General features: G+C 59.8%; 60 protein-coding genes (2 of these 60 only partly in view). 25 read left to right on the forward strand and 35 right to left on the reverse strand.

The genetic code is table 11. The annotated features are described in order from the left end of the window. The 7 genes from LC298_RS03840 to LC298_RS03870 form a co-directional block, all read right to left on the reverse strand. A protein-coding gene (locus tag LC298_RS03840) for a sensor histidine kinase (protein WP_223385524.1) crosses the window boundary here: on the reverse strand, nucleotides 1–693 show its 5' end (the start). The gene continues 1,722 nt to the left of window position 1, outside the view; only the first 693 of its 2,415 coding nucleotides appear in the window; its start codon is at nucleotides 691–693; the stop codon falls past the left edge of the window. A 305-nt stretch (nucleotides 694–998) separates the two neighbouring features. Continuing rightward, on the reverse strand, nucleotides 999–2,399 hold the full coding sequence (gene ahcY / locus LC298_RS03845) for an adenosylhomocysteinase (RefSeq protein WP_131564514.1): 1,401 nt from the start codon (nucleotides 2,397–2,399) through the stop codon (nucleotides 999–1,001). 92 nt (nucleotides 2,400–2,491) lie between these two features. Then, the gene (locus tag LC298_RS03850; RefSeq protein ID WP_131564512.1) at nucleotides 2,492–2,785 is read right to left on the reverse strand and encodes an HPr family phosphocarrier protein; all 294 of its coding nucleotides are present in this window, start codon (nucleotides 2,783–2,785) and stop codon (nucleotides 2,492–2,494) included. Further along, the gene (locus tag LC298_RS03855) at nucleotides 2,786–3,187 is read right to left on the reverse strand and encodes a PTS sugar transporter subunit IIA (protein WP_131564510.1); all 402 of its coding nucleotides are present in this window, start codon (nucleotides 3,185–3,187) and stop codon (nucleotides 2,786–2,788) included. It abuts the gene before it with no gap. A gap of 139 nt (nucleotides 3,188–3,326) precedes the next feature. After that, nucleotides 3,327–3,824, reverse strand: a complete 498-nt coding sequence (locus LC298_RS03860; protein ID WP_131564508.1) for an HPr kinase/phosphorylase — start codon at nucleotides 3,822–3,824, stop codon at nucleotides 3,327–3,329. Continuing rightward, the gene (locus LC298_RS03865; protein ID WP_131564506.1) at nucleotides 3,821–5,605 is read right to left on the reverse strand and encodes a sensor histidine kinase; all 1,785 of its coding nucleotides are present in this window, start codon (nucleotides 5,603–5,605) and stop codon (nucleotides 3,821–3,823) included. The genes LC298_RS03860 and LC298_RS03865 overlap by 4 nt, the downstream gene beginning before the upstream one ends. A 43-nt stretch (nucleotides 5,606–5,648) precedes the next feature. Beyond that, nucleotides 5,649–6,353, reverse strand: coding sequence for a response regulator transcription factor (locus LC298_RS03870; protein ID WP_131564504.1), 705 nt, complete (start codon nucleotides 6,351–6,353; stop codon nucleotides 5,649–5,651). A 363-nt stretch (nucleotides 6,354–6,716) separates the two neighbouring features. Between LC298_RS03870 and LC298_RS03875 the strand changes: the two genes are divergently transcribed. The 5 genes from LC298_RS03875 to LC298_RS03895 all read left to right on the forward strand — a co-directional run bounded on the left by LC298_RS03875 (nucleotide 6,717) and on the right by LC298_RS03895 (nucleotide 10,786). Next, nucleotides 6,717–8,327, forward strand: coding sequence for a phosphoenolpyruvate carboxykinase (locus LC298_RS03875; protein WP_131564502.1), 1,611 nt, complete (start codon nucleotides 6,717–6,719; stop codon nucleotides 8,325–8,327). Nucleotides 8,328–8,432: 105 nt separating this feature from the next. Beyond that, nucleotides 8,433–9,098: a nitroreductase family protein gene (locus tag LC298_RS03880; protein ID WP_131564500.1), complete on the forward strand. Its 666-nt coding sequence runs from the start codon at nucleotides 8,433–8,435 to the stop codon at nucleotides 9,096–9,098. Then, nucleotides 9,095–9,532: an alternative ribosome rescue aminoacyl-tRNA hydrolase ArfB gene (gene arfB, locus LC298_RS03885; RefSeq protein ID WP_131564498.1), complete on the forward strand. Its 438-nt coding sequence runs from the start codon at nucleotides 9,095–9,097 to the stop codon at nucleotides 9,530–9,532. The genes LC298_RS03880 and arfB overlap by 4 nt, the downstream gene beginning before the upstream one ends. A gap of 89 nt (nucleotides 9,533–9,621) precedes the next feature. Continuing rightward, on the forward strand, nucleotides 9,622–10,131 hold the full coding sequence (lysM, locus tag LC298_RS03890) for a peptidoglycan-binding protein LysM (RefSeq protein WP_131564496.1): 510 nt from the start codon (nucleotides 9,622–9,624) through the stop codon (nucleotides 10,129–10,131). A 40-nt stretch (nucleotides 10,132–10,171) separates the two neighbouring features. Beyond that, the gene (locus LC298_RS03895) at nucleotides 10,172–10,786 is read left to right on the forward strand and encodes an alpha-ketoglutarate-dependent dioxygenase AlkB family protein (protein ID WP_131564494.1); all 615 of its coding nucleotides are present in this window, start codon (nucleotides 10,172–10,174) and stop codon (nucleotides 10,784–10,786) included. On the opposite strand, the gene LC298_RS03900 is transcribed toward LC298_RS03895, so the two are convergent. The 11 genes from LC298_RS03900 to hisB all read right to left on the reverse strand — a co-directional run bounded on the left by LC298_RS03900 (nucleotide 10,752) and on the right by hisB (nucleotide 19,220). Next, nucleotides 10,752–12,362, reverse strand: a complete 1,611-nt coding sequence (locus tag LC298_RS03900) for a hypothetical protein (protein ID WP_131564492.1) — start codon at nucleotides 12,360–12,362, stop codon at nucleotides 10,752–10,754. The genes LC298_RS03895 and LC298_RS03900 overlap by 35 nt on opposite strands. A gap of 36 nt (nucleotides 12,363–12,398) precedes the next feature. After that, nucleotides 12,399–13,157 carry a class I SAM-dependent methyltransferase gene (locus tag LC298_RS03905; RefSeq protein WP_223385525.1) on the reverse strand — a complete coding sequence of 253 codons (759 nt, stop codon included), beginning with the start codon at nucleotides 13,155–13,157 and terminating at the stop codon, nucleotides 12,399–12,401. 23 nt (nucleotides 13,158–13,180) lie between these two features. After that, nucleotides 13,181–14,113 carry a glycosyltransferase family 2 protein gene (locus LC298_RS03910; RefSeq protein WP_223385526.1) on the reverse strand — a complete coding sequence of 311 codons (933 nt, stop codon included), beginning with the start codon at nucleotides 14,111–14,113 and terminating at the stop codon, nucleotides 13,181–13,183. A gap of 140 nt (nucleotides 14,114–14,253) precedes the next feature. After that, complete coding sequence (gene coaA, locus LC298_RS03915) at nucleotides 14,254–15,258, reverse strand: type I pantothenate kinase (protein ID WP_131564486.1); 1,005 nt, start codon at nucleotides 15,256–15,258, stop codon at nucleotides 14,254–14,256. Between the two features lie 61 nt (nucleotides 15,259–15,319). Beyond that, nucleotides 15,320–15,643: a phosphoribosyl-ATP diphosphatase gene (locus LC298_RS03920; protein WP_131564484.1), complete on the reverse strand. Its 324-nt coding sequence runs from the start codon at nucleotides 15,641–15,643 to the stop codon at nucleotides 15,320–15,322. Then, nucleotides 15,640–16,446, reverse strand: a complete 807-nt coding sequence (hisF, locus tag LC298_RS03925; RefSeq protein WP_131564482.1) for an imidazole glycerol phosphate synthase subunit HisF — start codon at nucleotides 16,444–16,446, stop codon at nucleotides 15,640–15,642. Before hisF ends, LC298_RS03920 begins: the two co-directional genes overlap by 4 nt. Further along, nucleotides 16,443–16,763: a hypothetical protein gene (locus LC298_RS03930; protein WP_131564480.1), complete on the reverse strand. Its 321-nt coding sequence runs from the start codon at nucleotides 16,761–16,763 to the stop codon at nucleotides 16,443–16,445. Before LC298_RS03930 ends, hisF begins: the two co-directional genes overlap by 4 nt. Beyond that, entirely contained in the window at nucleotides 16,756–17,499 is a 744-nt protein-coding gene (gene hisA, locus LC298_RS03935) for a 1-(5-phosphoribosyl)-5-[(5-phosphoribosylamino)methylideneamino]imidazole-4-carboxamide isomerase (protein WP_131564478.1), read from the reverse strand. Before hisA ends, LC298_RS03930 begins: the two co-directional genes overlap by 8 nt. After that, entirely contained in the window at nucleotides 17,496–18,146 is a 651-nt protein-coding gene (gene hisH, locus LC298_RS03940; protein WP_131564476.1) for an imidazole glycerol phosphate synthase subunit HisH, read from the reverse strand. The genes hisA and hisH overlap by 4 nt, the downstream gene beginning before the upstream one ends. 3 nt (nucleotides 18,147–18,149) lie before the next feature. After that, nucleotides 18,150–18,617, reverse strand: coding sequence for a DUF2628 domain-containing protein (locus tag LC298_RS03945; protein WP_131564474.1), 468 nt, complete (start codon nucleotides 18,615–18,617; stop codon nucleotides 18,150–18,152). A gap of 9 nt (nucleotides 18,618–18,626) precedes the next feature. Continuing rightward, on the reverse strand, nucleotides 18,627–19,220 hold the full coding sequence (gene hisB, locus LC298_RS03950; RefSeq protein ID WP_131564472.1) for an imidazoleglycerol-phosphate dehydratase HisB: 594 nt from the start codon (nucleotides 19,218–19,220) through the stop codon (nucleotides 18,627–18,629). 181 nt (nucleotides 19,221–19,401) lie between these two features. Here hisB and hslV point away from each other — a divergent pair, with 181 nt between their 5' ends. The 5 genes from hslV (at nucleotide 19,402) to LC298_RS03975 (ending at nucleotide 24,032) form a co-directional block, all read left to right on the forward strand. After that, nucleotides 19,402–19,962, forward strand: a complete 561-nt coding sequence (hslV, locus tag LC298_RS03955; protein WP_131564470.1) for an ATP-dependent protease subunit HslV — start codon at nucleotides 19,402–19,404, stop codon at nucleotides 19,960–19,962. After that, complete coding sequence (locus LC298_RS03960) at nucleotides 19,952–20,494, forward strand: GNAT family N-acetyltransferase (protein WP_158284654.1); 543 nt, start codon at nucleotides 19,952–19,954, stop codon at nucleotides 20,492–20,494. Before hslV ends, LC298_RS03960 begins: the two co-directional genes overlap by 11 nt. After that, nucleotides 20,491–21,645 carry a hypothetical protein gene (locus tag LC298_RS03965; RefSeq protein ID WP_131564466.1) on the forward strand — a complete coding sequence of 385 codons (1,155 nt, stop codon included), beginning with the start codon at nucleotides 20,491–20,493 and terminating at the stop codon, nucleotides 21,643–21,645. The genes LC298_RS03960 and LC298_RS03965 overlap by 4 nt, the downstream gene beginning before the upstream one ends. A 7-nt stretch (nucleotides 21,646–21,652) precedes the next feature. Further along, nucleotides 21,653–22,966, forward strand: a complete 1,314-nt coding sequence (gene hslU / locus LC298_RS03970; RefSeq protein WP_131564464.1) for an ATP-dependent protease ATPase subunit HslU — start codon at nucleotides 21,653–21,655, stop codon at nucleotides 22,964–22,966. Between the two features lie 103 nt (nucleotides 22,967–23,069). Further along, nucleotides 23,070–24,032, forward strand: coding sequence for a DUF1402 family protein (locus LC298_RS03975; protein ID WP_131564462.1), 963 nt, complete (start codon nucleotides 23,070–23,072; stop codon nucleotides 24,030–24,032). On the opposite strand, the gene LC298_RS03980 is transcribed toward LC298_RS03975, so the two are convergent. From LC298_RS03980 to LC298_RS03995, 4 genes are read right to left on the reverse strand one after another with little or no spacing between them, the layout of a single operon-like run. After that, entirely contained in the window at nucleotides 24,015–24,416 is a 402-nt protein-coding gene (locus LC298_RS03980; RefSeq protein ID WP_131564460.1) for a helix-turn-helix domain-containing protein, read from the reverse strand. The genes LC298_RS03975 and LC298_RS03980 overlap by 18 nt on opposite strands. Beyond that, nucleotides 24,413–24,985, reverse strand: coding sequence for a Smr/MutS family protein (locus LC298_RS03985; RefSeq protein WP_131564458.1), 573 nt, complete (start codon nucleotides 24,983–24,985; stop codon nucleotides 24,413–24,415). The genes LC298_RS03980 and LC298_RS03985 overlap by 4 nt, the downstream gene beginning before the upstream one ends. After that, nucleotides 24,985–26,076 (reverse strand): murein transglycosylase A, encoded by a 1,092-nt coding sequence (gene mltA / locus LC298_RS03990; RefSeq protein ID WP_131564456.1) that lies wholly within the window; start codon nucleotides 26,074–26,076, stop codon nucleotides 24,985–24,987. The genes LC298_RS03985 and mltA overlap by 1 nt, the downstream gene beginning before the upstream one ends. 12 nt (nucleotides 26,077–26,088) lie before the next feature. Further along, the gene (locus LC298_RS03995) at nucleotides 26,089–26,799 is read right to left on the reverse strand and encodes a Tim44/TimA family putative adaptor protein (protein WP_131564454.1); all 711 of its coding nucleotides are present in this window, start codon (nucleotides 26,797–26,799) and stop codon (nucleotides 26,089–26,091) included. Nucleotides 26,800–26,919: 120 nt separating this feature from the next. Here LC298_RS03995 and LC298_RS04000 point away from each other — a divergent pair, with 120 nt between their 5' ends. Beyond that, nucleotides 26,920–27,402 carry an FxsA family protein gene (locus tag LC298_RS04000; protein WP_131564452.1) on the forward strand — a complete coding sequence of 161 codons (483 nt, stop codon included), beginning with the start codon at nucleotides 26,920–26,922 and terminating at the stop codon, nucleotides 27,400–27,402. A gap of 120 nt (nucleotides 27,403–27,522) precedes the next feature. Then, nucleotides 27,523–28,032 carry a protein-export chaperone SecB gene (gene secB, locus LC298_RS04005; protein ID WP_131564450.1) on the forward strand — a complete coding sequence of 170 codons (510 nt, stop codon included), beginning with the start codon at nucleotides 27,523–27,525 and terminating at the stop codon, nucleotides 28,030–28,032. Between the two features lie 33 nt (nucleotides 28,033–28,065). On the opposite strand, the gene dnaQ is transcribed toward secB, so the two are convergent. The 4 genes from dnaQ to LC298_RS04025 are packed head-to-tail and all read right to left on the reverse strand — an operon-like array spanning nucleotide 28,066 to nucleotide 30,921. Continuing rightward, complete coding sequence (dnaQ, locus tag LC298_RS04010) at nucleotides 28,066–28,785, reverse strand: DNA polymerase III subunit epsilon (protein WP_131565801.1); 720 nt, start codon at nucleotides 28,783–28,785, stop codon at nucleotides 28,066–28,068. A gap of 54 nt (nucleotides 28,786–28,839) precedes the next feature. Then, nucleotides 28,840–29,484, reverse strand: coding sequence for a dephospho-CoA kinase (coaE, locus tag LC298_RS04015; RefSeq protein ID WP_131564448.1), 645 nt, complete (start codon nucleotides 29,482–29,484; stop codon nucleotides 28,840–28,842). Further along, the gene (locus LC298_RS04020) at nucleotides 29,484–30,335 is read right to left on the reverse strand and encodes a shikimate dehydrogenase (protein ID WP_131564446.1); all 852 of its coding nucleotides are present in this window, start codon (nucleotides 30,333–30,335) and stop codon (nucleotides 29,484–29,486) included. Before LC298_RS04020 ends, coaE begins: the two co-directional genes overlap by 1 nt. Next, nucleotides 30,328–30,921, reverse strand: coding sequence for a Maf-like protein (locus LC298_RS04025; RefSeq protein WP_131564444.1), 594 nt, complete (start codon nucleotides 30,919–30,921; stop codon nucleotides 30,328–30,330). Before LC298_RS04025 ends, LC298_RS04020 begins: the two co-directional genes overlap by 8 nt. 500 nt (nucleotides 30,922–31,421) lie before the next feature. Between LC298_RS04025 and hemE the strand changes: the two genes are divergently transcribed. From hemE to rho, 3 genes are all read left to right on the forward strand, one after another. Further along, nucleotides 31,422–32,450 (forward strand): uroporphyrinogen decarboxylase, encoded by a 1,029-nt coding sequence (gene hemE / locus LC298_RS04030; RefSeq protein WP_131564442.1) that lies wholly within the window; start codon nucleotides 31,422–31,424, stop codon nucleotides 32,448–32,450. 6 nt (nucleotides 32,451–32,456) lie between these two features. Further along, the gene (gene hemJ / locus LC298_RS04035) at nucleotides 32,457–32,999 is read left to right on the forward strand and encodes a protoporphyrinogen oxidase HemJ (RefSeq protein WP_131564440.1); all 543 of its coding nucleotides are present in this window, start codon (nucleotides 32,457–32,459) and stop codon (nucleotides 32,997–32,999) included. A gap of 142 nt (nucleotides 33,000–33,141) precedes the next feature. Further along, nucleotides 33,142–34,407: a transcription termination factor Rho gene (rho, locus tag LC298_RS04040; RefSeq protein ID WP_131564438.1), complete on the forward strand. Its 1,266-nt coding sequence runs from the start codon at nucleotides 33,142–33,144 to the stop codon at nucleotides 34,405–34,407. An 11-nt stretch (nucleotides 34,408–34,418) separates the two neighbouring features. On the opposite strand, the gene LC298_RS04045 is transcribed toward rho, so the two are convergent. After that, on the reverse strand, nucleotides 34,419–36,431 hold the full coding sequence (locus LC298_RS04045) for a thioredoxin domain-containing protein (RefSeq protein ID WP_223385549.1): 2,013 nt from the start codon (nucleotides 36,429–36,431) through the stop codon (nucleotides 34,419–34,421). A gap of 38 nt (nucleotides 36,432–36,469) precedes the next feature. Between LC298_RS04045 and mnmE the strand changes: the two genes are divergently transcribed. The 5 genes from mnmE to LC298_RS04070 all read left to right on the forward strand — a co-directional run bounded on the left by mnmE (nucleotide 36,470) and on the right by LC298_RS04070 (nucleotide 42,141). Beyond that, on the forward strand, nucleotides 36,470–37,774 hold the full coding sequence (gene mnmE / locus LC298_RS04050) for a tRNA uridine-5-carboxymethylaminomethyl(34) synthesis GTPase MnmE (RefSeq protein ID WP_223385527.1): 1,305 nt from the start codon (nucleotides 36,470–36,472) through the stop codon (nucleotides 37,772–37,774). A gap of 138 nt (nucleotides 37,775–37,912) precedes the next feature. Further along, entirely contained in the window at nucleotides 37,913–39,790 is a 1,878-nt protein-coding gene (gene mnmG, locus LC298_RS04055) for a tRNA uridine-5-carboxymethylaminomethyl(34) synthesis enzyme MnmG (RefSeq protein WP_131564432.1), read from the forward strand. A gap of 1 nt (nucleotide 39,791) precedes the next feature. After that, complete coding sequence (gene rsmG, locus LC298_RS04060) at nucleotides 39,792–40,427, forward strand: 16S rRNA (guanine(527)-N(7))-methyltransferase RsmG (RefSeq protein ID WP_223385528.1); 636 nt, start codon at nucleotides 39,792–39,794, stop codon at nucleotides 40,425–40,427. Nucleotides 40,428–40,449: 22 nt separating this feature from the next. Then, entirely contained in the window at nucleotides 40,450–41,238 is a 789-nt protein-coding gene (locus LC298_RS04065) for a ParA family protein (protein WP_131564430.1), read from the forward strand. Between the two features lie 15 nt (nucleotides 41,239–41,253). After that, nucleotides 41,254–42,141 carry a ParB/RepB/Spo0J family partition protein gene (locus tag LC298_RS04070; RefSeq protein WP_131564428.1) on the forward strand — a complete coding sequence of 296 codons (888 nt, stop codon included), beginning with the start codon at nucleotides 41,254–41,256 and terminating at the stop codon, nucleotides 42,139–42,141. A 27-nt stretch (nucleotides 42,142–42,168) separates the two neighbouring features. On the opposite strand, the gene holA is transcribed toward LC298_RS04070, so the two are convergent. Genes holA through leuS form a run of 3 tightly spaced genes read right to left on the reverse strand, consistent with a single transcriptional unit; the run spans nucleotide 42,169 to nucleotide 46,399 of the window. Then, nucleotides 42,169–43,206, reverse strand: a complete 1,038-nt coding sequence (gene holA, locus LC298_RS04075; RefSeq protein ID WP_131564426.1) for a DNA polymerase III subunit delta — start codon at nucleotides 43,204–43,206, stop codon at nucleotides 42,169–42,171. Between the two features lie 14 nt (nucleotides 43,207–43,220). Next, nucleotides 43,221–43,751: an LPS assembly lipoprotein LptE gene (gene lptE, locus LC298_RS04080; RefSeq protein ID WP_131564424.1), complete on the reverse strand. Its 531-nt coding sequence runs from the start codon at nucleotides 43,749–43,751 to the stop codon at nucleotides 43,221–43,223. Between the two features lie 26 nt (nucleotides 43,752–43,777). Further along, entirely contained in the window at nucleotides 43,778–46,399 is a 2,622-nt protein-coding gene (gene leuS, locus LC298_RS04085; RefSeq protein ID WP_131564422.1) for a leucine--tRNA ligase, read from the reverse strand. Between the two features lie 144 nt (nucleotides 46,400–46,543). Between leuS and LC298_RS04090 the strand changes: the two genes are divergently transcribed. Both LC298_RS04090 and LC298_RS04095 read left to right on the forward strand, forming a co-directional pair. Next, the gene (locus LC298_RS04090; protein ID WP_131564420.1) at nucleotides 46,544–47,203 is read left to right on the forward strand and encodes a YggS family pyridoxal phosphate-dependent enzyme; all 660 of its coding nucleotides are present in this window, start codon (nucleotides 46,544–46,546) and stop codon (nucleotides 47,201–47,203) included. A gap of 103 nt (nucleotides 47,204–47,306) precedes the next feature. Beyond that, complete coding sequence (locus LC298_RS04095; RefSeq protein WP_131564418.1) at nucleotides 47,307–48,116, forward strand: lytic murein transglycosylase; 810 nt, start codon at nucleotides 47,307–47,309, stop codon at nucleotides 48,114–48,116. 69 nt (nucleotides 48,117–48,185) lie between these two features. Here the strand turns inward: LC298_RS04095 and rpmF are convergent, their stop codons facing one another. Next, the gene (gene rpmF, locus LC298_RS04100; RefSeq protein ID WP_131564416.1) at nucleotides 48,186–48,368 is read right to left on the reverse strand and encodes a 50S ribosomal protein L32; all 183 of its coding nucleotides are present in this window, start codon (nucleotides 48,366–48,368) and stop codon (nucleotides 48,186–48,188) included. Nucleotides 48,369–48,509: 141 nt separating this feature from the next. Next, a complete protein-coding gene (locus tag LC298_RS04105; protein ID WP_131564414.1) occupies nucleotides 48,510–49,163 on the reverse strand; it encodes a biosynthetic peptidoglycan transglycosylase in 654 nt (217 codons plus the stop codon). A 247-nt stretch (nucleotides 49,164–49,410) separates the two neighbouring features. On the opposite strand from LC298_RS04105, the gene LC298_RS04110 reads away from it, so the two are divergent. Continuing rightward, nucleotides 49,411–50,319, forward strand: a complete 909-nt coding sequence (locus LC298_RS04110; protein WP_131564412.1) for a polyprenyl synthetase family protein — start codon at nucleotides 49,411–49,413, stop codon at nucleotides 50,317–50,319. A gap of 16 nt (nucleotides 50,320–50,335) precedes the next feature. Here the strand turns inward: LC298_RS04110 and LC298_RS04115 are convergent, their stop codons facing one another. From LC298_RS04115 to LC298_RS04125, 3 genes are all read right to left on the reverse strand, one after another. Further along, nucleotides 50,336–51,253, reverse strand: a complete 918-nt coding sequence (locus tag LC298_RS04115; RefSeq protein WP_131564410.1) for a lytic transglycosylase domain-containing protein — start codon at nucleotides 51,251–51,253, stop codon at nucleotides 50,336–50,338. Between the two features lie 18 nt (nucleotides 51,254–51,271). Next, on the reverse strand, nucleotides 51,272–52,561 hold the full coding sequence (gene ispG, locus LC298_RS04120; protein ID WP_131564408.1) for a flavodoxin-dependent (E)-4-hydroxy-3-methylbut-2-enyl-diphosphate synthase: 1,290 nt from the start codon (nucleotides 52,559–52,561) through the stop codon (nucleotides 51,272–51,274). An 81-nt stretch (nucleotides 52,562–52,642) separates the two neighbouring features. Continuing rightward, nucleotides 52,643–52,996 carry an arsenate reductase family protein gene (locus LC298_RS04125; protein WP_131564406.1) on the reverse strand — a complete coding sequence of 118 codons (354 nt, stop codon included), beginning with the start codon at nucleotides 52,994–52,996 and terminating at the stop codon, nucleotides 52,643–52,645. A 121-nt stretch (nucleotides 52,997–53,117) separates the two neighbouring features. Here LC298_RS04125 and LC298_RS04130 point away from each other — a divergent pair, with 121 nt between their 5' ends. Continuing rightward, nucleotides 53,118–53,900 (forward strand): 3-hydroxybutyrate dehydrogenase, encoded by a 783-nt coding sequence (locus tag LC298_RS04130; protein WP_131564404.1) that lies wholly within the window; start codon nucleotides 53,118–53,120, stop codon nucleotides 53,898–53,900. Between the two features lie 19 nt (nucleotides 53,901–53,919). Next, nucleotides 53,920–54,978: the 5' portion of a patatin-like phospholipase family protein gene (locus LC298_RS04135; protein WP_131564401.1), read on the forward strand. It continues 60 nt past the right edge of the window; 1,059 of the gene's 1,119 nt are visible here — the first part of the coding sequence; it begins with the start codon at nucleotides 53,920–53,922; its stop codon lies beyond the right edge, outside the window.

Raw genomic sequence — 54,978 nt, forward strand, 5'->3', positions numbered from 1 at the left:
CCGGGTCGCCTTGGCGAACGCCTGGTTGACCCAGGTAAGCTTGCCTTGTGAATCACGCAGCCACACCGGAGCGTTCAGTGCATCCAAAAGCTCCTGAAGTGTTTCCAGCGTCTGCACGACGCGATTGTGGTCAAGCGCGAGCTGGGCTTTTTCCGCGCGCTCCCCGGATAGGTTTGAAAAGCGCACCACGGCGCTCGAGCCGTTTGTCCGGCCGATGACTTCAAGAGGCGCTCCGCCGCGCGTCTCGACCGTATCGACAAACGGTCGCGCTTCATCGCGAAGGTCCGTGATCAGCCGTTCGATGCGCGCCGCGGAACCGGGCTCAAGCCACCGCCCGAACGCCAGAAAGCCGGCGCGGTCAGAGGGGGCTCCGGTGGTGGCTTCCAGCGCGCCGATGACGGCAGGCTTCTTGTCACGGTCTTCCCAAATCACGGCGCGCTGACCCTCGGTCGTGGCGAGTGCCTCGAGTTGACTCGTATGAGCGTTCAGAACAACAAGCTTTGCTCGCAGCGTTTCGTTCTGATGCGCGATCCGCCCACGTTCGCGGATCAGCCAAAGTGCGGATGCCAGAGCCGCCGTCATTGCGCCGGCAAACAATGCAAACTGGACGACTTCCGGCGTGCCCAGCGAAAAGCCAACGATATCGCTTTCCGGATAAGCGAAATCCTGCGCCCAGGACCGCGTATCGGCCATCAGCGTCGCCAGCAATGCCGGTGCAGTCAAACGAACGATACGGACACGAAGCGTGCTCCCGGCGCATGGTCGATTTGCATCTTGCCTCAACGGCATTGTGTCCCCTCGCCGCAGGCGCTGGATATAGCCACTTCATGCAGCTTCCACGCGGACATATCGCGAACCGCTCGCCCCGCATACCGGCCCGCGAATCATTCCAAAATACCCGCGGAGGGATTCGCCGTGAAGCACCCGACGGGCAAAAAATTGGCCGGAGGCGCTTTTGCGCCTCCGGCCACCAGATGTTGCGCCGAAAAACTGGATAATCAGTATCTGTAGTGTTCAGGTTTGAACGGGCCCTTGGACGAGACGCCGATGTAGGACGCCTGCTCTTCAGACAGCTCAGACAAGCGTGCACCCAGCTTGTCGAGATGCAGCTTCGCAACCTTTTCGTCGAGATGCTTCGGCAGGACGTAGACTTCATTATTGTACTGATCACCGCGCACGAAGAGTTCGATCTGCGCGAGAACCTGATTTGTGAACGAGGCCGACATCACGAAGCTGGGATGCCCCGTGGCATTGCCGAGATTCAGCAGGCGGCCTTCGGACAGAAGAATCATCCGGTTCCCTTTCGGGAACTCGATCATGTCGACCTGCGGCTTGATGTTCGTCCACTTCAGATTGCGCAGTGCTGCGATCTGAATCTCGTTGTCGAAATGGCCGATATTGCCGACAATCGCCATGTCCTTCATCTCGCGCATGTGGTCGAGACGGATGACATCCTTGTTTCCTGTCGTGGTGATGAAGATGTCGGCCGTGGAGACCACGTCTTCCAACTGGACAACCTCGAAACCATCCATCGCAGCCTGAAGCGCGCAAATCGGATCGATCTCCGTGACCTTCACCCGGGCGCCGGCGCCGCGCAGTGACTGGGCGGAACCCTTCCCGACATCACCGTAACCGCAGACGACTGCCACCTTACCTGCCATCATCACGTCGGTCGCGCGCCGGATGCCGTCGACAAGCGATTCCTTGCAGCCATACTTGTTGTCGAATTTGGACTTGGTCACCGAATCGTTGACGTTGATCGCCGGGAACGGCAGGAGGCCCTTCTGCTGCAGCTGATAGAGACGGTTCACGCCGGTCGTTGTTTCCTCCGTAACCCCGCGAATCGCGTCGCGCTGGCGGGAAAAGAAGCCTGGCGAGGCGGCGAGGCGCTTGCGTATCTGGGCAAAGAGGATTTCCTCCTCTTCAGACCCAGGGTGCGACAGAACGTCCTCGCCGGCTTCCGCGCGGGCCCCGAGAAGAATGTACATCGTAGCGTCGCCGCCATCGTCGAGGATCATGTTGGACGGCTCACCATCCGGCCAATGGAAAATCTGGTCGGTGTAGGTCCAGTAATCCTCGAGGCTTTCGCCCTTGACCGCGTAAACTGGCGTACCCGTCGCGGCGATGGCGGCGGCGGCGTGATCCTGAGTCGAGAAGATATTGCAGGACGCCCAGCGCACGTCGGCGCCAAGTGCCTTCAGTGTCTCGATCAGTACGGCGGTCTGAATGGTCATGTGCAAGGAACCGGTGATGCGGGCACCCTTGAGAGGCTGGCTCTCACCGAACTCGTCGCGGCAAGCCATGAGGCCCGGCATTTCCGTCTCGGCGATGTCGATCTCCTTGCGGCCGTAATCCGCGAGACCGATATCGGCGATTGCATAATCATTTCCACTAGACATGCGCAAACTCCTTCGATTTGCGGGGTGCCTAGCAGAGACCGGCTGCACTGACAATCGTTATATAAGGAAATCTTTATATCCTGATCTGGATATTATTCATCCTCACCAAATTTGTCCGTCAGCAGCTCGGCGATCGCCTCAATTGCGGCCTCGGCGTCGGGGCCCGTGGCCGCAACCTCAATCGTGCTCCCGGGCCCGGCTGCCAGGAGCATCAAGCCCATGATCGAATTTCCGTGAACTGAAAGCCCATCTCGCGAAACGACGATTTCGGCCTCGAAAGTCTCGACGAGCTTGACGAACTTCGACGACGCACGCGCATGAAGTCCGCGTTTGTTCGTAACCACGAGAACACGGATCGACTTCTTGTCCTGATCCTGCAAGTGCATCTACTTCGCGGCCAGAATCTGGCTGGCCACATTGATATATTTGCGGCCGGCCTCGCAGGCCTGCGTGAGGGCGTCTGCCATGGGCGCCGTCGCGCGAGCCCTCGCCAGCTTGATCAGCATCGGCAAGTTCATGCCCGCAAGAATTTCGATTCGACCGGTCTCCATGACTGAAATCGAAAGGTTCGACGGAGTGCCCCCGAACATGTCGGTGACGATGATCACGCCCTCGCCGCTGTCGGCATCCCCGACTCGGGCCAAAATATCGCGCCGGCGCTGCTCCATGTCGTCGTCGGGACCGATACAGACAGTTTCAAACTGATCCTGAGGGCCGACGACGTGCTCCACGGCGCTTTTGAACTCAACAGCAAGGCTTCCGTGCGTCACAAGCACGACACCGATCATCCTGTTCTATCTCCCAATACGGCCCGCCCAGAAGTGTTTCCGCCCGCAAGACTAATGGCGGGCCAAAACCGGCCTGCAACATGACCAGCAAAATAGGGCCGTGACAAGACCCCCCCGGGTGTCCGGATCCTCGGCGGCTTCAGATCACGCTCGCGGCTAGCCCGAGCCAACCAAGAACCGCGAGCGCTGATGAAGCCGGCGTACCGGCCAACAGGGCCATCTCGGGGACTTCAACGCCGTGCAGTGTCAAGTGACGCCCGGGATCAGCAACCCGCTCGGCTTCGTCTGCGGGGCACAGCGCGACTGCAAGCGCAAGCCGCGTCTCCGGCCGGTGGCGCCCGGGCCCAACCGCCGCGACGCCGTACCCGCGGAGCTCTACTAATCCGGCGATGCGATCGGGCACTTTTGCGACCAAACAACCGGTGTCGACATCACCCGACACGAAGGCATAGTCATCGGCCACCAGCGCCACCGGAACCGAAGCGACGCGGCAACGGTGCATCAGTTCGAGGGCGAGCGCTGTCTTGCCGACGCCTGAGGGTCCGTGGATCATCACGCCGCGACCGTCGATTTCAATGACAGTCACGTGTTCGAGGGTAGTTTCGCCAAGGGCGGAGTTCTTCGGTCGGCGGGTCATTCGCGCGGCAGCCGGAGGACGAACCGGGCGCCGGCGATTCGCCCGTCATCCTCAACGATGTTCTCGGCAGAGAGCGTCCCGCCATGCGCTTCCGCGATTTGCCGCGAAATCGAAAGGCCCAACCCCGAATTACGGCCGAACTGGTCTGCTCCGGGGCGGTCGGTGTAGAATCGCTGGAAAATCTTCTCGGCGTTTTCCGACTGAATGCCGGGGCCGTTATCGTCGACCGTGACGACCACGTGGCGGGAAGTGGACGACAGGTGCAGATCGACGCGACCGTCATCGTCCGGCGCGAACGACATGGCATTTTGTACCAGATTAGTGATGATCTGGCCAATCCGCAGCTCGTGGCCGTTGACGAAATAGCTCTTCGAACCGTGACGCCGCTTGTCCACATGGAGCTTCAAGACCCGCGAACCGTTGCGGCTGCTCTGACCGAGAATTCCGGAAAGTTCGCGAAGAAGCCGCTCGAGGTCGACCTCCTTGGCGTCCTCCCGCACCAGTTCGGCATCAAGCCGCGAAGCGTCAGAGATATCGGTGATGAGGCGGTCAAGACGGCTCACATCGTGCTGAATCACGTCTGTCAGCCGCTTGCGTGTCTCCTCGTTGCGCGCAAGAGGCAAGGTCTCAACGGCGCTGCGCAGCGAGGTCAGTGGGTTCTTCAGTTCATGACTGACATCGGCGGCGAAACTCTCGATGGCGTCGATGCGCGCATAGAGTGAATTGGTCATCTCGCGCAGCGCCACAGAAAGGTTGCCGATCTCATCCTGGCGATCGGAAAAATCCGGAATTTCTTCTCGCAACCGGATGCTCCGGCGAACCCTAACCGCTGCCGCCGCCAGACGCCGCAAGGGAGTGGCGATGGTTCCCGCCAACAGGAAGGAAAGAATTACATTGACCACCACGGCAACGAAAAATACCCGCATCATCGCAAATCGTTCGGCCTCGACAATCTTGTCGATATCGCCTCCCTGGGTCGACAATTGCAGAACACCCAGAACGGCGCGGAAACGTTGGACAGGCACCGCCACCGACACGATCAACTCTCCGTGTTGGCTGATCCGCACGACCTGCGACCGGCCGCCGGCGAGCGCGCTCATGACTTCGGAATAGGCTGTGCCGCTGCCGCCCGGCTGCTCGACGTACACCGTCAGATCGCGGCGACGGAAGATGTACGAGACGGCTTTGCCTAGACGGTCCCAGATATCGAGATCTCCCCCATCGACCGAGGGAAGATCGTAACGGAGCACTTGTCCGCCGGAATACAGATGACGCGAATCAAGCAGCAGGTTGGCGTCCCGGTCATAGATGCGCGCACGCGTCCGAGTGGGGGAGATCAGGCGCCGAAGCACCGGCGCAACCCGCTCCGGATTGATCGGGAAATCGAGATTGTCGAACCTATCGGCATTCGGCACGATGCTTTCACCGGCCTGCAATTCGAGCAGCTTGTCGGGATCGATCAGAATGCCGTTGGTTTCGACGTTTGCCGACGCGGCGATGGCACCGGCGATGATCTCCCCCTGGGTCATCAAGCTTTCGACCCGGGCGTCTATGAGCCCGTCGCGGAACTGGTTGATGTAGAGAATACCCGACATCAGGACGCCAAGCGCGGCGAGATTCAGGAACAGAATGCGGCGCGTCAGAGACGAAAAAAGGTAATGTCCGAAGACTCGGCGAAGCGGACGCACAATTCCGGGCAGAGTCCGTCGCTTTGGTCGACGTTTGCTTTTCAGATCGGCCGTCTGTGTCCCGTAGCTGATATGATCAGTCTCGACCGCCATTGCCTTCCGTCTAGCCCGCCTGCTTTACTCCGTCGATTAACGATCAAGCCTCGCGGAAGCGGTAGCCTACGCCATAGAGCGTCTCGATCATATCGAAGTCGTCATCGACCACCTTGAACTTCTTGCGCAGCCGCTTGATGTGGCTGTCGATTGTCCGATCGTCGACATACACTTGATCATCATAGGCCGCATCCATAAGCGAATCCCGGCTTTTCACCACCCCCGGCCGCTGGGCGAGCGCGTGAAGAATGAGAAACTCCGTCACCGTCAAGGTCACGGGGCTGTCTTTCCATGTGCAGGTATGACGCTCCTGATCGAGCACCAGATTGCCGCGAACAATTGACTGCGCAGCGGTCGTCGTGTCGCCCTTCAGGGTGATCTCGCGTGCGGCTGTCCTGCGCAACACCGCGCGCACGCGCTCAACCAGAAGACGCTGGGAGAAGGGCTTGGTGATGAAATCGTCGGCGCCCATCTTCAGCCCGAACAACTCGTCGATCTCGTCATCCTTTGAGGTGAGGAAAATTACCGGCAAATCGGATCGCTGCCGAAGACGGCGCAACAGTTCCATTCCGTCCATCCGAGGCATCTTGATGTCGAGGATGGCCAAACTCGGCTGACGGGCCATCAGTCCCTCGAGCGCGGAGGCGCCGTCGGTAAACGTCTCGACCCGGTAGCCCTCCGATTCCAATGCGATCGAAACAGAAGTCAGAATGTTCCGGTCGTCATCGACCAGCGCAATCGTCTGCATGCTGAAATTCTCCCCAGGCACGGCGTTCTGTCCCTTGCTCGTTACACAAAGCGAGCGGTTGACGCCTAAACTTGGCGCAAAATGTGGCACAGAACCCGTTGCGTGTCATTGCGACCCGGAGTTCCGCCGGGTGGATCACCACACAAAAATATTAAGCGGTAAGGTTAAGGTGGCCACCCTTCTCGTGTAAATCAAACGATTGAAATTTTTTTTTAAACCTTCAATCGATTAATTATTTGAATCATCTGGGCATTTCTGTTTCACGCACTAGACTGTTTAAACGGAAATCTAAACAGATTAAAAAAATTTGCAGGTGAACAAGGCTCCCGCAATCCGATCAATCGCAATGCTGTGGTGAGGACAATGACGAGAAACGGCTTGTATAATTCGACACACGGACTGGAGAAACAAGGTTTTCATGCTCCGCGCGCCGTCTATTACAACCTCACCGAAGCGGAATTGTATGAAAAGTCGTTGAAGCGGGACGAAGCGATACTCAGCGCTCACGGAGCTCTGGTCGCCCGTACCGGGGCCCATACCGGCCGGTCCGCCAAGGACAAGTTCATTGTCCGCGACGGGCAAGTCGACGAGAAAATCTGGTGGGACAACAACAAGTCGATAGCACCGGACGCATTCGACAGGCTTCACGCCGACATGCTCGCCCATGCCGACGGAAAAGATCTATTCGTCCAGGATTTGCTGGGCGGTGCCGACGCCGATCATCGGATTCCGGTCCGCGTCGTCGGTGAGAACGCCTGGCATTCGCTCTTCATCCGCAATCTGCTGATCAGACCGGAGCGCGACGCGCTGCGTTCGTTCGTGCCGAAGATGACAATCATCGACCTTCCGTCCTTCACAGCAGACCCGGATCGGCACGGATGCCGCAGCGAAACGGTAATCGCAGTCGATCTCACACGCATGATCGTCCTGATCGGCGGCACGTCCTATGCCGGCGAAATGAAAAAGTCCGTCTTCACCGCGCTCAACTACCTTCTGCCGGAGAGCGGCGTGATGCCGATGCACTGCTCAGCCAATGTGGGAAATGACGGCGATGTGGCGATCTTCTTCGGCCTGTCGGGAACCGGCAAGACCACGCTTTCGGCCGATCCTGCGCGCACGCTGATCGGCGACGACGAGCACGGCTGGAGCGAAAACGGGATCTTCAATTTCGAGGGCGGTTGCTATGCCAAGACCATCCGCCTTTCGGCCGAAGCGGAACCGGAAATCTTCGCAACAACACGCCGCTTCGGGACCGTGCTGGAAAATGTCGTCCTCGACGATGCCCGCGTCCCAGATTTCGACGATGGGACGCTGACCGAAAACACGCGTTGCGCCTACCCTCTCCACTATATCGCGAATGCGAGCGAGACCGGCCGGGCGGGACAGCCGTCGAACATCATCATGCTGACTGCCGATGCCTTCGGCGTGATGCCGCCGATCGCCAAGCTCACGCCGGCGCAGGCCATGTACCACTTCCTATCCGGATACACAGCGAAAGTCGCCGGCACAGAAAAGGGCGTAACCGAGCCCGAAGCAACGTTTTCAACCTGCTTCGGCGCGCCCTTCATGCCGCGACATCCGTCAGAATATGGCAATCTTCTGCGCGACCTAATCGCTAGGCACGGCGTCAATTGCTGGCTTGTCAACACCGGCTGGACCGGCGGAGCCTATGGAACGGGACAACGAATGCCGATCACGGCAACCCGCACTCTGCTGCAAGCGGCGCTCGGCGGAGCGTTGAGCGATTCGCTGTTCCGCACCGACCCTAATTTCGGCTTCGATATTCCGGTCTCCGTGGAAGGGGTTGATCCGGCGATCCTAGATCCCCGCGGCACATGGGCGGACGGGGCAGCCTATGACGAACAGGCGCGCAAGCTCGCCGACATGTTCATCGCGAACTTCGAGAAATTCGCCCATCATGTCGAGATCGACGTCATGGACGCAGCGCCTCGATTTCTTCAAGCCGCTGAATGAGCTGAAGTTAAACCTCTGAGAACGCCGGTGGCGTCCGTGACGAACGGGCGCTACTTTTCATATGGAGAGGCAGCGGATATCGTCTCCGGACAATCCGAGCGTCCCATGGCCCATCCGACCCAGCCCCTTCAGCCATTCACTTTTCCGCCGGACGACATGCGCCGACGCGCAGCTGATTTCGCCGAGCTGATGGCTAAGCGCCGAACTGTGCGCGACTTCTCACCGCGACCGGTCGACCGGGCGATCATCGAAAATTGCGTTCGCGTCGCGGGTACCGCGCCCTCGGGCGCCAACCAGCAACCTTGGCGCTTCGTCTGCATTTCCGAACCCGGTACCAAGCAGAGAATTCGCGAAGCGGCCGAGGCGGAGGAGCGGGAATTCTATGCAGGACGGGCGGGCGAGGAATGGCTTGATGCCCTGGCGGCGCTCGGGACGGACGCCAACAAGCCGTTCCTGGAAACCGCGCCGTGGCTTATCGTCATCTTCGCGGAGCGATACGGTGTTGGTCCTGACGGGAGGCGGACGAAGAACTACTACGTTCACGAGTCGGTCGGCATCGCGACAGGGTTCCTCGTCACAGCCCTGCATAATGCTGGCTTGGCGACCCTGACCCACACCCCGTCCCCAATGAGTTTTCTGTCCGACATCTGTGGACGGCCCGTGAACGAGAAGCCGTCCATCCTGCTGGCCGCAGGCTATCCTGCAGAAGACACGCGGGTTCCAGCCATTTCGAGGAAACCGCTCGGCGAGATCGTGAACTGGATCGAATGAGCACCGGCGACCTGGCGATTCGTTCGGGGTTCCAGCTTCCCGGCTGGTCGATGACGGAGGATTTCGTTCTTGCCCGCGGACCGGGCGGACAAAGCGTCAATAAGAATGCCACAGCCGTACAGCTGCGGTTCTTCCCACGCTCCGCAGGCGTCTTCACCGACGCCCAGTTCGAGCGACTGATCAAACTGGCCGGAAAGCGAGCGGCAAAGGATGGCAGTATCCTGATTCAGGCGAATCGCTTTCGGACGCAAGAGCGCAACCGGGAAGACGCCAGGGACCGGCTGCGGGCACTCGTCGCCAAGGCGTTGGAGCCACCACCGCCGCCGCGAAGGAAAACCCGGCCGACGCGCGGCTCGGTTGAGCGCCGCTTGAAGGCGAAAACCGTGCGCAGCGGCATCAAACGCGCGCGCGGCAAGGTCCTCGATGATGATTAAGGACGAAGAAACCGAAGGATCGATAGTGCACTTCGATCGTTTCCGTGCGAAACGTTCTAGACGAGCCACCTGAACCAAGAGGAATTCCCATGGGCTTTTTCGATTTCGTGAAATCCGCCGGCAAGAAGCTCGGTTTCGGCGACGACGAGGAAGAGAACGCAAAGGAGCTCAAGAAGGAGCTTGATTCGCACAAGATCGGCACCGAAGCCGTGAACGTGGAGATGAAGGGTGATACCGCGATCATCAAGGGTGCGGTGGCGGATCAGTCGGCATTCGAAAAAGCGGTGATTGCGGTGGGAAACACGCTCGGCATCTCCAAGGTCGAGGCATCCGAGCTCAAGGTGGTGCCGCCGGAGAGCGGCTTGAAACTCGATGCGAACACAGACATCAACGAGGTCATCGCGGCCGCCGGACCTGCAAACGACCCCAAGCTACACACAGTCGAAAAGGGCGACACGCTTTGGGCGATCGCGGAGAAGGCTTATGGCGACGGGTCGAGATACAACGAGATTTTCGAAGCGAACAAGCCGATGCTGAGCCACCCCGACAAGATCTATCCAGGCCAGGTTTTGCGCATTCCAGCAGCGGGCCAGGCGTGAGATCGGCGGCAGGAACGCAGGTCCCGAAGTGGACAAATCCATGGAGCATCTGCCACAGGGATTGAAGCACATTGCTAGTGCGCTGCCGGAGGACGAACAGCGAGCCCTCCTCGACGAGATCCGGAATACCATCGTGGAGGCTCCGCTCTATGTGCCGATGATGCCACGCACGGGAAAGCCGTTGGGCGTCAAGATGACGAATTGCGGCGAGCTCGGCTGGCTGACGGACAAGGAGAAGGGTTATCGATACGAGTCAACGCATCCGGTGACCGGACGGCCTTGGCCGCCTATTCCCACCAGGCTTTTGCGAATTTGGAACAAGGTCAGCGGCTACGGGCACCCGCCCGAGGCCTGCCTCATCAATTTCTATGAGCCGGGCACGAAGATGGGATTGCATCAGGACCGCGACGAGGACGAATTCGCCGCCCCGGTTGTCTCAATTTCGCTCGGCGATACGTGTCTTTTCCGGATCGGGGGCACCACCCGCAAAGGGCGAACCTCTTCACTGAAGCTCGCCAGCGGCGATATCGTCGTGATGGGCGGAGATGCACGGCTCAGCTATCACGGCGTCGATCGCGTTTATCCGGGGACGTCCACGCTGCTGAAGAACGGCGGTCGCATCAATCTGACGCTGCGCCGGGTGACGAGGCCATAACGCTCCCACCTTCCCACGCAGAGACTAATTCTTCTTTCAGGGCCACCCGGCCCCAGAACTCCGCATGGACCACCGTATATCCGGCCAGAATACTTGCGAATTCCGGGTTGTCGGTCAACGGATTCGTGGACGCAGTGGGTTCGGGATCAAGTACAACAATGTCGGGCGGCGTGGCAGTCCACATCCTGATCTTGTACGCGAGCGAAGCGGCGGTGCGGTCCTCGATTCGCGCGCGCCGCGCAGCGTCGACCGACGCGTCCCTAAGAAGGGTAGTGTATCCCCAGGCGACAATCCAATCCGAGCAGGTCCGCTCCAGCCACGTACCCCGCAGCATGCGTACTAGAGGGAAACCGGCTCCAATGTGACCGGAGACAGATGCCACGACTGGGTTGGGTGCGATCGCACGCAGACGAGCAACGAGGGCGTGCGGCGGTTCGAAGCGGTTCCATGTCAAGATGGTCAGAGAGAAAACCACACTCGCTGCCATCACCAGCGTCAGGAGAGGTGGGCCGATGGACAAACTCGCCCATTCGCGCAGGATCCAGCGCGCACCGGCGACCGCGATCGCCATTGCCGTGAGCGACAGGGCAGGCATGACGTGGTAGTTCCAGCCTTTACCTATGATCAGGAACGTGCAGTAGAAACCGAAGGCACCGGCGGCAAGAGCCCAGACCAACGGGTTCTCGCGTCGCGGTGCCACCGACATCATCAGCGCGGCAAGCACCACCCCAAGCACCAGCTGAATCCAATTCATGACTAGAACCAGCGTCACCAAAGAATGACGGAACAGATAGACATCCAGCATCAGAGGGACGATCTGCGAAAAATATTCCGGATACAGACGCCATAGAGACACACCATGAAGCACTGTTGCGATTGCAGCGATGAGAATTTCCGGAGTGAAAAGAACCCGAACGGAGCGGGCCGTGCCCGCTGCCAGCAGATAGGGAAACAGGAACACCAGTGCGTAATGGGGTTTGAACATCATGGTGATGGCTGCGCCGACACCTGCCACGGCGCTCCACACTAGGCGCGGCCGAAGATCGTTTTTCAAGTCCATGCGGCAAGCCGCTAAAACGAGCAGGGGAAGCGCCGACGCGACGCCGAAATGTTCCCGCTGAGAGAATGTGGGGGGCATGAGCAGGGTGAGTACGTAAAGCCCCGCTGGCACCAATATCCATCTCTCTCGGGACGTTGTGAGCCCGAGCCTTTCGCTCATCAGGAGGGCAACCGTACCGAAGCCGATAGTCCAGACATAGGTTCCCATTACTGTCCAATGTTCGGCAAGAACCGGGGTGACTGAACCGAGCCAGCCGAACGGAAGGTAAAGAAAAACCGACAGGGGCGGATTGTTTTCGACCACATCGACGTAGAGCCGTTCTCCCGCCATTATCCTTTCTCCGACGGTCAGCAGCCAGCTAACATCTGCATGCGTGCCGCTTGTGAACATGTGCCATGCCGATACCGCGAGAATGACGGTGCTGATCACCACCGAACCCGCATGGAGGCCGGAAACGGAAGTACCCACCCGGGAGTTGAGGGTATCTATCGCGGGAGCCGGCAGTGGTCCGTCCATTCCGCGTTCATCATGGGAGGTTCTCCTACGCATTGGTCAGATCGCAGCGGTGCTGTTTTCCGCCTGCACGCGGCTTGCGGTGCCGATGGGCCGCGCGATCGCCAACAAACCCAGTCCAATTGGCGAGTCAAACCGGCCGAGAATGTATTTTTCGGACCGGAACAACCACTTCATGACCGCGTTGGCCAGTCTTGGCGGCATGTCCGAGCCGCTCGAAGGGGCCTCCTTGCCCCTCGACAACCCTCGGTCAAGAAGCCGCGCGGCAGCGGCGGCCGGAAACAATGCCGAGTTGGTAAAGGTCAGACGCTCAATCGCATAGCCCGTCGAGCGCAGTACCTCGGCAAGGCCCGCTCGCGAATATCTGCGAAAGTGATGCAGGATCTTGTCGTGGTGGCTCCACAGCCATTGATGTGCTGGAACTGTCAGCAGAAGCCGGCCGCCGGGCGCAACAAGGCCAGAAATGGCCTCGAGCGCCGCGCCGTCCCTCTCGACATGTTCGAGCACGTCAAACAGGCAGATCAGGTCGAACTTCCCCTCGAAATTCGGCAGGCCGTCAGGGAGATGGCCGGCCAGCAAGCTGACCCCGGTTTTCTCGGAGGCGATGAGTCGGGCGTTGGCATCCATCTCAACCGCGGTCACCGTACCGTAGCGCGAGAGCATCGCGATGTTACCGCCGGTTCCCGCACCAATCTCCAGAATGGAAAGCGGCTCAGGCAACCCAAGCGAGTCGAGCACGGCGCCCGCCACTGCCCTGCGACCACAGAACCACCAGTGCAGATCCTCAGTGTCCGCCATTTTTCGATAGGCTGCCGGTTCCACTATTCGTCACCCTCGTAGACCTTACGCACCACGTAGACCGGGCGCCGTTTCACTTCCTCGTAGACGCGGCCGAGATATTGGCCAAGAACGCCGATGCCGATCAGCTGTACGCCGCCCAGAAACAGGATGCTCGTCATCAGGGACGTGTAGCCCGGCACGTCAGCTCCGATGAAGATCGCCCGTCCCGCGAGAAGACCGCCGTAAAGGAAAGCCAGCGCCGAAATGGCGCTTCCCACGTAGCCCCAGATTTCCAGCGGAAGGTTCGAGAAGCTGGTTATGCCCTCGAGAGCGAAATTCCAGAGCTTCCACGGCGTGAAGGTAGTACGGCCATCGGAGCGGGCTGCGCGTTTGTATTCGACGATCGCGGTCTCGAAACCGACCCAGGCAAACAGGCCTTTCATGAAGCGCCTACGTTCTGGCATGTCCTTGAGAACATCCAGAACAGCCCGATCCATGAGGCGGAAATCGCCAACATTTTCCGGGATCTGCGTTTTCGACAGCATATTATGCACGCGGTAGAACAAGAAAGCCGTCTTGCTCTTGACCAGCGTGTCGCTTGAGCGATCCAGACGCTTGGCGATGACGACGTTCGAGCCTTTTCGCCAATGCTCGAGCAGTTGCGGGATGACTTCCGGAGGATCCTGTAGATCAACGTCGATCGGGATGGCCGCGTCCGCGCTGCATGCATCGAGCCCCGCCGTCAGCGCGGCCTCCTTCCCGAAATTGCGCGACAGATCAATAATACGGATGCGCGGATCGGCCTTCTGGGCAGTGACCAACGTTTCAAGCGTCGAGTCAGTGCTGCCGTCATTAACGAAGATCAGGCTAAAGCCGAAATCGTCAGTTTCCAGCGGATCGATTATGTCACCAGTTTCATGCAAAAACGGCAGGATCGAGCCAGCCTCATTGAAGACCGGAACGATTAGGGCCACTATCGTGCGACGTCTTTCGTTCGTAGATCTGATGACTGCTCTTTCCAGCCTTCTTGAAGTGCCGCTGCGGTCCATTTTGGATCGGCTCCGGTTCAACAGACTTAACCATGTAAAGCCTAAAAATTGATTACAGCGGGTTGCTACAACTTCCTCAGCAGCACCTCTTCCACCATATGGTCGGAGCCCTTGCGCAGGATGAGGTCAGCCCGCGGGCGCGTGGGCTGGATGTTCTCTTTCAGGTTCCTCAGATTGATGTTGCTCCAAAGCCCCTCGGCGATGGAGAGCGCCGCGGTTTCCGACAGTTCAGCATAACGATGGAAGAAAGAGCGCGGGTCGCGGAACGCAGTCTGGCGCAACTGCATGAACCGGGTCACGTACCAGTCGTGGATCAGTTCCTCTGGCGCGTCGATGTAGATTGAAAAATCGAAATAGTCCGACACGAACGGCACCATCTTGCCGTCTTCCGGCAGGTCGCGGACCTGCAGAACATTGATGCCTTCGAAAACCAGAATATCCGGCCGGTCAATTGTGATGAACTCGTCAGGGAGGACATCGTAAGTCATGTGCGAATATATCGGCGCGCGCACCGCCTGTTCGCCAGCCTTGATCGCCGAGAGAAATTTCAGAACCGCGCTTACGTCGTAGCTTTCCGGAAACCCCTTGCGCTCCATGAGCCCGTGTTCACGGAGCACTGCGTTGGGGAGCAGAAAACCATCGGTGGTCACCAAGTCCACCTTCGGGCTCGATGGCCATCGGGCAAGCAGTTCCTTCAATATGCGCGCGGTGGTTGACTTGCCCACAGCAACAGACCCGGCAATCCCTATGATGAACGGCGTCTTGATCGCCTCGTCCACACTGAGAAAGCGCTTGCGCTGCTCAAAAAGACTTTGGGACGCTTCCACGTGCGCGTAGAGCAAGCGCGACATAGACAGATAAATGCGCCGGACCTCGTCGAGATCGACGGGGTCGTTCAGCGATCGCAGGCGCTTGACCTCGTCCTCGGTCAGCGTGAGCGGCGTGTCGGCGCGGAATGCGGCCCACTCCGACGCGGCGAAACGGCGATAAGGCGAGAGTTCGCTGCCCGACAGCTGATCGAAGGGATCGGGATCGTCTAGGGATGTGGATCGCTTCACCGACTGGTCCATCAGAGGAACAGGTCCCGCCTACCTACGCGCTGGCATGACGGACACATCATGTGATCTCAACTCAGTTCTCCCGGCGGCCAGCCTTCTCCTCAAGCCCCGATTGGGCGGTCCGTCTTTCGAGTTCCGCAAGAACATCGTCCACCGATATGTCCCGCATTCTCAGAACCACAAGTAAATGGTACAGGAGATCGGCGGCTTCCGCTACAAGCGCCCCCCGCCCCTCCCCGAGCGCCGCGATGACGGCTTCGACCGCCTCCTCGCCGAGCTTCTTGGTTGCCTTGTCCATTCCCCCGGCAACAAGCCTTGCGGTCCACGATGACGCATCGCCGGACGTGACCCGAGTGGCGATAATCGCTTCGAGATCGTGGAGCGTGAAACCGCTCATCGGGCTGCCTCCCTGTCCGTCTTGTACAAATCCTCCCGCACCTGGACTCCCGCCTTGGCCATGTGCCGCTTCGCCTCGGCGATCGTGTGGGTTCCGAAGTGAAAAATAGAGGCGGCGAGCACCGCGGTGGCGTGACCTTCGCGAATGCCTTCGACCATATGGTCAAGCGTGCCCACTCCCCCCGAGGCGATTACCGGCACACGCACTGCGTCGGCGACCGCGCGAGTGAGCGGGATGTTGTAGCCGATCTTTGTGCCGTCGCGGTCCATGGAGGTGAGCAGTATCTCTCCCGCCCCAAGACCGACCACCTTTCGAGCGAAGTCGACCGCGTCGATCCCGGTCGGCACGCGCCCGCCATGGGTGAAGATCTCCCAGTGCGGTTCGCCGTCGCCTTCGTCGACTGTCTTCGCATCGATCGCGACGACGATGCACTGGTTTCCGAACTTGTCGGCCGCTTCGGCAACCAGTTCCGGTCTTTGAACCGCCGCCGTGTTGATGGATACCTTGTCCGCACCGGCCAGCAGCAGCTTGCGCACATCTTCCACCGCGCGCACGCCGCCGCCAACGGTAAGCGGCATGAAGCACTGCTCAGCGGTGCGCGCAACGACGTCGTAAATCGTGTCGCGGTTGTCGGAGGAGGCAGTGATGTCGAGAAAGCACAACTCGTCCGCGCCCGCCGCATCATAGGCCTTCGCCGCCTCGACCGGATCGCCGGCATCGACCAGATCAACGAAGTTGACGCCTTTGACGACGCGGCCGTCCTTGACGTCGAGACAGGGAATGACGCGGGCCTTCAATGTCATGACGGTTTCTTTCCGCTCACGCGGCGCGGACTGGTTCTAGCAAACACGATCGCCCAGACGATCAGAAGGCAGACACCGATGGGTACTGTCGCCAGCATGGCCCAGCCGGCGAGCGCAGCGACGTTAAGCATCGGCGCGATGTCGGCCCCGGCAACAACGCACGGCAAGACCCTGTCGACCGCCTCGCATCCAACCAGCCAGCTAAGGCCGATCGCCAACAAAAACGCAATCAGTGGCGCGGACATGAATAGGAATATTGCCGCTAGGGCGGTGCCCGATCGCATCGGGCCCGTGCCTTTGCGGGCGTTTTCATTCATCGATCTGCTCCGCTCTCAGCACCGCCAGCGCCTCTGCAGGATCGATCCGGCCGTCATACAGCGCCCGGCCGGAGATCGCGCCTTCCAGCTTGGTGGCATCCGGCATCGTCATGCGGACGACGTCGGCGATGGAGGCAAGGCCCCCCGAGGCGATCACGGGGATCGACACCGCGTCGGCGAGGTCCAGCGTCGCGCCCCAGTTTATACCGGTCAGAATTCCATCCCGGTCGATATCGGTGTAAACGATCGCGGCGACGCCCGCGCCCTCAAATTTCCTCGCCAGTTCGGTGACGCCAAGTTCGGACTCCTCCGCCCAGCCCTCGACGGCAACCTTACCGCCTTTCGCGTCGATGCCGACGGCGACCTTTCCGGGAAAGCGCCTGCATGCCTCCATAACCAGTTCGGGATCGCGCACCGCGACCGTGCCGAGAATGACCCGCGCGAGACCCTTTTCGAGCCAGTTTTCGATATGGGCGAGCGTGCGGATGCCGCCGCCCAACTGCACGGGATTCTTCGTCGCCCCCAAAATCGCCTCGACGGCATCGCCATTGACCGACTGGCCCTCGAAGGCGCCGTTAAGATCGACCACATGCAGCCATTCGAAGCCCTGTTCCTCGAAGGCCCTGGCCTGGGCGGCGGGATCGGCGTTGTAGACCGTCGCCTGATCCATGTCGCCCTTAACGAGGCGCACGCACTGGCCGTCCTTCAGGTCGATGGCGGGAAACAGGATCTTCATGGCGACCATTTCAGGAAGTTGGCGATCAGGGCCAGTCCGAGGGCTTGGCTCTTCTCGGGGTGGAACTGGGTGCCGAACATGTTGCCTCGCGCGACCGCCGCGGTGACCGGCCCGCCATACTCCGTGCGGGCGACCACGTCGTCTTCTTCCGCTGCCGCCAGATGATAGGAATGGACGAAATATGCATGCAGCCCGTCCGGTCCTGTCGGTATGTCGTCGAACAGAGGATGGTCTCGCACAAGATCGAGCGTATTCCAGCCGATCTGCGGAATTTTTAGCGCGGGATCGTCCGGCGTCATTTCGATGGCATCGCCCGGAATCCAGCCAAGCCCCCGGGTGACGGTCTTTTCGAGTCCCCGCGACGACATAAGCTGCATGCCGACGCAAATGCCGAAAAACGGGCGTCCGTTCGATATGACGGCCTCGTTCAGCGCATCGACCATGCCAGGCACCGCATCGAGCCCCGATCGGCAATCGGCATAGGCGCCGACGCCGGGAAGCACGATGCGATCGGCGGACGCCACACGCTGCGCATCGGATGTCAGTTCGACCTCGGCGCTGCTTCCGCCCTCGCGCGCTGCGCGCTCGAAGGACTTCAGCGCCGAACGAAGATTGCCCGAGCCGTAATCAATGATCGCGACACGCATGGCCTAGGACCCCGTATCGCCGGAAAAGCCGAACATCACGTCGCTGTCGTCGACGGGCCGGGTAACATTGGCCACCGCCGGCACGGCAATAAGCGCGTTCGCCTTCGGTCGACGGCGCGCGAACCACCTCATTTCCGCTTCGCTCAGATCGGGTGCCTGGACGGCGCCGGCATCGCGATACCCCTCGCGCCGATACCTTCCCATGCGCATCGCCGGACCTTCAAGGGCGACGAAGACGCCGACCACCAGCCCAGCCAAAACGAGAGCGAGATCGCTCTTCAGAATCTCTCCGGCAAGTGCGAGTGCCACCGTCACCAAGAGTAGGCCTAGCGCGGCGAACCACAGGCGGTGCCACAAGAGCCAGAACAGTGGAAAGATGACCGCAAGAACTGCAAGGTCGTCGCGGATCATCACCGTATCGACCGTCCCGCCCGCCGGGCGCTGACGCTCCATGATCACGAAATTCGCCATGTGTCCCGCCTAAAGAAAACCCTTGGTCGACGGTATTGCATCCCGCTGTCGGCCGTCGATCTGCGAGGCCATGCGCAGCACCCTCGCCACTGCCTTGAAACAGGTCTCGGCTATATGGTGGCTGTTTGCGGCGTAGAAATTCTCGACATGCAGCGTCACACCCGCGTGTTGGGCAAACGCCTGAAAGAACTCGCGAACGAGTTCGGTATCGAATGTGCCAATCTTCGCTGACGGAAAATTCACCTTCCATACCAGAAAGGGCCGGCCGGAAATATCGATCGCCGCGCGGGTCAGGCTTTCGTCCATTGCCAGATCGAGACTGGCGTAACGGGTCACCCCGCGCCGGTCTGCAAGCGCCTCGGACACGGCCTTGCCAAGCACGATGCCGGTATCTTCCACTGTATGGTGGTCGTCGATGTGGAGATCGCCGTCCGCCTTGACCGTCATGTCGATCAGCGAATGGCGCGACAGCTGCTCCAGCATGTGGTCGAAAAAGCCGATGCCGGTGTTCATTTCATTCATGCCGGTCCCGTCAAGATCGACACTTGCGGTGATCCGCGTCTCGTTGGTCTTGCGGGTGATTTCCGCGGTTCGCGCTGCCATTGACGGTCGCCCTCTTGTTGCTCGCCGGGGCGGCGACTTGGCCTCATAACAAGGGTTTAGCGACATTACCAGTGCGAAGGGAGCCGGTTTGCATTCGCGTCTCCTCCGCTTACATAGCGGGAAACCCGAGCGCGGCCCGGCGGGCGGAACGAAGCCTCCCGCGCGGCTGAAAGGATCAATGATGAGCGAACACAATCCCTATGGAACCATGCACGCCACCACCATCGTCACCGTCCGCAAGGGAGGCAAGGTGATCATTGCTGGCGACGGCCAGGTCAGCCTCGGACAGACGGTGATCAAGGGCAACGCCCGCAAGGTGCGCAGGATCGGCAAGGACAGCGAAGTGCTTGCGGGGTTCGCGGGCGCCACCGCCGACGCCTTCTCGCTCCTCGATCGGCTTGAAAAAAAGCTCGAACAGTATCCGGGCCAGCTCATGCGTGCAGCTGTCGAACTGGCGAAAGACTGGCGAACCGACAAATATCTGCGCAATCTCGAGGCAATGATGCTCGTTGCCGATAAGTCGGTCTCGCTGTGCATCACGGGTAATGGCGACGTGCTGGAACCGGAACACGGGGTCATGGCGATCGGATCGGGTGGCAATTATGCGCTGGCCGCGGCGCGGGCGCTTGTCGACAGTGACATGGACGCGGAGGCAATCGCACGCCGCGCGATGGAAATCGCTGCCGACATCTGCGTCTACACCAATGGAAACACCGTTGTCGAAAGCATGGATGCGGAATAAGGCAGAGATCTCCTTCGTGCCGGTGCGACCGGACGATTATCCGCTCTTAGAGCGCTGGATGAGGAGGCCGCACTGGCGCCAGTGGTGGGGCGAGCCTGCGGTCGAATTAGGCTATATCCGCGCCATGGTCGGGGGCCGCGACAGCACCAAGCCCTTCATCTTTCGTGTCGGGGGCAGAGCCCTTGGCTATATCCAGTACTGGTCTGTCGGCGACGCGATCCGAGACGCCCATGACAACGATGCACCATGGCTGTCCGACCTTCCATCCGACGCGATCGGGGTCGATCTGTCGATCGGCGTGGAGAGCGAGCTTTCCAAGGGGATTGGCTCTGCGGTACTGTCCGCATTTCTCCGGAAACTGGCCCGGGAAGGTTACCGGTGCATCGTCATCGATCCGGACGAGACCAACCATCGTGCCATACGCGCCTATGAAAAGGCCGGCTTCGTAGCCTTTGGCCGCCATGTCGGCAATGACGGGGTCGCGCTGCTAATGCGGCTACCACCTGATCGCAAAGCAGAACTTGCCCGATGATCTCAGCCGAGAAACTCGAGCAGGCGGTAAGGCGCGGGATCATTTCCGTCGACCAGCGTGACGAACTGCTCGCGTTGGACGACGACCCGGATACCGGAGTGATCGAGGCTGCGAGGCCAGCCACCGACGAACCACTGCGCCTTGTTGGCGGCGGCAACGATCTTTTCGTGACGGTAGGCGTCGTCCTGCTGTTTGCGGGACTGCTTTTCGTTCTCCGGTCCACGATCGGAACCAGTACGCCGGTCATCGCAGGAATGCTTGGCATCCTTGTCTGGCTCGTCGCCGAATTTGTAACGCGACAGCGCCGCATGCGCCTCTCCAGCACACTCCTCGGGCTGGGATTTCTGGGTGCCGCAGCCAAACTCGTCTCCGTCTATCTGGAAGGTCGGATCGATCCGGACAGCCTACGGAACCCACTGCAATACGCCGCGCTGCGCCCGCAGGCGGGGATATGGTCCGCCATATTCTTCGGAGTAATCGCCGCTGCGGCAGTCATCTACTTCCTGCGGTTTCGTGTGCCGATCATGGCCGCAATCCTGGCATTATGCCTGACCGGCTTCGCCTTCGTCTCCACGACCCTGTTCTTCTATGACAGCGTGACTAGCGGTACCGTTTTGCTGCCGACGCCCGACCAGATACCGGACGTCATCGCTCGGGCGCTTTACGTACCGCTCGCTTGCGGTGTGATTATCTTTGTAACCGGTGTCGCATTCGACCTGCACGACCGCGAGCGCCATACCGTCTGGTCCGATTGCGCTTTCTGGCTGCATGTGATCTCGGCGCCATTGCTGGTACATCCGCTGTTCATTCTCGCGACTGGCCAGGAAGTGGTCTTCGGCGAGATCGAACCCGGCATGATCGCCTCGATCATGCTGGGGATGCTGTTCGGCGGCTTCGTTTATGTCGCACTGGCAATCGACCGGCGCTCGCTGCTGGTACCGACATTCGCCTATTTCGGCTCGCTCGGGATCTATTATCTGATCGACGGCGCGGCAAACACAACGGACATCCCGCCCTTCGCGCTTATCCTGCTTGTGATCGGTGGCCTAATTATCCTGTTCGGGGCTGGCTGGCAGAATATGCGCCGCTTGATTGTCGGATCGACGCTTCCCACATCGGTGCTATCCAAACTTCCTCCCATCAAAGTGTGATTGTTTCATGTCTGATTTTTCACCGCGCGAAACCGTATCGGAACTCGACCGCTACATTATCGGTCAGAAGGACGCAAAACGCGCCGTCGCCATCGCACTGCGCAATCGCTGGCGCCGTCAGCGCCTGGAGGGGGCGATGCGCGACGAGGTGATGCCAAAAAACATCCTGATGATCGGACCGACGGGTGTGGGAAAAACTGAGATTTCCCGCCGACTCGCGAAGCTTGCGGGCGCTCCCTTCGTGAAGGTCGAAGCGACCAAATTCACGGAAGTCGGCTATGTCGGGCGCGACGTCGAGCAAATCATTCGCGATCTGGTCGAAGCCGGAATTGCGCTGGTGCGCGAGCGCAAGCGCGAGGAGGTGAAGGCCAAGGCACATGTGAATGCGGAGCAGCGCGTACTGGAAGCCTTGATCGGTTCGACAGCAAGCCCGGCGACGCGAGACAGTTTCCGCAAGAAGCTGCGCGACGGGCTACTCGACGACAAGGAGATAGAGATCGAGGTTGCCGACACTGGCTCGGGCGGAATGCCAGGGTTCGAGATTCCAGGGATGCCCGGTGCCAACATTGGCATGATCAATCTCAACGACATGCTCGGTAAGGCTCTGGGTGGCGGCAAGTCGAAAAAGGTGAAGACCACGGTCAAAGAATCCTACGACATTCTGCTCAACGACGAATCCGACAAGTTGCTCGATCAGGAACAGGTTGTGCAGGAGGCGATGCGCTCGGCCGAGAATGATGGGATCGTCTTCCTAGACGAGATCGACAAGATCGCCGCCAGCGAGGGCCGTTTCGGCGCCGGCGTCAGCCGCGAAGGCGTGCAGCGCGACCTGCTGCCTCTGGTGGAAGGCACGACGGTCGCGACCAAGTACGGCCCGGTCAAGACCGACCACATACTGTTCATCGCGTCCGGCGCCTTCCACGTTTCCAAGCCCTCAGACCTGTTGCCCGAGCTGCAGGGCCGGTTGCCGATCCGTGTCGAATTGCGAGCGCTGGAGCGCGAGGATTTCAAACGTATCCTCACCGAAACCGAAGCTAGCCTAATCAAGCAGTACATCGCGCTGATGCAGACAGAGGACGTCACTGTGACCTTTACCGACGACGCTATCGACGCGCTGGCCGATATTGCGGTGGATCTCAATTCGACTGTCGAGAATATCGGTGCGCGGCGTCTGCAAACGGTGATGGAGCGCGTGCTTGACGAGATTTCGTTCACCGCCCCCGACCAGGGAGGCGAGGAATTTATTATCGACGGCGACTATGTGCGCAAACAAATCGGCGACCTCGCACGGAACGCGGACCTGTCCCGATACGTTCTGTGACCGAAAGGCCATAGTCGAGATTTCCTTGCGGTGCGCACTCGACAGGCCTGCGGGCTTTTCCTAATGCGTTCGCGGGGCTTTCTTGCAGAGCAGAAACATTACGATGCACCTATCCATCCCGCCGGGGATTTTCGCGGCCGCGGCGCTTTTGTTGGCCACGGCGAGCCCATCGCATGCCCTGACAGAAGTCGAGCCGGGGAACCGCAACGTCGAGCAGCCCGCCGTGCCGGGAGCCTCTAAGAACCGCACAAATGCGCTGAAAACCACGTTCGAGCTGAAATACAAAAAGATCGTCGCCCTTCTGCGCACAGAGCAGCGGCTCATAGACAAGATCAGGCGGACCGCCGAGACTTTCGATATCGATCCCATTCACATGATAGGGGCGATCGTCGGCGAACACACCTACAATGTTGATGCCTACGACCGTGCACAAACCTACTACGTCAAGGCGGTTTCGTATCTGAGGGGTTCGATCAATTTCGGCTATGATGGGGAGGATGTCTCGGATTTCATCGCCAGGCCGCAATTCGAGACGTGCGCGGAATTCGAGGCCAGCCGCGACTTGTGGAGCTGCCGTGAAGCCGTTTGGAACGACGTTTTTCGCGGCAAGACGGTCGATGGCAAGGCGTTTCCGAACGATCGGTTCAGCGCGGTTTTCTTCCAGCCCTTCTATGCCGGTCAGACCTTCGGCATCGGGCAGCTCAACCCGCTGACCGCCCTGATGATGACGGAACGTGTGAACGAAGCGACCGGAGCGCGCGAACTGAACGCCGAGGATGGCAAAGAGGTTTACCGCGCCATCATGGATCCTGACGAGACGCTGCCCTATATCGCCGCAACGCTGGCCACGGCGATCGACGACTACCGCAATATCGCGGGATTCGACATATCGCGCAACCCGGGTCTGACCGCGACGCTCTACAACACAGGCGATTCCCTGGGTCGAGCAAGGAATCTCGCCCGGCGGAACGGCGGCCGGGGCGGCTCGATCCTTCCTGAAGAAAACTATTACGGCTGGCTGATCAACGAGAAGGAAGACGAACTGCGCTCACTTCTCGGCGGATGATGGTCCGCGGACGGAGCGTGCCGTCTGGTCCGAGAGAGCCTGCAGGCGTCTGATCAGGTGGTCCAGATCATCGCGGCCGAGATCGCCAATCGACACGGCGAGCAGATTGGCAAGTTCGGTGGCGCGCGGATCGAGTCCGGACGTGTCGATCACTACCCTCGGGGAGGAGCGCAGCGCGAGACGCTGCAACTCATCCGCATCGTCCCAGATAACGTTCAGATAGGCGATGATGCGCTGCAGCAGTGCCCAAGACGGTAACCCGCGGTGGCCATGCTCGAGCGCCGACAGATAGGCCGCCGAAACGCCGACGGCCTTCGCCATTTCCTTCTGACTAATACCGCGCTCAGCCCGAATTTGCCGCAAGCGCTTTCCAAATGGCGTCACCGCCTCACGCTCCCGTCCGCATTGGTGATCTTGCGCAGTCTGACATAGAGCGCCCCGTCGCCGCCATGGTGGCGGCCAGCGCCGGAATAACCGCTAACGAGATCGACAAAGCGAGGACTTTTCAGCCACAGCGGCACCACTCGCCTCAAGACGCCCTCGCTGCCAAAGGACCGCCCCTTTCCGGTCACCACCAGCACATGCCGCAAACCCCGTGAGCGGCAATCGGCCAGAAACATGTAGAGGCGGTCGTGAGCCTGGTCCTGGGTCATGTGGTGAAGATCGATACGTGCGTCGATTGAGATCCTGCCTTTTGCGATCTTGCGGGTTGTCATACGGTCGATCTGCCGGTCGCGCCTTGGCGGGGGCTGGTGGCGGACGTTCCTAACAGGCGAGCGGATCGACGCCGTGTCATCGCGGGACACCGGGGCGGGTGCAATTATACTTGGCTCCACCTTCAGCAACTCGGCTGGCTTTATCGCCTCTGGCTTCAGCGGCGTCACTGTCCGGCTCACCTTCTGCCAAAGGATCGCTTCCTCCTCCCTTAACGGCCTATCGCGGCGCCTGGACATCAGGCAGCTCCCGCAGGATTGGGAAGGACAGCGCCTTTGGGGACCAACAGGTGGAAATCGGCAGGTGACCGGACGTTTCCGGCCAGCGCGCCCGCGGCGCTGCCCGATCCCATGAAGAGATCGCCGCGCGCAGGGCCGACAATCGCACTACCAGTATCCTGCGCGATCATCAGCCGCGCCCAAGTCTCGCCATTTACCGCGTCAGCGCGTACGAACACTGGCGTTCCAAACGTATGCAACAGTCGATCTACGGCGATCGACCGCCCCGCCATCAAAGGGACCTTCGCGGCGGCGACCGGCCCGGCCGACGGCTCGTCGGCGGTCTCGCGGAAGAAGATGTACGAGCGATTTTCGTTCATGAGGTGCTGGCCGCGCTCGCGGTCGCGTGCCAGCCAGTTGCGGATCGACGCCATGCCGACTTCCGCTGGCTCGATCTCCCCGCGCTCAGCTAACAAACGTCCGATCGCCGTGAACGGGTGGCCATTCTTGCCGTCATAGCCTATGCGCGTTGTCGCGCCGTCGGCGAATTCCAACCGGGCTGCCCCTTGTACATGGGCGAAAAAAACGTCGACCGGATCTTCAACATAGGCGATTTCCAGATCCCGCCCCTCGAGCCAGCCATTCGTGATGGTAGCGCGGTCGGGATACCGGTCGACGGTTCCGTCGGGGCTACGGCAGCCGAACCGGAGCCCGTCCTCCCACCCCGGCGGACGGTTCGCTTCCCCGATTTCCACGAGATCGGCCGGCCGGCGATAAAACGGGGTCGAAAAACGCCCCGTGCGCTCCCGGGAGGCGGCTATGACCGGCTCGTAATAGGCCGTGACCAGACCGCGTTCGTCCGCCCCAGGCTGCAGCGAGACGGCGTCGAAGGCTGCCTCGAAGAAGGAGCGCGGATTTTTTTGCGCTGCCGATTCGGCAGCGGCGGCGTGTAAAGGCTCCAGATCGGCGGCGTCGACGCCGATTGCGCCCTTGCGGTAGGTTCGATTGTGTTTGTAGGCGAAATGGCGACTGAGCGCCTCCAGTGCCGCCGAATGATCGTCCTCTGCCCATCCGGGCAGCCGGGGGAACTCAACGGTCCGCAGACTCCACATCGGAGGCCCGAATCACTCTTCGGATTCCGTCGCCACCAGACGCCAATTGGGATCGCGGCTCTGCGTGTCGCGAGCAAATGTCCAAATGTCCTTGACCTCTACGACCGCCTCGGGATCTCCATCGATGACTTCGCCGGCCTTGTTGGTGGTGGCCGAGATCATCTGACTAACGATCCGCAGGGTGATATGGGCTTCGCGCTCGCGCAGATCGGCGGCGACAATCTGGGCGTCGTCGATCCCGACGAAACTCGACCGAACGGTGTCGCCCTTGGTCTCGCGCTCGTCGAGGGCAGCAGAAAACCCGTCATAGACTTCCTTGGACAGAAGATTTTTCAGCGTCTTACGGTCGCCATCGGCAAACGACATGACGATCATCTCATAAGCCATTTTTGCGCCGGCAAGGAACGCCTTCGGATCGAATTCGGGTGATGCGTCGCGAATGGCGCGCAGTCCCTTGTTAACGTCGGTTCCGGGTTCGGCAACCTTGTCGATCTCACGGTAAGCCTCAGCCTTGGATTCGCTGCGGCCGGGAAGCGTTATCACGTTGTCGGGATCGGCGGTTCCATCGCCGCCCTTGTCGGCCGGGGACTCGCTGGTTCGTGAGTACCGGTCCATCGGCGGGCGCTCATGTCCGGTCCGCTTACCGAGCACGCTTCGAAGCTGCAGGAAAACGAAGACCGCTGCTACGACGAACAGCAATGTGACGAGGTTGGAGCCTTCCATAAAATTCCCTGCTGAAATCCAAAGTGGTATCGCACCTCATATAGCCATGAATGACAAGCATTCAAATCGCGCGATGAATAACTAGGTAAGCCTTTAACCCGCAGAACGAGCGCCTGTTCCATGCCCTTTTCGCTGATTCCCTTCATCCTTCTTATCATACCGTTACTCGAGATCGGCGTGTTCATTGCCGTCGGATCGCAGATCGGCGTGTTCGCGACGCTTGGCATGATAGTGCTGACCGCGATCATCGGCTCGATCCTCCTCAGGGTTCAGGGCTTCGGCCTTCTAACACGTATGCGACGCGATCTCGACGAAGGCCGCGTCCCCGGACGCGAACTCGTGCATGGAGTTATGATCCTGGTTGCCGGGGTTCTCCTGCTGACCCCCGGCTTTGTCACCGATACGCTCGGTTTTCTGTTGTTTGTTCCGGCGCTCCGCGATGCCGTCTGGCGCTTTGCCCGGAGGAGGGTCCAGATCGTCGCCCAATCGTCGTACCCAACTGATGGCCCGGCGCGAGATTCCGGTTCCCCTACGATCGATCTTACCGAGGATGAATATTCGGATACTGCCGATCCGGATACGCCTTGGAAACGGAGCCGATAGAGCGCGGACGAAGCGGCACGCTAGTGTCCTTGCCAGTCTATCAGGGCCGTGCTAGCCACCCGCAACTGAAACGGGCGGGCGGTCGCGCGCGCCGAGCATGAATTCAAGAGGCACTATTCGATGGCTGATGAAACCAAGAACGGCGGAACCGAAGACAATGGCGAAGCCAAGACGAACGGCGCCGCTCCGCAGCTTTCGGTCCTGACCCAGTACATGAAGGATCTGTCGTTCGAGAGCCCCGGCGCGCCCCTGTCGCTGCGCCCGCGGGAAAACGCACCGTCGATCAACATCAATGTCAACGTGCAGGCAAATCCGCTGGCCGACAACGACTACGACGTGATGCTAACCCTGACAGCTAAGGCGCAAGACGGCGAGAATGTGCTGTTCAATGTCGAGCTGGTCTATGGAGGTGTGTTCCGCGTCGCGAATTTTCCGCAGGAACACATGCTCCCGGTGCTGTTCATCGAATGTCCGAGAATGCTGTTTCCCTTCGCCCGGCAGGTCATCGCCGAGGCGACGCGCAATGGCGGCTTCCCGCCGCTGCTGATCGATCCGGTCGATTTCGCCCAGATGTTCCAAAAGCGTATGGCCGAGGAACAGACCAAGGCGCAAGTCAAGGCCTCGAACTGAGACGCATCTCGCCTGATCCGGGAAAGGCGGAGTTCAGCCGCCTTTTTTGTTTCCCCAGATCCAAAAGGCCCCGTCACCCAAACCGGCAACCATAACGCGGTGTGCAGCGACCTCTGCGGCCGTCAGTCGAGGCTGGAGCGGCGTGGGGCGGGGGCCGTATTCGATTGGGCCGGATTTTTCGACGCTGCTGGAGCTGACCCCAGTCGGGCTCCTGTCGGTTGTTTCCAAGCTGAGCGTCGCCTGCTTGCCGCCCACCAATTCGATATAAACTTCGGCGAGGAGCTCGCTGTCGAGCAGGGCCCCGTGCTTTTCGCGCCTTGAATTGTCGATACCGTAACGCTTGCAGAGCGCGTCGAGCGAGTTTGGTCCCATCGGGTGACGGCGGCGGGCAAGATGGAGGCTGTCTATCACGAACGATGGATCGATTGGCGGAAAGCCAACCCGTGCGAATTCCGCGTTGAGGAAGCCAACATCGAAACTCGCATTGTGGGCGATCAGGGTGGCCCCGGCGGTAAAATCCATCCACTCCTGCATGATCTCGCGGAATTTCGGCTTGTCGAGGAGCTGGTCGTTGCCGATGCCGTGAACCGCGAGCGCCTCGGGATGCACTTCCCGGCCTTCGGGATTAATGAAGACGTGGAAGCTGCGGCCGGTCAGAAAGCGGTTCTCGAGTTCCACCGCACCGATCTCGATGATGCGATCCGCTGACGAATCCAGTCCTGTCGTCTCTGTGTCGAAAATGATTTCGCGCATGGGTCCGCCAGCCGCCGTCTGTTTCACGTGAATCATGCAGAGCGTCCGGGCGCATCACAACGGCGAACAATTCTGATCCAAAGAAACTTTTGGCTCGTCCGCCAGCTTGTCTTTCGCCATCGCCGCGAGGACAGAAACAACGTCGTGAACCTTCGCTCTTGCACAATCGAGCCCGGAGGCGGTGTCGATTATGAAATCGGCGCGGGCGCGTTTCTGCGTATCCGGCATTTGTCTGCCCTGAATTGCCTGGAATCGCTCCTCGGTCATGCCGGGCCGGGCGAGAACGCGCCGGCGCTGTACCTCCGGTGGCGCCGTCACAACGACGGTTTGATCGACGCGCTTGTCGCCGCCCGTCTCAAACAGCAGCGGAATGTCGAGAACCACCACCGGTGCGCCCTCCTTCCGTGCCTGATTCAGAAATGCAATTTCCATTTCCCGAACGAGAGGATGAACAATCGCCTCGAGTTTAGCCATCGCGTCCGGATCGCCGATGACCTGAGCCCCAAGTGCGGCGCGGTCGACAGAGCCACCCTTCACCACGCCGGGAAAGGCAGCTCTGATCAACGGAGCAGCCTTCCCGGAGTAGAGAGCGTGAACGGCTGCATCAGCGTCATGAACCGGCACACCCTCGTCGGCGAACATCTTTGCCGTCGTCGATTTACCCATCCCTATGGATCCGGTCAGTCCAACGATGATCATCAGGGCCCAGGCCTGTTCAGGTCCGCGATCACCGCATTGCGCAGCGCGGCGTCAACTTCGGGTTTTGTGCCGAACCAGCGGGCAAACCCTGGCACTGCCTGATGCAAAAGCATGCCTAACCCGTCGCACGTTGTCATCCCTGCCTCGATACAAGCGGCGAGAAACGGTGTCTCAAGAGGGGCGTACACGATATCGGTCGCCATCGCGCCGACGTGCGACCCTTCAAGTTCGAGCTGCAAGGGCGGATTCCCTTCCATGCCAAGCGACGTCGTGTTGACTATAAGGTCCGCCCCGGCAACGAGCGAATCGGCCTTATCCCACCCATGAGCGCGCACCCGCGGGCCAAAGCTCTGCTCCAGTGTTTCGGCTCGCTCGGGCGTGCGATTCGCTACATCCACGCGGCTGTACCCGGCCGAGAGAAGCGCGTGCAGGACTGCCCTGCTTGCTCCTCCCGCCCCGAGCACCAGGGCCCTTTGGCCGTCACGCCAGCCCCTCAGGTGCTGATCGAGGTTTGCCGAAAAGCCATAGGCATCCGTGTTACCGCCAACAAGTCGACCATTTTCTAGCCAGATCGTGTTGACCGCGCCGATCGCCTCGGCGTCTTCGTCACGCCGGGCGCAAAGACGGAACGCCGCCTCCTTGTGGGGTATGGTAACGTTTCCGCCAAGCCATTCGCCACGCCGGACGGAGTCGAGGAGACCGGGGAAATCCCCGCCCTTGACGTCGAGGGACTGATACGTGCCCTCGATGGCGTACCGGTCAAGCCAAGTCGAATGAATGAACGGCGAACGGGAGTGGCCGATCGGATGACCCGCCACGAAAGCGCGAGGGATGTGAGGGACGCTAGCCATCAATTTCACCGAGAGCGCGCAGTTTGGTGAGCAACGGCAGGATCGGCAGTCCGACAATGGTGAAATAGTCGCCATCGACCCGGTCAAAGAGCTGGATGCCCGCTCCTTCAAATTGGTAGGCGCCGACGCTCTTCAGGGCGATCTCGCCAGTTTGCGCGAGATACCGACCGACAAATTGCGGCGTCAACTCTCGCACATGCATGTGCGCCACGGATACGTGCCGCCAGAGCGGCGCGCTGTTCTGGACGAGCACAATGGCAGAGTTCAGTTCGTGCGTCTTGCCTGACAGGCGCAAGACCTGGCGGCGCGCGGCCTCCATGTCCAAAGGCTTGTGTAGAAGTTCGCCGTTCAGCGACAGCGTCTGGTCGGCACCAATCACGATTGCGCCAGGATGGCGCGGGGACACGTCGAGCGCTTTTGCCTCAGCTAGGACCGAAGCGATGTCTTCGGGAGTTGCACCGGTCTGGAGGAGCGGTGCTTCGACCGATCGTTCGTCGATTTCGTTGGCGTCGGTGAGGAATTCCAGCCCGGCATTCTTGAGGATCGCGGCTCGGAACGGGCTTGTGGAGGCAAGTACGATAGACATCGGGGCTTTCGGGTTGCGTTACCCGGTCTGCGGTAGCGTTTCGGGAGGCGGATGGCAAGAAACCCGCGGGTGGCGATGATCGGTGAACTCGACCTTGAGGAATCACCGATTGTGGAGAAATGGGGATACCGGATCGCATTAAGCTGCTCCTCTCCACAGCGATCGAAATTGAGCGGGCCCCGTCCACAGATTGGCTTCAGCCGGAGAAATCTTTCCAGTTGTGTGGATTTGTGGGTACGAGAGGGTTGTCTGGGAGATCTTGTCGTCTTTCCACAGGCCGCGAGAAACTTCATCTCCTATCTAATTGATTTTAATGTTTTTTTACATCCACATTAATTCACATGCCGGTTACCGTTCCGGTCCCGTCGAACGGACTTTAAGCCGGGATCTCGTCGGCTCTGCAAAACCAGGGATACCTGCTATTCACAGACTCATAGAATCATCAATCGGCTTCGCCGTAAGTTTATTTGGAAGAAAAGCATTCTGGGGAACTGGGGATAATGAGCGTCGAACGAGCGATCATGAAGGTGCTGAACGGAGAGACAATGGATCCTCCGCCGATCTGGATCATGCGGCAGGCGGGCCGTTATCTTCCCGAGTATCGACAAACGCGCGCACGGGCAAAAGGGTTCCTCGATCTCTGCTACACGCCCGATCTGGCCGTGGAGGTAACGCTACAGCCTATCCGGCGCTATGGCTTCGATGCATCAATCCTGTTCTCCGACATACTGGTCCTGCCCGATGCGTTAAAGCGCAACGTTCGGTTCGTTGAAGGCGAGGGTCCAAGGATGGACCCGATCGACGCCGACGGGATCGCGGCGCTCGATCCGTCCCGGATGCATGCGCATCTCGCGCCGGTTTATGAGACAGTAACGCGACTACGGGCCGAGTTGCCGAAGGAGACGACCCTGCTCGGATTTTGCGGCGCGCCCTGGACGGTGGCGACCTACATGATCGCCGGACACGGAACACCGGACCAGGCGCCGGCGCGATTGTTTGGCTACCGCGAGCGTCCGGCGATGGAACGGTTGCTCGACATCTTGTCGGATATGTCGGCGGATTATTTGGTGCGCCAGCTCGATTCCGGAGCCGATGCGGTCCAGATATTCGACAGTTGGGCCGGGGTCCTCGACGATGAGACTTTTGCCGAATTCTGCGTTAAGCCGGTGAAAAGAATCGTTTTGAAGGTTCGGGCGGCGCGCCCCGACGCAAAAATCATCGGGTTTCCGAAGGGCGCTGGCGCGCTCTATCGGCATTACCGGCAGTCAACGGGTATCGATGCGCTCGGACTCGACTGGTCGGTTCCGCTTGACTTTGCGGCAGAGCTGCAAAAGGACGGGCCTGTGCAGGGTAATCTAGATCCGCTGCGCGTGGTCGCGGGGCGAGATGCGATTCGCGAAGGCACGGACAGGATTCTCAATCGATTGGGAGATGGTCCGCTGATATTCAATCTCGGGCACGGGATAACCCCACAGGCCGATCCCGACGATGTGGCCTACCTAGTCAATCGTGTCCGCGGAAAGGCCTAGGGATTGATGGACGGACAGCGCGAGGTATCCGAGGGAAGCGGACGTACCGCAGCGCGCCGCGCGGCAATGGCCATGGCGGTCTTTGTTGCGATTATGGGTTTGATCTTCTGGCTCAATCCTTCCGGCATATATCTGTGGGTCAAAGCCGTTCATGTCATTGCAATCATCGCGTGGATGGCCGGTATGCTCTACCTGCCGCGGCTGTTCGTATATCATTGTGAAGCCAAACCAGGTTCCGAGCAGAGCGAGACCTTCAAGATCATGGAGCGTCGCCTTCTACGCGTGATCATGAACCCGGCTATGATTATCGCTTGGGCGCTCGGGTTATGGCTCGCTTGGAGTGGCGGGTACTTTTTGGAACCTTGGTTCTGGGGAAAATTCTTGGCGGTCGTTGCGATGTCGGGTGTGCATGGTAGCTTTTCGAAGGCGGTCAGGTTGTTCGCCGAGGATCGCAATCGGCGCTCGGCCCGCTACTGGCGTATCATGAACGAGGTGCCAACTGTGTTGATGATCGCGGCCGTCGTACTGGTCATAGTAAAGCCTTTCTGATGCCTGCTGCTGTGGTTGTGCGGCATTGTGACTTGCAGTGCTTCGGCCAAAAGCGTATGTGAAGCCTGACCGGGCCCGGGATCTTCTTCCCTGCTTCAAACAGCCCTCCCCCATTTTTACCGATTTCACAAAGCGTGTTTCCATGCAGCAGATGAAGCTACAGGACCTTCAAAACAAGTCCGCAACTGAACTCGTCGAGTTCGCCGAAAGTGTCGAGGTCGAAAACGCCAGCGTCATGCGCAAGCAGGAGCTGATGTTTGCGATCCTGAAGAGACTGGCCGCAGACGATGTGGAGATCATTGGCGATGGTGTCGTCGAGATCCTGCAGGATGGCTTCGGCTTCTTGCGGTCTGCGAGCGCAAATTATCTGCCGGGTCCGGATGATATCTATATCTCTCCATCTCAGATACGCCGTTTCTCACTCAAAACCGGGGATACGGTTCAGGGACCGATTCGTGGACCGAAGGAGGGCGAGCGTTACTTCGCGCTGCTCAAGGTCAATACGATCAATTTCGAAGACCCCGAGAAAATCAGACACAAAAGCCACTTCGACAATCTGACACCCCTCTATCCGGACGAGCGGTTCAAGATGGAGATCGATAATCCGACCTCTAAGGATCTCTCCTCCCGGGTAATCGATCTGGTGGCGCCGCTCGGTAAGGGTCAACGCGGCCTGATCGTCGCTCCACCCAGGACCGGTAAGACAGTCCTTTTGCAGAATATCGCCCACTCGATCACCGCGAACCATCCCGAATGCTACCTGATCGTCCTGTTGATCGACGAGCGGCCGGAGGAAGTTACAGACATGCAGCGCTCGGTTGACGGAGAAGTGGTGTCGTCGACTTTTGATGAGCCAGCGTCTCGGCATGTCGCTGTGGCCGAGATGGTGATTGAAAAGGCCAAACGCTTGGTCGAGCACGGACGTGATGTCGTAATTTTGCTCGATTCGATCACCCGTCTTGGTCGGGCGTACAACACGGTCGTGCCTTCCTCGGGCAAGGTGCTGACGGGTGGCGTCGATGCGAATGCGCTGCAACGTCCGAAACGATTCTTCGGCGCTGCCCGCAATATCGAGGAAGGGGGTTCGCTGACAATCATCGCGACCGCGCTCATCGATACCGGCAGCCGTATGGACGAGGTGATTTTCGAAGAGTTCAAGGGTACGGGCAACTCGGAGATTGTGCTCGACCGGAAGGTGGCCGACAAGCGTATCTTCCCTTCAATGGATATCCTGAAGTCGGGGACGCGCAAAGAAGACCTTCTCATCGCGCGTCAGGATTTGCAGAAAATCTTCGTGCTACGCCGTATCCTGGCTCCGATGGGTACGACGGACGCGATCGAGTTTCTCATCGACAAGCTCAAGCAGACGAAAAACAATGCCGAGTTTTTCGATTCGATGAATGCATGATCCGGCGAAATTTAGCCGGATTCTGTTCCCGCTCTGAGTAGCCTTTCCAAGATGGCAGGGTCCCGAACTGGAAGGCTGCACGTCTGATCAGTGCATAGATAGGCTCTTGGGCCCCCGAATTCCGCGCGGCCCGCTTCCGGTTTGATAAAGATATCCGTGCGACGGGGGTCCGGGTACTTTGAGGCCGTCGTCCAGAGAGGATCGACTTCGCGAGCCTCGCCACTAACCACAAGACGTTGCTTGGCTATCGCACTGTCGGCTGAGTTGATGAAGCCGGCCTGGCCGTATCGATTGGCAAGAATTCTGCCGGCGGCGTGAGAGGTAATTCGTTCGATCTCCGCGTCGAGTTCTCCGTCGTCTCGCACTAGCGAGAGGCGCGTAAGCGCTTCGATGACCTGCGCCGTGGCGGACGGATTTGCATCGTCGTTGTCATTCCAGGTGCTGATCGGGATATCAGACCGGCCGTGTTCTGCGAACAGATACCCCATCTTCGATTCGTGGTCGTAATGATTTACCCGCAAAAGACGATGAAGCTCACGTGCCTGATCGACCAGGCATTCGTCACCACTGACCTCGTAAAGCGAGATGGCGGCGTTGATCATCGCGGCGTAGTCGGTTGCGAAACCGAAATCGCTCCTCTTGCGGCCATCACCGACATGGGCGAGCCTTCGGTTGGAAAGCATGTTCGTGAGAATGGCGTCGAATTTACTTCGGGCAACGTGCTGCCAAGATTCGGATCCGAAATAACGCCCAGCCTCGGCGATCCCGCGGATAGCAAACCCGTTCCAGTCCGCCAAGACCTTGGTATCCCGTCCCGGTGGAATCCTCTCCTGTCTCGCTTCGAGGAGGGCGCGCAGTGAGGCGTCATGCGCCGTCACCGTTTCGGACGCTCGTTCCGGCTCCCGTCGAAGATCATACAGATTGAGGATCGTCTTACCTTCCCAGTTTCCGCCGTCGGTCACGCCAAAGGCGTCACGGAAAGTCGTTGCGTCGCGCGGAGAGAGGATCTGGGCGATCTGCGATGCTGTCCAGACATAATACTTCCCCTCCTCTCCTTCGGAGTCGGCGTCGAGACTTGCCGCGAAGCCGCCGGCGGGCGTCGTCATTTCACGCTCCAGCCAGGCAATTGTTCCGTCGATTCGCATACGGAACAATTCCTCACCGGTTTCGGCGTGTGCCCATAGGCAATGACGAATGAAATGGGCATTGTCGTAGAGCATCTTCTCGAAATGCGGAATCAGCCAGTTCTCGTCTACGGTATAGCGGGCGATACCTCCTCCGACGTGATCGTAGATCCCGCCTGTCGCGATCGCGGTAACGGTCTCGAGGAAACGGTTTCTCGCGATTTCATCACCGGTACGCCGCCAGCCTCGCCACAAAACTTCGAGAAATGGGGCGCTGGGAAATTTCGGCGCGCCCCTCAAGCCGGGGCTATTGGAGTCATAGAGCGCGGTGATTTGCTGGGTGAACGCATGGATTGTTTCATGTGAAACACTGACAGGCGAATCGTCACCGGCAAGCTTGTCGGTGAGATGGCCTTTCAGCAACTTTGCGCTGCTCTCGATCTCGGCGCGCCTGTTCTGAAAAGCGTCACTAACCGCGTTGAGGACATCGATAAAGCCGGGGCGGCCACAACGGCTGTGCTTTGGGAAATAGGTTCCGCCCCAAAACGGCTTTCCGTCGGGAGTTAACGCCATCGTCAGAGGCCATCCCCCGTGCTCACCCATTGCGGTCAGGGCAGCCATATAAATTTGGTCCAGGTCGGGCCTTTCCTCGCGGTCCACCTTTATGTTGACGAAGCGGGAGTTCATGAGCTCCGCAACATCGTTATCCTCGAAGCATTCATGTGCCATGACATGGCACCAATGGCAGGCCGCGTAGCCGATCGACAGAAGGATCGGTCTGTCGGCGTCCCGGGCGGCCTGAAGGGCGCCGTCCTCCCATTCTTGCCAGTGGACAGGATTGTCCTTGTGCTGCAGTAGATACGGGCTGGTCGAGCCGCCCAATCGGTTGGCGGAGATCACGGTCAACGAACTGCTCCTGGATTTCCTTGGGAATGCATATGGATACCATCTACGCCTTGTCGAGCGGAAACACGCCTTCCGGTGTGGCGGTTATTCGCGTGTCTGGAGGCGGGAGTCGGGATATCGTCGAGCTGCACGCAGGTGACTTGCCGGCGCCGCGATCGGCGATTCTACGGTTGATTCGCGACCGGAATGGAAATCCGATTGACCGGGGGATTGTGCTCTGGTTCCCGGGTCCCGGAAGTTTCACGGGTGAAGACTGCGCGGAATTTCATCTTCACGGCGGGCGCGCCGTGGTGGACAGGATGCTTGAGGAACTGGGAGCACACCCCGATTCCCGCATGGCCGAGGCCGGTGAGTTTTCACGTCGGGCGTTTGTGAACGGCAAGTTTGACCTGACCGAGGCGGAGGGACTTGCGGACCTGATTGCGTCGGAGACGGAGGCACAGCGCGTGCTGGCCTTGGCACAGGCATCTGGAGCTCTTCACGATTTGTACAAGGGTTGGCGGGCGAGGCTGCTGCATGGCCAAGCCATGATCGCCGCCGAGATAGATTTCGCCGATGAAGAAGATGTTCCCGGCTCAGTGTCGGCTGAGATCTGGGACGATATGGCGAGTTTGGCAGAGGAGATGCATATCCATCTTGGCGAAGCTCGGCGGGGTTCGGCTATACGGGAGGGATTTCGAATTGCTATCGTTGGCCCGCCAAACGCCGGGAAGTCTAGTCTTCTAAACGCGCTGGCTGGCAGTGATGTTACGATCGTGTCTGACGAGCCGGGAACGACGCGCGATGCGATAGAGGTCCGGCTCTCGATCGCCGGACACCTAGTACTTGTTATCGACACGGCGGGGATCAGAGAAGGAGCCGAGAAGATCGAAGCGGAAGGGATCCGTCGCGCGTTTGTTCGCGCAGCTGACGCCGATCTGGTCCTGCACCTTTCAGAAACGGGTTCCTGGTCGGTCCTCGGAGGCGTTGACGAAGACCGGATATGGCGCGTTCGGTCCAAGCGCGACGTTTCCGGTTCGTGTAACGTGGGCCACGAGGTTGCGGTGTCGACGAAGACGTCCGATGGTTTGCAGGGGCTTCTGGCTATGCTTGAGGAGCATCTCGCGGCGGTCTTGAGCGTTGATGCGATCACATTGCCAACGCGGCAGCGGCACTTCGATAATGTTAAACGGTCCCTCGAGGATCTCAAGACTGCGCTGGAAAATGATGCCGATGCGTTGGAGATACGGGCCGAGGCGCTTCGGGTGTCCGCCGACTATCTGGGCCGTATCATTGGGCATTCCGGCGTTGAGGATATTCTCGGCATCATATTTTCGGAATTTTGTGTCGGTAAATGATGATTCACGTGAAACATCAATTGCTCTGCTACGCGGTATTCGCGGACGCCAGTGCGGTTTGTTTCACGTGAAACATGACTGGCTTGACAGCGTCGATTGGCGGAGCCAAACAGCGGCGTTCGGAATCAGAGATATCTCATGAACCATGAGTTCGATGTCATTGTTATCGGAGGTGGTCACGCAGGCTGCGAGGCAGCGCGCGCGTCGGCGGCGACAGGCGCCCGGACAGCGCTTGTAACGCACTCACGCGATACGATCGGGGTCATGTCCTGCAATCCGGCGATAGGCGGGCTGGGAAAGGGGCACCTGGTACGTGAGATCGATGCGTTTGATGGCTTGATGGGCCGCGTCGCGGACGCCGCAGGGATTCAGTTCCGGATGCTCAACCGTCGAAAGGGACCAGCGGTACGCGGGCCGCGGGCTCAGGCGGACCGGAGTCTTTATCGTCGGGCAATGGAGGAGGAGATCGGCGCGATCGACGGTCTCACGGTGGTCGAGGGCGAGGTCGCCGATGTAGCGCTCGCAGCCGATGGCGTTGTCCGAGGCGTGGTTACGGCCGCCGGCGCTGCGTTCTCTTGCCGAGCGGTTGTATTGACCACGGGAACCTTCCTGCGGGGATTGATTCATATTGGCGAACGTCAAATCCCGGCCGGACGGTTGGGGGAGGGGCCGAGCACAGGACTCTCGTCAACGCTGGAGCGCCTCGGCGTGCCGCTTGCTCGGTTGAAGACCGGCACGCCGCCGCGATTAGACGGGCGAACCATTGATTGGAGTGCCCTCGAGGCGCAGAGAGCCGATGAAAATCCAATTTCCTTTTCTTTCCTGACAGAGAAGATTGCCAATCGTCAGATTGAATGCGGGATTACGCGAACGACCGCGGCTTCCCACGAGGTCATCCGGAGTAACCTCCGCCGCAGCGCTATGTATTCGGGAAGCATCAAGGGCACCGGACCGCGCTACTGCCCCTCGATTGAAGACAAGATCGTGAAATTCGGAGAGCGGGATGGCCATCAGATATTCCTCGAACCGGAAGGGCTTGATGACCACACCGTCTATCCCAATGGCATATCGACATCGCTGCCGGAGGCGGTCCAGGCCGAGTTGCTGAAGACCATCCCGGGCCTTGAACGCGCTGCGATTCTACAGCCGGGCTACGCCATCGAATACGATCACGTGGATCCACGGGCGCTCGAGCCAACGCTGGCACTGCGCGGAGTCGAGGGTTTCTATCTGGCGGGCCAAATCAACGGGACGACTGGTTACGAGGAAGCTGCCGCCCAAGGCTTGGTTGCAGGAATCAATGCGGGTCGGCTGGCCGGCGCGCTAGACCCCGTCGTATTTTCCCGGACGGACTCGTATATCGGCGTGATGGTCGACGATCTCGTTACACGCGGCGTATCGGAGCCGTACCGTATGTTCACGTCACGAGCCGAATATCGGCTCTCGCTCCGTGTCGACAATGCGGATCTCAGGCTGACGCCAAGGGCGATGGCCCTGGGTGTCGTCGGTTCGCGCCGTCGATCAGCATTCGAATCCATGTCCGAAGCGCTTTCCAAAGCGCGCGCAGTTGCCATGGATGGCCAGTTTTCTCCGCAGGAGGCCAATCGATTCGGTCTCGAAATCAACGAAGATGGCGTTCGGCGATCCGGCTACGATCTGCTCTCGTATCCGTCGGTCTCCATGCCTGACCTGATCCGTATCCTCCCCGAACTGGGTGAATTTTCGGCCGATACGCTGGAGCGCCTCGAGATCGAGGCGCAATACGCAGTCTATCTGCGGCGGCAGGCCGCGGAGATCGCAACGGTGAAGAAGGAGGAATTGACGGAAATTCCCCCGGATCTCGAATATGGGCGGATTGCGGGACTTTCGAACGAGTTGCGGCAGAAGCTTGACCTTCGGAGGCCGGAAACGCTTGCGGCGGCGCAGCGTATCGAAGGAATGACTCCGGCTGCGATAGGGTTGATCCTGGCGCATGTGCAGCAGCGTGCCCGCGCCGTGAAGTCGAGAGTGGCCTAAGTTGTTGCAAACGAAAGACTTTCAAGCGGCATATGCGGGGAGCGTTTCACGTGAAACGCTCCACAGGTTGGAGCTCTTCGCCGATCTTTATGCAAAATGGACCCCACGGATCAACCTTACGGCTCCTTCCACGCACGGGGATTTTTGGACGCGCCACATCGGCGACAGTGCCCAACTTCTGGAACTGGCGCCGGATGCAAAGCATTGGATCGATCTTGGGTCCGGCGGCGGATTCCCGGGCATGGTCGTCGCAATATTGCTCGAGAATTCCCAAGACCGGAAGGTGGAATTGGTGGAAAGCAACCGAAAGAAAACCAGCTTCCTGCACGTGGTGAAAACGCAATGTGCGCCCTCATGCGTAATTCGTTCGGAACGTATTGAGGCCGTGGTCGCTCGTACAGAAGCACCGGATATCGTGACCGCACGCGCCTTGGCGCCACTGCCCGCCCTGATCGAGATGATCGCTCCGTGGGCAAGGGCGGGCGCCCGGGCGCTGTTGCACAAAGGCCGTGGATACGCGGCGGAGATTGCAGAAAGCCGTGCAAAATGGGAATTCGATCTGGTAGAGCATAGGAGTCGCGTCGATGCAGATTCCGTTGTTCTCGAAGTTGCGAACCTGCGCCCGGCACTGAACTAAACGCTTATTTTCCGAGGAAGAGATGGCGCATTCGTGCCGGGTGATCACGATAGCGAACCAGAAAGGCGGCGTGGGAAAGACTACGACCGCCATTAATCTGGCCACAGCCTTGGCGGCGATCGGCGAGCGCGTGCTGATCGTCGATCTCGATCCTCAGGGGAATGCGAGCACCGGTCTTGGCATTGATCGCGAGGATCGAGAGATTTCCTCCTATAATGTCATTCTGGGCGAGGCCGATGTCGTGGATGCAGCCATTCCGACCGCCGTTCCGAATTTGTCGGTCGTTCCGTCAACGATGGATCTGCTCGGTGTTGAAATGGAAATCTCGCAACGGGAAGACCGAGTCTTCAGAATGAAGTCTGCGCTTACCCGCGTGTCGGGCCGGTTCACCTATATCTTGGTGGATTGTCCGCCGTCACTCAATTTGCTGACGTTGAACGCGATGGCCGCCGCAAATTCCGTTCTGGTCCCCCTGCAGTGTGAATTTTTCGCCTTGGAAGGCTTGAGCCAGCTGCTCAGTACCGTCGAACAGGTGCGACGTAGCATCAACCCAACGTTATCCATCCAGGGTATCGTCTTGACCATGTTCGACAAGCGCAACAATTTGGCTCTTCAAGTGGTCGAGGATGTACGAACCCACATGGGCGATAAGGTGTACGACACCGTCATTCCTCGCAATGTGCGGGTGTCTGAGGCGCCATCCCACGGCAAACCCGCGATCCTCTACGATTTGAATTGCGCCGGCAGTCAAGCCTATCTCCAACTCGCTTCGGAGGTGATCCGTCGCGAGCGGCATCTAACTGCGGCTTAACCAGAGAGCATCAGAATGGCAGAAGAAGCTTCCCGCAAAAGGCTCGGACGCGGACTTGCGGCGCTGATCGGCGAGATGGACGCTCCCGCGGAGAGTGCGCCGGCGCCCCTGGCCAGTGACAGGACAATGCCGGTCGAGTTCGTTCACCGGAATCGCGATAATCCGCGCCGGGAGTTCTCCGACGAGGAGCTTAACGATCTCGCAAGTTCGATACGCGAACATGGCATCCTGCAGCCAGTTGTCGTGCGTCCATGGCCTGATGATCTCGGCGGAAATTTCCAGATCATCGCGGGTGAACGCCGCTGGCGCGCGGCGCAGCGCGCAGGGCTCACAGAGATCCCGGTTATTGTGCGTGACGTCGACGACAAAACCGCGCTGGAACTTGCAATCATCGAAAACGTCCAGCGGTCCGATCTCAATCCGATCGAAGAGGCGGCAGGGTATCAGAGACTGATCGACGAACACGATTACAGTCAAGCGGAACTCGGAGATGTGATCGGGAAGAGCCGGAGCCACGTCGCCAACACCTTGCGTCTGCTGAAGCTGCCCTTGGCGGTGCAGGAACACGTTCAGCACGGAGAGCTTTCGGCAGGCCACGCGCGCGCATTAGTGACCGCGAAAGAACCCGACACGCTTGCACGGCGGATCATCAACGAGGGGCTGTCGGTGCGCCAAGCGGAATCGCTCGCTCAGGATTCGTCGGCTGGCACAAAAAACCGCGGAAGCCGGCCGACGGCGCAGCCTGAAAAGGACGCCGATACGCTTGCGCTCGAGAAGCTCTTGACGGACCAGCTCGGCCTGCGTGTTTCGATCGTACATGGCGGCAAGGGCGGAGAAGTTCGAATTCGCTACAGCGCCCTTGAGCAGCTTGATTCCCTTTGTCACAGGCTGCAGGGTCTTTAGTCGCCTAAATTTTTTCGGCCGAACCTTCTAGCGGCGGCGTGCGCTTTGTATGGTAATCGCCAATAGTGTCGTCCGCGCGATAGCAACGGAAAGTGCGGATTTCATACGGCTTTCGAGTGTGCACTCCTGCAGGCGTTTCAATGCATTGCGGATTCCAATGTGTGTCCAGCGGCTTAGAGCCGATTCGACCGTCTTGCGCCGCGAAAAAAATACCGGTGGGCGAGCCGTAGCGATCACGGAGGCGGGAGACCGCCTCGAGATATCCATTTCCGAACGCAGGACGTCCAGCTGTTGAAACTGCCGGATCGCCGCGGCTAGAAGCGGCGCCGGGTTGGAGCCGGCTGAAACAAACGCCTGCATCGCGGAATCGAAAGCAGGGAGATCTCCGATGATAACCGCATCGACAACGTCGTCGAAGGAAATAGCCGACGCATCGCCCATGCATGCCCTCGCCATTTCCAGCGTGATCTCGTCTTCGTTGCGGGCGTACAGCATGAGCTTTTCGAGTTCACCCCGAGATGCTCGCCTGTCTCCACCGATGTGTTCCTGGATATAGCGGCGCGCGTCTGTTGAAAGCCGCTTGCCGGACTCGGCCACCGCCGAATCGATCAAAGCGTTCAGTCCCTGGGGGGAATCGGAATAGCAGGGCAATGTGACGCCTGCTTTCGATTTTTCGACTATTGCCCGCAAGGCGGTGCCTTTTTTAAGATCCCCGGCCTCGATGATAACATTTACGGCTTCGGGCGGATCGGTAAGCAATCCGGATATTACGGCCGATATTTCCTTGTGACTGCCGACATTGCGAAGCCATATCAGACGGTCGCCACCGAACATCGCGACGGTGTAGGCTTCATCCGTAAGGCGTGCCGGGTCGCCGACGAGTTCCGACGCATCCAGCTTGATGACCGAAAAGGCGTCATTCAGATCGATGCCTGACTTTCTTGCGAGGAATTCAGCGCGCTCGGATACAAGGCCGCGATCCGGGCCGTAGACGAGAAAGAGAGAGTGACTCGAATCCGGATTATGCAGATAGCGCTCGACGTCGCCGGCCTTGAGTTCAGCCAAATGCGTTCATCCCCTCAGCGCAGTCGCGCGAGATCCGCTGCCAGCAACGCCCGCACCTGCTCTGCCACTTCGCGAGCTGCACGGTTTTCGGCATCCCGCTCGGCGCGGGTGTTGGCAAACTCCTGCACAGAAATATCATACGATGCCGAAGCCATCGTCTGCCGCGAGGAAAGGAGCCTGTTGTCAGCCGACTTCCGCAACGCATAACGAGCGGTCACGTCCACCGTTCGTGAGGTTGGCTCGCCATCGCGGCCCTCCCCACTCCGCTGAATCACGAAAGCGCTCCTCGAGGTCGACGCGACATCTAGGCTGACTTCGAACTCGGCGCTAGACGGCTGGCCGGAACCACCGTTGAGCAGGAAGATCAATTCGTTGCGTAGTTCTTGGCCGATACGGTCCTCAGCAGGCTCAATGTATATCGATGAGATCGGCGCAGCGAAAGCGGACACGGTCGCGGTCCCGGGCGCATAGAGGGGCTGAACCGTACACCCGGAGGATAGCATTGCCAGGGCGGCGATCGTTATCGTCAGGCGACGGCGTTTCATCGAAGCATCAGCTTTCCGGTCGTGGGTCACGCGACAATGTTCACGATGCGGTTCGGAACCACAATGATTTTTTTTGGCGACGCTCCGTCAAGATGATGCCTCACGAAGTCGGTCTCGAGAACGATCGCTTCGACGGCGTCGCGCTCGGCATCCTTGCTTACGACGATCTCGCCGCGCCGCTTGCCATTTATCTGCACTGGAAGCGTGACCGAGTTGTCAACCACGAGGTCGGCATTGAACGTCGGCCAGGGAGTCGCGGCGATCATTTGGTCGTAGCCAAGAGCCTGCCAGCATTCTTCCGCCAGATGGGGCATCACGGGTGCGATCATTTGCATCAAAATGGATAATGCCTCGTGGGTCGCGGCCCTATCGGTCGGTGAACCGTCTTTGGTCTTGTCGACCAGGGGTGCCATCTCGTTGACCAGTTCGTGCACGCGAGCGATGGCGCGATTAAAGGCAAGCCGAGTGAAGTCGTCACCGACGGCCTTCAGCGCCTTATGGACAGCCTTGCGCAGGGCAAGTGCGTCGCCCTTCGCTGAAGACGTGTCACCCGCCGCGACCTTACCGGTGACCGACGAGGCGATGCGCCAAACGCGCTGAACGAAGCGGTGAGCGCCCTCGGCTCCCCGGTCGCTCCACTCGACGTCCCGGTCGGGGGGCGAATCCGAGAGCATGAACCAGCGGGCGGTGTCGGCGCCGTAACTTTGGGTGATATCCTCCGGACCGATCGTGTTCTTCTTCGACTTCGACATTTTTTCCAGAGAACCGATCTCGGCCTCTTCGCCCGTCGCCGCGACGATGGCGCAGCGCCTGCCCCCCCTCTCCTCGAAGCGGATTTCGGACGGCGCGTGCCATTCGGCGTTCGCTCCGTTGCCGGTGCGGTAGGTCTCGTGAACCACCATTCCCTGTGTAAACAGGCCCTTGAATGGTTCCTTGAGGTCGAGGTGGCCGGCCTCGCGCATCGCGCGGGTGAAGAACCGCGAATAGAGAAGGTGCAGAATCGCATGTTCGATGCCGCCGATATACTGGTCCACCGGCAACCAGGCATTTGCCGCCTCGGGAACCGTCGGATCGGCGGCGCGGGGCGCAGTGAAGCGGGCGAAATACCAGGACGAGTCGACGAAGGTGTCCATGGTGTCGGTTTCACGCCGAGCTGGCCTGCCACAGGACGGACAATCGACATGCTTCCAGGAGGAATGCCGGTCGAGCGGGTTGCCGGGCTTTTCGAAATCGATGTTTTCCGGCAATTTCACCGGTAGATCCGCGCGCGCCACCGGCACAACCCCGCAATCCTGGCAGTGGATCATCGGTATCGGGCAGCCCCAATAACGCTGCCGCGAAATACCCCAGTCCCGGAGCCGGAATTGTACGCGGCGTTCTGCTTTCGGGCGGCCGTCAAGCGTTTCGGTCTCGAGTTTGCTGGCGACCGCGTCGAATGCCTGCTTTGGCGTCATGCCGTCGAGAAAGCGGGAATTGATCATCACGCCGTCCTCGATATACGCCTCTTCTGTGATCTGGAACGAGGCCACGTCGGCATCGGCAGGCATCACCACGGGAACGACCGGAAGGTCGTATTTATTCGCGAAGTCGAGGTCGCGCTGATCGCCGGACGGACAACCGAAAATCGCGCCCGTCCCATAGTCCATCAGCACGAAATTTGCGACATAAACCGGCAGCGTCCAGCCGGAATCGAACGGGTGGATCACGCGGATGCCGGTGTCGATGCCCTTCTTTTCGGCAGTTTCAAGCGCCGCGAGCGACGTCCCGGCGCGCTTGCACTCGTCACAGAAGGCAGCGATCTCGGGATTTGACTGCGCCGCCTTTATGGCCAATGGGTGATCGGCGGCAATCGCCATAAAGGATGCGCCGAAAATCGTGTCCGGACGGGTCGTGTAAACCTCCAGTTCCGTTTCACCTGCAGGCGCGGTATCGGCATCGAGTGCCCAGCGCAACTGGAGCCCATGTGACCGGCCGATCCAGTTCCGCTGCATTGTGCGGACCTTCTCCGGCCAGCCGTCGAGTTCGTCGAGTGACTCGAGCAGATCCTGGTTGAACCGGGTGATGCGGAAGAACCATTGGGTGAGATCACGCTGTTCAACCGGCGCGCCCGAACGCCAGCCCCGCCCGTCTATTACCTGCTCGTTGGCCAGCACGGTCATGTCTACTGGATCCCAATTTACCTTGGATTGTTTGCGGTAGACGAGATCCTTTTCGTAAAAATCGAGGAAGAGCGATTGTTGCTGGTGGTAGTAATCGACATCGCAGGTTGCAAACTCGCGCGACCAATCGATCGACAAACCCATCAGTTTCAACTGCTCGCGCATGGTGGCGATGTTCGCGTAGGTCCACTCGCCGGGATGTACACGGTTCTGCATTGCCGCATTTTCCGCCGGCATACCGAAGGCGTCCCAGCCCATCGGATGCAGAACGTTGTAGCCCAGCGCTCGCTTATGCCGAGCAACGACGTCGCCCATCGTGTAGTTGCGCGTGTGGCCGATGTGGATGCGCCCCGATGGATAGGGAAACATCTCCAAGACGTAATATTTGGGGCGGGGGTCATCGTCGCCAGTCTCGAAAAGCTTCGCCTCGGCCCATGCGTTCTGCCACTTGGGCTCGGCTTCGCGCGGGTTGTAGCGTTCGGTCGTCATATGGATGAAACTCTTGAATTCTGCGCGGTGGTGTGCAGTCCTGCGCCGCGATATCAAATCACCGGTCTCTTGCCGTGAAACGACGGGGCCGTCAACAAGCGCCCCCCGCTGTGCCGAGTACGGGGCAGGTCTCGCAGGGAACAGATGACGTCAGCGACGCGACTTCTAGCCGTCAGGGACCGCGTGGCCATTGCATCACGGGACGCCGGTCGGGATTCGTCCAAAGTCCGGCTCGTTGCGGTTTCTAAAACATTCGAGGCCGACGCGATCCGCCCGGTGATTGACGCCGGGCAGCGCGTATTCGGCGAAAACCGTGTGCAGGAGGCGCAGGCCAAGTGGCCGGAGATGAAGGCCGAATTCCCCGATATCGAACTGCATCTCATCGGTCCGCTGCAATCCAACAAGGCGAAAGACGCGGTGGCGCTTTTTGATGTGATCGAGACGATTGATCGCGATAAGATCGCCCGGGCGGTCGCAGGCGAAATGAAGAAGCAGGCACGACACCCTCGGCTCTACGTGCAGGTGAACACCGGCCTGGAAGAGCAGAAGGCCGGTGTCGCACCCGACGATTGTGCGACGTTCCTGGCGCTTTGTCGCCATGATCTGGGGCTGGCAATCGAGGGGCTCATGTGCATTCCCCCGGCCGACGAGAATCCAGGTCCGCACTTCGCATTGCTCCGCAAGCTAGCGACCGAAAACGGCGTATCGAAACTCTCGATGGGGATGTCGGGCGATTTCGAGACCGCAATTGCCTTTGGTGCGACGAGCATACGTATTGGTTCCGCGATCTTCGGCGAGCGGTAAGCCGACTGTCTGCTCCAATGCAACCGATGACCTGACAAAACGTTCTGAATCGGGCATGTTCGCGCCAGTTAGCGGATATCGGCAATCTTGCGGAGGATAATCAATGAAATTCGGAATAACGAAGCGCCTCTTGGGTACCGCTGCTGCGCTGGCACTCCTTGGCGGTTCAGCCGCAGCCGCGCAGTGTGGAAACGATGCCGGGGGTTTCGAAATCTGGAAACAGCAATTCGCGCAGGAAGCCAGATCCCGGGGCATCGGCCAGCGCGGACTTCAGGCGCTGGCGGGTGCCCAGTATGCGACAAAGACGATCGCGGCCGACCGAAACCAGAAGACTTTTCGATATTCGCTGGACAAGTTCATGAAGGTTAGAGGCGCGGACACGATCGTCGCACAGGGCCGCAAGCAGAAGGTCGCGAACGCGCAGTTGTTTGCGGCTCTCGAACAACGCTACGGCGTGCCGCCAGGACCGCTGATCGCCATTCACGGAATGGAGACCGGATTCGGCCGATTCATGGGGGACGCCAACGTGCTTTCGGCGATTGCGACACTCGCCTATGACTGCCGGCGGTCAGCCTTCTTCACCACGCATCTCTATGCAGCATTGCAGCTCATTGATCGGGGGGTGCTCTCGTCGACCACTCGCGGCGCGATGCACGGCGAGGTCGGTCACACACAATTCCTGCCCGCCAACGTGATGCAATACGGCGTCGACGGCGACGGCAATGGGCGCCTCGACCTAACCTCCAAGGCAGACGCGCTGGCCTCGACGGCCAATTTCCTGCGGGCGCACGGTTGGCGTGCAGGAGCGGGTTACCAGCCAGGGCAAAGCAATTTCCGCGCTATTCAGGGCTGGAATGCCGCCAGCGTGTACCAGCAGGCAATCGCGATCATCGCCGCGCGGATCGACGGGTAACGGCAAAGAGCCCGCGGCCGGTTTCGCAGCCACGGGCTCTAATAGCAGCGCTTTCGAGAATGGAAGCGGTTAACCTTCCTTCGGCTCGAGAACCTGACGACCGCGATACATGCCCGACTTCAGGTCGATATGATGCGGACGGCGAAGTTCACCGGAATCCTTGTCCTCGACATAGGATGGATTCTTAAGTGCATCGGTGGAACGACGCATCCCGCGCTTGGAGCGGGTTACCTTTCGCTTGGGAACTGCCATTACGGTCTCCATTCAACCGGGCGAATGAACGGACTGGCCAGTCCAGCTCGAAGTCGCCCTCATTTTTCATGAAAAAGATTGCGCGCCTATACACGCTTGTCGGTACGTTGACCAGACTTGCGAGGAAAAATTGTGAGTCCGTCAATCAAGGCAGCCGGTATGGCCGCCAGCCTTGGCGGCTCGCGCCTGGATAATGTCGGCCAGTCGGCTCATGCCGGGCCCGGGGGAGGCGGGATTGCGCTCTTTTGGATTGGGCAGTGCGACGGTCAGAAGGGCGGCCTCCCGCGGCGAGAGTTCGGTGGGATGCTTGCCGAAATAGGCTTGGCTCGCCGCCGCCACTCCGTAGGTCGCGATGCCCCATTCGGCAATGTTGAGATAGATCTCGAGAACGCGCTTCTTCGGAACGACCAGATCGAACCAGATCGCCAGTGGTATTTCCAATCCCTTCCGAATGAAGGATCGCGAGTTCCAGAGGAACAGGTTCTTCACTGTCTGCATGGTGATGGTTGACGCGCCGCGGGCGCGTTCGCCTTCCAAGGCCTCGTTGATCACCTCGTTAAGCGCACCCCAGTCGACGCCTTGATGGGAGCAAAACTGGCCATCTTCCGACATGATGACGGATTGCACGAGAACAGGCGCGACATCGTCGATGTCGATCCATTGGCGGTGGAATGGCCGGAAGGTGAATCTGTCAACCAACATTAGCATCGAAACGGGCCGCGTAAACTCTAAGCGGTAAAGCAGGGTCAGCGCGAGCGGCAACATCGCGAGGCCGATTGCCACAAGCAGAAGCATTCGCAGAAAGCCGCGCTTCCGCCCTCCGCTCGCTCGCGGTCGCGACTCGCTCCTGACGCGCGGCGCTGACCGTCCGCCCTTCTTACTGGTGGCCAAATATCACCCGCCCATCTGTCAAACATCGGTTGGCCAGCGTCGTACCGCGTATCGATTCGGTATTGAAGTAAAATGAAATGCCTGTGTGGTCGAATGCACTGGGCCGGGTCGGCAGCTTGACGCGGACCCGCCAACCCGCCATCGAGTGGGCATGAGAGCCGATGAATTCTCCACATATCTGTCCGGACGGGCGAGCGAAGTGGACGCCTTTCTGTCTTCCCGCCTTGGTGAGAAAACTCTGCCGGGGGAAAGGGTCCGCCCGCCACGCCTGCTTGCCGCGATCCGCCATGGTGTACTGAATGGGGGCAAGCGATTCCGCCCATTTCTGCTGCTCGAGACAGCAAAGCTGTTCGATGCCGACGACGACGGGGCGCTTTACGCTGCTGCTGCGCTTGAATGCGTCCACTGTTATTCGCTGATCCACGACGATCTTCCAGCAATGGACGATGACGACATGCGGCGGGGGGCACCGACGGTACATCGCGCCTTCGACGAGGCGTCTGCAATTCTGGCCGGCGACAGTCTCCTGACGTTGGCGTTCGACCTTGTGACCGATGAGGCGAGCGGATTTGACGGTGAAACCCGCGCCGCGCTTGCTAACCGTCTGGCGCGGGCCGCCGGGCTGGGCGGCATGGCGGGCGGCCAGGCGCTGGATTTGCAGGCGTCTACGAGCCGGCTGGACGAAGCGGGCGTAATGACATTGCAGGCCATGAAGACCGGGGCGCTGATCCGCTTTGCCTGCGAGGCGGGTGGAGTTATAGGCGGGGCGACGGACAGCCAACTCGACCGGCTATGCATCTATGGAGAGAAGGTCGGTCTCGCGTTTCAGCTTGCAGACGATCTTCTCGATATGACCCAGTCGGCAAGCGTGATGGGTAAGGCCACGGGAAAGGATGCGGCTCAGGGGAAAGCGACGCTGGCAAGCCTGAACGGCGAGGATTGGGCCCGACGAAAACTCGATGAATTCGTCTCAGAGGCTGAGGACCTGGCAAAATCTTTCGGCGAAGCTGGCTCATCGCTTGCTGGAGCCGCGCGCTTTGTCGCCAGCCGGAGACTTTGACGGGCCACGTGGCCGGCTAGTTCTTTACGACAACGCATGCCCCCCCGGCGACTCGCAGGCGATTGCAGATGTCACCTGCTTCACGGCGGTTCGAGGCTCCGATCTGGATGACATGGAGGGGTTTTCGGCCCATAGCGCTGGGCATGGTGAAGACGGCCGGTCTGCTTTCTCCGACGATCGCTGCATGGCGGATGCGGATTTGCGACCATTTGCGCATGACAACGGATCGATCGAAGTGTCCGGCGACCTGAGCGCCCCAAGCCGGTTTGGGCGCACGGACCAGGAGTGTTCCGCTCGCTGGTTTGGTTGGCAACGCACGACAGGCTTCCTCGAAAGACTTCTCGTCGCTCAGCGGCTTCTGAGGCTCATCCGATGCGCTCTTTCGAAAACTCTCGACAGGCTTTCCCAAGATCGACAGCACGTAGTTCTCCGTCTCGAGAGGTAAATTCCCTCCCTTGTCGATCCACCGCGCTACGCGTTCTTCGCCTGAGTTGTAGGCCGCGGCCGCCAGGCCGAGATTGCCAAACATGGAGCGTAGAAAGGCAAGGTACTCTGCGGAGGCCGGAATCGCTTCGCGGGGATCGAACGCGTTTCGCAGGCCACGCCGCAATGCGGTGGCGGGCATGAATTGCGCGATCCCCTCGGCGCCGACAGGGGATACGGCGTTTGAGTCAAAGCGGCTCTCCTGCCAAATTAGCCGTGCGAAATACGACCGCGGAATGTCATGTTTGTCCGCCGACCCCGCAATCAGAAGACAAATGTCGGCGACGGACATACCTGGCGCCGGTGCCTCCGGTTCGACGCGTTCGAGCGTCCCAGACCTATCGGCGCCCGGCTGGAAAGGCAGGATGACCCGCACCTCCTCAGCGTGAGCAGTTGCCAGAGAAAGAAACGCTATCAGCGGAGCGATGTATCTGACCGGGCGGCTATTCATCGCTGCTCACCCCCGTTCTTACCCGGCTGTAGGAGTCCGGGCCTTGCCGTAGTGCTGCTCAATATAGTCGCTGACCATGTCTTGGAAATCCTTGGCGATGGTCGGTCCACGGAGGGTAGCCGCTTTCTTGCCGTCGATGAAGACGGGAGCGGCCGGCGACTCGCCGGTGCCTGGAAGCGAGATTCCGATATTGGCGTGTTTCGATTCGCCGGGACCGTTGACGATGCAGCCCATCACCGCAACCTGAAGGTTCTCGACGCCAGGATACTTATTACGCCAAACGGGCATGTTGCGGCGCAGATCGTCCTCGATTTGCCGGGCGAGTTCCTGAAATACGGTCGATGTGGTCCGCCCGCAACCCGGACAGGCAGCGACGACGGGAACGAATTGCCGGAAACCCATGGTTTGCAACAACTCCTGCGCGACCTGAACCTCGCGCGTGCGGTCTCCTCCCGGCTCGGGCGTCAGCGAGATGCGGATGGTATCGCCAATTCCGTGCTGGAGCAGAATGCCCATGGCCGCTGAAGAGGCAACAATGCCCTTGGATCCCATGCCCGCCTCAGTCAGCCCCAGATGCAGTGCGTGGTCGGTGCGGCCAGCGAGTTCGATATAGACTGCGATCAGGTCCTGCACTTGGCTGACCTTGGCTGACAAGATAATTTTCGAGCGGGGAAGGCCTATGGACTCGGCGAGTTCCGCTGAAATTAGGGCCGACTGGACGATCGCTTCGCGGGTGACCTCGCGCGCGCTCATCGGCGATCCGCGATCCTGATTGTCATCCATGAGACGGGTGAGAAGCTCCTGATCAAGCGAGCCCCAATTGACGCCGATGCGAACTGGCTTGTCATGGCGGATTGCCATCTCGACGATCTCGGTGAACTGGCGGTCGCGCTTTTCGCGAAAACCGACATTGCCTGGGTTGATGCGGTACTTGGCGAGCGCCTCCGCACAAGCCGGATGGTCTGCGAGGAGCTTGTGGCCGATATAGTGGAAGTCCCCCACAAGTGGCACGTCGAGACCGAGCCTCTCAAGCCGCTCCCGGATTCGGGGAACGGCGGCGGCGCTGTCGTCACGGTCAACCGTAAGACGGACGATTTCGGAGCCGGCGCGATGCAGCGCGGCGACTTGGGCAACGGTCGCATCGATATCTGCCGTGTCCGTGTTCGTCATCGACTGGACCACCACCGGCGCGGTACCGCCGACCATGACGCCGCCGACCGCAACACCAACCGTATGACGGCGCGGCTGCGGCTCGCGCAGTATCCTCAGATCGGAAGGCTGTTCGCGGTTGATGGCCAAGTGGGTCATGGAATGTCGGTCCGTGCTTTCCTGGGTTCTTAAGGCTTCCCGCCGCTCGCGGCAATTGCAGGTAGAGGCATCAAGTGCGTCTCACCCAAACGCGGCGGTCCACTCTTTCTCATCAAAACCGGTCAGAACCACTTCTCCGTCGGTGGCGACCGGACGCTTGATCAGACGGGGATCGGCCGCCATGGCGGCGATCCGGGCCTCGTCGTTCGCTTCGATCTTCGCGCGGTCCTCGTCTGCGAGCTTCCTGAAGGTTTGCGAGCGCATGTTGAAAACCCGTTCAATCCCCGCGACTTTCACCCATTCGGTGAGTTCCCTGCGCAAGTTCGGAACCTTGGAGAAATGCGCGTATTCTGCCTCGATCTTGTGGGTATCGGCCCATTCACATCCCCGCCTCACCGTAGTGCAACCGGGGTAACCATAGATTCGTATCGGCATCGTCGCTTCATCTCGCTTCAAGCGAACCAATTGGCCGCTAATGTGTTATGTAGTGCGCCGCAAAAGTTTTTGATGCAATGCAGCAGAAGAAGTGACCGCCAACTGAGGGAAATCGCTTGAAATGGCAAGAACCAAGACCGCCGTCGTCACGGGCTCGAATTCCGGCATCGGATTGGGCATTGCCCAGGCGCTGGCAGCCGAGCACCACAATGTGGTTCTCAATTCCTATTCCGACAAGGACGAGGATCACGCCCTTGCCGAGGAAATCGCCGAAAGGTACGCCAACAAGACTGTCTACATCCAGGCTGACCTGTCGAACGGCGAGGCGTGCCGCTCGCTGATCGAGCAGGCGGCCATGAAGTTCGGCAGCGTTGACATTCTGGTCAACAACGCCGGCATCCAGCACGTTGCGCCGATCGAGAAATTCCCTACCGCAAAGTGGGACGCGATCATTGCGATCAACATGAATTCAGCGTTTCACACGGCTGCTGTTGCCGTGCCCATGATGCGGACGAACGGATGGGGTCGGGTAATCAACATTGCTTCGGCGCATGGTCTGACCGCATCTCCGTACAAATCAGCCTACGTGACGGCAAAGCATGGCGTGGTTGGCCTCACCAAGGTCGTTGCGCTTGAAACCGCGGAGGATCCGATTACCTGTAACGCGATCTGCCCTGGTTATGTGCTGACGCCGCTGGTGGAGGAGCAGATCCCCGACACCATGAAAGAGTACGACATGGACCGCGAAACAGTCATTCGCGAGGTCCTGCTCAAGCGCCAGCCGTCGAAGGAATTCGCGACCGTTGAGCAACTCGGAGGAACGGTGCTCTTCCTGACCTCCGATCATGCAGCGCAAATTACCGGCACGACGATTTCCGTCGATGGCGGATGGACCGCACTTTAGCGGTCACGGGAGCGGTCTCATGGGGTCAAACGGAAAGAGCAGAGAAACGAAGACGATCAATCTGGCGCTACAGGGAGGCGGATCACACGGCGCCTTCACTTGGGGCGTGCTGGATGCGCTCCTGGAGGACGGTCGGCTCAAGATCGACAGCATTTCGGGAACGAGTGCGGGTGCCATGAATGCCGTTGCGCTGGTAGACGGCTGGGTGCGCGACGGTGCGGAGGGCGCGCGCCAGTCGCTGTACGACTTCTGGTTCGCTGTCAGCAAGAAGGGACGCTTCTCGCCGATTCAGCGGACGGCGCTGGATGTGCTGTGGGGGAGCTGGAACCTTGAGTTTTCGCCGTCTTACCGGGCCTACAACCTGTTTTCGCGAATGTTCTCGCCCTATGATCTCAACCTGCTCGATCTCAATCCTTTGCGCGATGTCGTCGACGCCGAAGTCGACTTCGATCATGTTCACACCTGCTCCGACATCAAGGTTTTTATCTCGGCGACGAATGTCTGGACCGGCAAGGTACGCGTATTCCGGCCGGAGGAACTTACTCCGGACGTGGTGATGGCGTCTGCCTGCCTGCCGACGGTGTTCAAGGCGGTCGAGATCGAGGGAATCCCCTATTGGGACGGGGGGTTCGGGGGAAACCCTGCGCTTTTCCCGTTTTTCTATGAAACGGACACTGAGGACTGCCTGTTGGTGCAGATCAACCCGATCGAGCGGCGAGCGACTCCGAAAACAGCACTGGAAATCCAGGATCGGATGAACGAGATCACCTTCAATGCTGCACTGCTGCGCGAGTTCCGGGCGATCGAGTTCGTTCGGAGGCTCAAGGAAGACGGCAGGCTGGAGGGCACAAGCTACCGGACACTGCGGATGCACCGGGTTTCTGCCGATGCGGTGGTGGAAGATCTGTCGGCCTCGACGAAGATCAATGCGGAGTGGGATTTTCTGCAGTATCTGCACGGCATCGGCCGTGCGGCGGCACAGGATTTCCTCGATGAGCATTTCAACGCGATTGGCGAGAAAGCGACTCTCGATCTTTCCGAGGAGCTCAGCCCGGACATCCTGCCCGATCGGCGAAGA

The sequence above is a fragment of the Oricola cellulosilytica genome (assembly GCF_019966575.1).
Taxonomy (GTDB): domain Bacteria; phylum Pseudomonadota; class Alphaproteobacteria; order Rhizobiales; family Rhizobiaceae; genus Oricola; species Oricola cellulosilytica.

Coding starts and splice junctions, on each gene's coding strand:
- ahcY (WP_131564514.1), bottom strand. CDS start 2,399: ATGTCTAGTGGAAATGATTATGCAATCGCCGATATCGGTCTCGCGGAT.
- LC298_RS03850 (WP_131564512.1), bottom strand. CDS start 2,785: ATGCACTTGCAGGATCAGGACAAGAAGTCGATCCGTGTTCTCGTGGTT.
- LC298_RS03855 (WP_131564510.1), bottom strand. CDS start 3,187: ATGATCGGTGTCGTGCTTGTGACGCACGGAAGCCTTGCTGTTGAGTTC.
- LC298_RS03860 (WP_131564508.1), bottom strand. CDS start 3,824: ATGACCCGCCGACCGAAGAACTCCGCCCTTGGCGAAACTACCCTCGAA.
- LC298_RS03865 (WP_131564506.1), bottom strand. CDS start 5,605: ATGGCGGTCGAGACTGATCATATCAGCTACGGGACACAGACGGCCGAT.
- LC298_RS03870 (WP_131564504.1), bottom strand. CDS start 6,353: ATGCAGACGATTGCGCTGGTCGATGACGACCGGAACATTCTGACTTCT.
- LC298_RS03875 (WP_131564502.1), top strand. CDS start 6,717: ATGACGAGAAACGGCTTGTATAATTCGACACACGGACTGGAGAAACAA.
- LC298_RS03880 (WP_131564500.1), top strand. CDS start 8,433: ATGGCCCATCCGACCCAGCCCCTTCAGCCATTCACTTTTCCGCCGGAC.
- arfB (WP_131564498.1), top strand. CDS start 9,095: ATGAGCACCGGCGACCTGGCGATTCGTTCGGGGTTCCAGCTTCCCGGC.
- lysM (WP_131564496.1), top strand. CDS start 9,622: ATGGGCTTTTTCGATTTCGTGAAATCCGCCGGCAAGAAGCTCGGTTTC.
- LC298_RS03895 (WP_131564494.1), top strand. CDS start 10,172: ATGGAGCATCTGCCACAGGGATTGAAGCACATTGCTAGTGCGCTGCCG.
- LC298_RS03900 (WP_131564492.1), bottom strand. CDS start 12,362: ATGGACGGACCACTGCCGGCTCCCGCGATAGATACCCTCAACTCCCGG.
- LC298_RS03905 (WP_223385525.1), bottom strand. CDS start 13,157: ATGGCGGACACTGAGGATCTGCACTGGTGGTTCTGTGGTCGCAGGGCA.
- coaA (WP_131564486.1), bottom strand. CDS start 15,258: ATGGACCAGTCGGTGAAGCGATCCACATCCCTAGACGATCCCGATCCC.
- LC298_RS03920 (WP_131564484.1), bottom strand. CDS start 15,643: ATGAGCGGTTTCACGCTCCACGATCTCGAAGCGATTATCGCCACTCGG.
- hisF (WP_131564482.1), bottom strand. CDS start 16,446: ATGACATTGAAGGCCCGCGTCATTCCCTGTCTCGACGTCAAGGACGGC.
- LC298_RS03930 (WP_131564480.1), bottom strand. CDS start 16,763: ATGAATGAAAACGCCCGCAAAGGCACGGGCCCGATGCGATCGGGCACC.
- hisA (WP_131564478.1), bottom strand. CDS start 17,499: ATGAAGATCCTGTTTCCCGCCATCGACCTGAAGGACGGCCAGTGCGTG.
- hisH (WP_131564476.1), bottom strand. CDS start 18,146: ATGCGTGTCGCGATCATTGATTACGGCTCGGGCAATCTTCGTTCGGCG.
- LC298_RS03945 (WP_131564474.1), bottom strand. CDS start 18,617: ATGGCGAATTTCGTGATCATGGAGCGTCAGCGCCCGGCGGGCGGGACG.
- hisB (WP_131564472.1), bottom strand. CDS start 19,220: ATGGCAGCGCGAACCGCGGAAATCACCCGCAAGACCAACGAGACGCGG.
- hslV (WP_131564470.1), top strand. CDS start 19,402: ATGAGCGAACACAATCCCTATGGAACCATGCACGCCACCACCATCGTC.
- LC298_RS03960 (WP_158284654.1), top strand. CDS start 19,952: ATGCGGAATAAGGCAGAGATCTCCTTCGTGCCGGTGCGACCGGACGAT.
- LC298_RS03965 (WP_131564466.1), top strand. CDS start 20,491: ATGATCTCAGCCGAGAAACTCGAGCAGGCGGTAAGGCGCGGGATCATT.
- hslU (WP_131564464.1), top strand. CDS start 21,653: ATGTCTGATTTTTCACCGCGCGAAACCGTATCGGAACTCGACCGCTAC.
- LC298_RS03975 (WP_131564462.1), top strand. CDS start 23,070: ATGCACCTATCCATCCCGCCGGGGATTTTCGCGGCCGCGGCGCTTTTG.
- LC298_RS03985 (WP_131564458.1), bottom strand. CDS start 24,985: ATGTCCAGGCGCCGCGATAGGCCGTTAAGGGAGGAGGAAGCGATCCTT.
- mltA (WP_131564456.1), bottom strand. CDS start 26,076: ATGTGGAGTCTGCGGACCGTTGAGTTCCCCCGGCTGCCCGGATGGGCA.
- LC298_RS03995 (WP_131564454.1), bottom strand. CDS start 26,799: ATGGAAGGCTCCAACCTCGTCACATTGCTGTTCGTCGTAGCAGCGGTC.
- LC298_RS04000 (WP_131564452.1), top strand. CDS start 26,920: ATGCCCTTTTCGCTGATTCCCTTCATCCTTCTTATCATACCGTTACTC.
- secB (WP_131564450.1), top strand. CDS start 27,523: ATGGCTGATGAAACCAAGAACGGCGGAACCGAAGACAATGGCGAAGCC.
- dnaQ (WP_131565801.1), bottom strand. CDS start 28,785: ATGCGCGAAATCATTTTCGACACAGAGACGACAGGACTGGATTCGTCA.
- coaE (WP_131564448.1), bottom strand. CDS start 29,484: ATGATCATCGTTGGACTGACCGGATCCATAGGGATGGGTAAATCGACG.
- LC298_RS04020 (WP_131564446.1), bottom strand. CDS start 30,335: ATGGCTAGCGTCCCTCACATCCCTCGCGCTTTCGTGGCGGGTCATCCG.
- LC298_RS04025 (WP_131564444.1), bottom strand. CDS start 30,921: ATGTCTATCGTACTTGCCTCCACAAGCCCGTTCCGAGCCGCGATCCTC.
- hemE (WP_131564442.1), top strand. CDS start 31,422: ATGAGCGTCGAACGAGCGATCATGAAGGTGCTGAACGGAGAGACAATG.
- hemJ (WP_131564440.1), top strand. CDS start 32,457: ATGGACGGACAGCGCGAGGTATCCGAGGGAAGCGGACGTACCGCAGCG.
- rho (WP_131564438.1), top strand. CDS start 33,142: ATGCAGCAGATGAAGCTACAGGACCTTCAAAACAAGTCCGCAACTGAA.
- mnmE (WP_223385527.1), top strand. CDS start 36,470: ATGGATACCATCTACGCCTTGTCGAGCGGAAACACGCCTTCCGGTGTG.
- mnmG (WP_131564432.1), top strand. CDS start 37,913: ATGAACCATGAGTTCGATGTCATTGTTATCGGAGGTGGTCACGCAGGC.
- LC298_RS04065 (WP_131564430.1), top strand. CDS start 40,450: ATGGCGCATTCGTGCCGGGTGATCACGATAGCGAACCAGAAAGGCGGC.
- LC298_RS04070 (WP_131564428.1), top strand. CDS start 41,254: ATGGCAGAAGAAGCTTCCCGCAAAAGGCTCGGACGCGGACTTGCGGCG.
- lptE (WP_131564424.1), bottom strand. CDS start 43,751: ATGAAACGCCGTCGCCTGACGATAACGATCGCCGCCCTGGCAATGCTA.
- leuS (WP_131564422.1), bottom strand. CDS start 46,399: ATGACGACCGAACGCTACAACCCGCGCGAAGCCGAGCCCAAGTGGCAG.
- LC298_RS04090 (WP_131564420.1), top strand. CDS start 46,544: ATGACGTCAGCGACGCGACTTCTAGCCGTCAGGGACCGCGTGGCCATT.
- LC298_RS04095 (WP_131564418.1), top strand. CDS start 47,307: ATGAAATTCGGAATAACGAAGCGCCTCTTGGGTACCGCTGCTGCGCTG.
- rpmF (WP_131564416.1), bottom strand. CDS start 48,368: ATGGCAGTTCCCAAGCGAAAGGTAACCCGCTCCAAGCGCGGGATGCGT.
- LC298_RS04105 (WP_131564414.1), bottom strand. CDS start 49,163: ATGCTTCTGCTTGTGGCAATCGGCCTCGCGATGTTGCCGCTCGCGCTG.
- LC298_RS04110 (WP_131564412.1), top strand. CDS start 49,411: ATGAGAGCCGATGAATTCTCCACATATCTGTCCGGACGGGCGAGCGAA.
- LC298_RS04115 (WP_131564410.1), bottom strand. CDS start 51,253: ATGAATAGCCGCCCGGTCAGATACATCGCTCCGCTGATAGCGTTTCTT.
- ispG (WP_131564408.1), bottom strand. CDS start 52,561: ATGACCCACTTGGCCATCAACCGCGAACAGCCTTCCGATCTGAGGATA.
- LC298_RS04125 (WP_131564406.1), bottom strand. CDS start 52,996: ATGCCGATACGAATCTATGGTTACCCCGGTTGCACTACGGTGAGGCGG.
- LC298_RS04130 (WP_131564404.1), top strand. CDS start 53,118: ATGGCAAGAACCAAGACCGCCGTCGTCACGGGCTCGAATTCCGGCATC.